Annotated in this window: 54 protein-coding genes and 2 pseudogenes (2 of these 56 only partly in view); 23 read left to right on the top strand and 33 right to left on the bottom strand. The window is 70.8% G+C overall.

Translation table 11 applies throughout. The features are described 5' to 3' along the window. Positions 1-839, top strand: partial view of a serine/threonine-protein kinase gene (locus tag ACFWWR_RS17325; RefSeq protein WP_384304007.1) — the 3' portion only. It extends 532 nt beyond the left edge of the window; only the last 839 of its 1,371 coding nucleotides appear in the window; the start codon falls outside the window, past its left edge; it ends in the stop codon at positions 837-839. Positions 840-885: 46 nt separating this feature from the next. Here ACFWWR_RS17325 and ACFWWR_RS17320 read toward each other — a convergent pair whose 3' ends face one another. Both ACFWWR_RS17320 and ACFWWR_RS17315 read right to left on the bottom strand, forming a co-directional pair. Continuing rightward, positions 886-1,710: a TIGR03943 family putative permease subunit gene (locus ACFWWR_RS17320; protein ID WP_384304004.1), complete on the bottom strand. Its 825-nt coding sequence runs from the start codon at positions 1,708-1,710 to the stop codon at positions 886-888. After that, entirely contained in the window at positions 1,707-2,726 is a 1,020-nt protein-coding gene (locus ACFWWR_RS17315) for a permease (RefSeq protein ID WP_383871704.1), read from the bottom strand. Before ACFWWR_RS17315 ends, ACFWWR_RS17320 begins: the two co-directional genes overlap by 4 nt. Before the next feature lie 200 nt (positions 2,727-2,926). On the opposite strand from ACFWWR_RS17315, the gene ACFWWR_RS17310 reads away from it, so the two are divergent. Next, positions 2,927-4,864, top strand: coding sequence for an NAD-binding protein (locus tag ACFWWR_RS17310; protein WP_384304097.1), 1,938 nt, complete (start codon positions 2,927-2,929; stop codon positions 4,862-4,864). Between the two features lie 227 nt (positions 4,865-5,091). On the opposite strand, the gene ACFWWR_RS17305 is transcribed toward ACFWWR_RS17310, so the two are convergent. Then, positions 5,092-6,909, bottom strand: coding sequence for a S9 family peptidase (locus tag ACFWWR_RS17305; RefSeq protein WP_384304001.1), 1,818 nt, complete (start codon positions 6,907-6,909; stop codon positions 5,092-5,094). Between the two features lie 165 nt (positions 6,910-7,074). On the opposite strand from ACFWWR_RS17305, the gene ACFWWR_RS17300 reads away from it, so the two are divergent. Together ACFWWR_RS17300 and ACFWWR_RS17295 are read left to right on the top strand one after the other, a co-directional pair. Then, positions 7,075-7,488 carry a nuclear transport factor 2 family protein gene (locus ACFWWR_RS17300; protein ID WP_384303998.1) on the top strand — a complete coding sequence of 138 codons (414 nt, stop codon included), beginning with the start codon at positions 7,075-7,077 and terminating at the stop codon, positions 7,486-7,488. A gap of 4 nt (positions 7,489-7,492) precedes the next feature. Beyond that, a complete protein-coding gene (locus ACFWWR_RS17295; RefSeq protein ID WP_383871696.1) occupies positions 7,493-8,290 on the top strand; it encodes an SURF1 family protein in 798 nt (265 codons plus the stop codon). Between the two features lie 24 nt (positions 8,291-8,314). On the opposite strand, the gene ACFWWR_RS17290 is transcribed toward ACFWWR_RS17295, so the two are convergent. From ACFWWR_RS17290 to ACFWWR_RS17275, 4 genes are all read right to left on the bottom strand, one after another. Continuing rightward, on the bottom strand, positions 8,315-9,355 hold the full coding sequence (locus ACFWWR_RS17290) for a hypothetical protein (RefSeq protein ID WP_383871693.1): 1,041 nt from the start codon (positions 9,353-9,355) through the stop codon (positions 8,315-8,317). 119 nt (positions 9,356-9,474) lie between these two features. Beyond that, entirely contained in the window at positions 9,475-10,050 is a 576-nt protein-coding gene (locus ACFWWR_RS17285; RefSeq protein ID WP_383871768.1) for a SigE family RNA polymerase sigma factor, read from the bottom strand. 521 nt (positions 10,051-10,571) lie between these two features. Then, positions 10,572-11,636 (bottom strand): aspartate-semialdehyde dehydrogenase, encoded by a 1,065-nt coding sequence (locus ACFWWR_RS17280; protein WP_383871690.1) that lies wholly within the window; start codon positions 11,634-11,636, stop codon positions 10,572-10,574. Then, positions 11,636-12,916: an aspartate kinase gene (locus tag ACFWWR_RS17275; RefSeq protein ID WP_383871687.1), complete on the bottom strand. Its 1,281-nt coding sequence runs from the start codon at positions 12,914-12,916 to the stop codon at positions 11,636-11,638. Before ACFWWR_RS17275 ends, ACFWWR_RS17280 begins: the two co-directional genes overlap by 1 nt. 213 nt (positions 12,917-13,129) lie before the next feature. Between ACFWWR_RS17275 and ACFWWR_RS17270 the strand changes: the two genes are divergently transcribed. Both ACFWWR_RS17270 and ACFWWR_RS17265 read left to right on the top strand, forming a co-directional pair. After that, the gene (locus ACFWWR_RS17270) at positions 13,130-13,843 is read left to right on the top strand and encodes a response regulator transcription factor (RefSeq protein WP_384303995.1); all 714 of its coding nucleotides are present in this window, start codon (positions 13,130-13,132) and stop codon (positions 13,841-13,843) included. After that, the gene (locus tag ACFWWR_RS17265; protein ID WP_383871682.1) at positions 13,840-15,189 is read left to right on the top strand and encodes a sensor histidine kinase; all 1,350 of its coding nucleotides are present in this window, start codon (positions 13,840-13,842) and stop codon (positions 15,187-15,189) included. The genes ACFWWR_RS17270 and ACFWWR_RS17265 overlap by 4 nt, the downstream gene beginning before the upstream one ends. A 47-nt stretch (positions 15,190-15,236) precedes the next feature. Here ACFWWR_RS17265 and ACFWWR_RS17260 read toward each other — a convergent pair whose 3' ends face one another. The 7 genes from ACFWWR_RS17260 to ACFWWR_RS17230 all read right to left on the bottom strand — a co-directional run bounded on the left by ACFWWR_RS17260 (position 15,237) and on the right by ACFWWR_RS17230 (position 19,554). After that, positions 15,237-15,737: an SgcJ/EcaC family oxidoreductase gene (locus tag ACFWWR_RS17260; RefSeq protein ID WP_384303992.1), complete on the bottom strand. Its 501-nt coding sequence runs from the start codon at positions 15,735-15,737 to the stop codon at positions 15,237-15,239. Positions 15,738-15,898: 161 nt separating this feature from the next. Then, a complete protein-coding gene (locus tag ACFWWR_RS17255) occupies positions 15,899-16,087 on the bottom strand; it encodes a hypothetical protein (protein WP_383871675.1) in 189 nt (62 codons plus the stop codon). Positions 16,088-16,204: 117 nt separating this feature from the next. Next, positions 16,205-17,050 (bottom strand): tetratricopeptide repeat protein, encoded by an 846-nt coding sequence (locus ACFWWR_RS17250; protein ID WP_384303989.1) that lies wholly within the window; start codon positions 17,048-17,050, stop codon positions 16,205-16,207. A 227-nt stretch (positions 17,051-17,277) separates the two neighbouring features. Beyond that, positions 17,278-17,691 carry a hypothetical protein gene (locus ACFWWR_RS17245; protein ID WP_384303986.1) on the bottom strand — a complete coding sequence of 138 codons (414 nt, stop codon included), beginning with the start codon at positions 17,689-17,691 and terminating at the stop codon, positions 17,278-17,280. Between the two features lie 157 nt (positions 17,692-17,848). Next, positions 17,849-18,514, bottom strand: a complete 666-nt coding sequence (locus ACFWWR_RS17240; protein WP_383871665.1) for a DUF5063 domain-containing protein — start codon at positions 18,512-18,514, stop codon at positions 17,849-17,851. Next, positions 18,507-19,106 carry a recombination mediator RecR gene (gene recR, locus ACFWWR_RS17235; RefSeq protein WP_007383602.1) on the bottom strand — a complete coding sequence of 200 codons (600 nt, stop codon included), beginning with the start codon at positions 19,104-19,106 and terminating at the stop codon, positions 18,507-18,509. Before recR ends, ACFWWR_RS17240 begins: the two co-directional genes overlap by 8 nt. A 103-nt stretch (positions 19,107-19,209) precedes the next feature. Then, positions 19,210-19,554, bottom strand: coding sequence for a YbaB/EbfC family nucleoid-associated protein (locus tag ACFWWR_RS17230; protein WP_217237067.1), 345 nt, complete (start codon positions 19,552-19,554; stop codon positions 19,210-19,212). A 243-nt stretch (positions 19,555-19,797) separates the two neighbouring features. Between ACFWWR_RS17230 and ACFWWR_RS17225 the strand changes: the two genes are divergently transcribed. Beyond that, complete coding sequence (locus ACFWWR_RS17225) at positions 19,798-20,544, top strand: SLATT domain-containing protein (protein WP_384303982.1); 747 nt, start codon at positions 19,798-19,800, stop codon at positions 20,542-20,544. Positions 20,545-20,688: 144 nt separating this feature from the next. On the opposite strand, the gene ACFWWR_RS17220 is transcribed toward ACFWWR_RS17225, so the two are convergent. The 3 genes from ACFWWR_RS17220 to ACFWWR_RS17210 all read right to left on the bottom strand — a co-directional run bounded on the left by ACFWWR_RS17220 (position 20,689) and on the right by ACFWWR_RS17210 (position 23,735). After that, positions 20,689-22,584: a serine/threonine-protein kinase gene (locus ACFWWR_RS17220; RefSeq protein WP_384303979.1), complete on the bottom strand. Its 1,896-nt coding sequence runs from the start codon at positions 22,582-22,584 to the stop codon at positions 20,689-20,691. 84 nt (positions 22,585-22,668) lie between these two features. Then, positions 22,669-23,130, bottom strand: coding sequence for a MarR family winged helix-turn-helix transcriptional regulator (locus ACFWWR_RS17215; protein WP_384303976.1), 462 nt, complete (start codon positions 23,128-23,130; stop codon positions 22,669-22,671). Continuing rightward, a complete protein-coding gene (locus ACFWWR_RS17210; RefSeq protein ID WP_383871654.1) occupies positions 23,127-23,735 on the bottom strand; it encodes a type 1 glutamine amidotransferase family protein in 609 nt (202 codons plus the stop codon). The genes ACFWWR_RS17215 and ACFWWR_RS17210 overlap by 4 nt, the downstream gene beginning before the upstream one ends. 187 nt (positions 23,736-23,922) lie before the next feature. Between ACFWWR_RS17210 and ACFWWR_RS17205 the strand changes: the two genes are divergently transcribed. The 3 genes from ACFWWR_RS17205 (at position 23,923) to ACFWWR_RS17195 (ending at position 26,864) form a co-directional block, all read left to right on the top strand. Continuing rightward, complete coding sequence (locus tag ACFWWR_RS17205; RefSeq protein WP_384303973.1) at positions 23,923-25,278, top strand: aspartate aminotransferase family protein; 1,356 nt, start codon at positions 23,923-23,925, stop codon at positions 25,276-25,278. A gap of 102 nt (positions 25,279-25,380) precedes the next feature. After that, positions 25,381-26,082 (top strand): GntR family transcriptional regulator, encoded by a 702-nt coding sequence (locus tag ACFWWR_RS17200; protein WP_383871648.1) that lies wholly within the window; start codon positions 25,381-25,383, stop codon positions 26,080-26,082. A 131-nt stretch (positions 26,083-26,213) separates the two neighbouring features. After that, positions 26,214-26,864, top strand: coding sequence for a hypothetical protein (locus tag ACFWWR_RS17195; RefSeq protein ID WP_383871646.1), 651 nt, complete (start codon positions 26,214-26,216; stop codon positions 26,862-26,864). A 3-nt stretch (positions 26,865-26,867) separates the two neighbouring features. Here the strand turns inward: ACFWWR_RS17195 and ACFWWR_RS17190 are convergent, their stop codons facing one another. Together ACFWWR_RS17190 and ACFWWR_RS17185 are read right to left on the bottom strand one after the other, a co-directional pair. After that, complete coding sequence (locus tag ACFWWR_RS17190) at positions 26,868-27,002, bottom strand: hypothetical protein (RefSeq protein ID WP_383871773.1); 135 nt, start codon at positions 27,000-27,002, stop codon at positions 26,868-26,870. A gap of 67 nt (positions 27,003-27,069) precedes the next feature. Beyond that, positions 27,070-28,875 carry a bifunctional metallophosphatase/5'-nucleotidase gene (locus ACFWWR_RS17185; protein ID WP_384303970.1) on the bottom strand — a complete coding sequence of 602 codons (1,806 nt, stop codon included), beginning with the start codon at positions 28,873-28,875 and terminating at the stop codon, positions 27,070-27,072. A gap of 202 nt (positions 28,876-29,077) precedes the next feature. On the opposite strand from ACFWWR_RS17185, the gene ACFWWR_RS17180 reads away from it, so the two are divergent. After that, the gene (locus tag ACFWWR_RS17180; protein WP_384304095.1) at positions 29,078-29,683 is read left to right on the top strand and encodes a Uma2 family endonuclease; all 606 of its coding nucleotides are present in this window, start codon (positions 29,078-29,080) and stop codon (positions 29,681-29,683) included. 3 nt (positions 29,684-29,686) lie between these two features. Here the strand turns inward: ACFWWR_RS17180 and ACFWWR_RS17175 are convergent, their stop codons facing one another. Beyond that, complete coding sequence (locus tag ACFWWR_RS17175; protein ID WP_383871641.1) at positions 29,687-30,727, bottom strand: LacI family DNA-binding transcriptional regulator; 1,041 nt, start codon at positions 30,725-30,727, stop codon at positions 29,687-29,689. Positions 30,728-30,935: 208 nt separating this feature from the next. Between ACFWWR_RS17175 and ACFWWR_RS17170 the strand changes: the two genes are divergently transcribed. From ACFWWR_RS17170 to ACFWWR_RS17150, 5 genes are read left to right on the top strand one after another with little or no spacing between them, the layout of a single operon-like run. Continuing rightward, complete coding sequence (locus tag ACFWWR_RS17170) at positions 30,936-32,876, top strand: glycoside hydrolase family 127 protein (RefSeq protein WP_383871638.1); 1,941 nt, start codon at positions 30,936-30,938, stop codon at positions 32,874-32,876. Positions 32,877-32,916: 40 nt separating this feature from the next. Next, entirely contained in the window at positions 32,917-34,161 is a 1,245-nt protein-coding gene (locus tag ACFWWR_RS17165; RefSeq protein ID WP_384303967.1) for an extracellular solute-binding protein, read from the top strand. Positions 34,162-34,171: 10 nt separating this feature from the next. Beyond that, complete coding sequence (locus ACFWWR_RS17160) at positions 34,172-35,134, top strand: carbohydrate ABC transporter permease (RefSeq protein ID WP_383871633.1); 963 nt, start codon at positions 34,172-34,174, stop codon at positions 35,132-35,134. Beyond that, the gene (locus ACFWWR_RS17155) at positions 35,131-35,952 is read left to right on the top strand and encodes a carbohydrate ABC transporter permease (protein WP_384303964.1); all 822 of its coding nucleotides are present in this window, start codon (positions 35,131-35,133) and stop codon (positions 35,950-35,952) included. The genes ACFWWR_RS17160 and ACFWWR_RS17155 overlap by 4 nt, the downstream gene beginning before the upstream one ends. A 48-nt stretch (positions 35,953-36,000) precedes the next feature. Next, positions 36,001-37,752, top strand: coding sequence for an RICIN domain-containing protein (locus tag ACFWWR_RS17150; protein ID WP_383871627.1), 1,752 nt, complete (start codon positions 36,001-36,003; stop codon positions 37,750-37,752). A 174-nt stretch (positions 37,753-37,926) separates the two neighbouring features. On the opposite strand, the gene ACFWWR_RS17145 is transcribed toward ACFWWR_RS17150, so the two are convergent. Continuing rightward, positions 37,927-39,210 carry an adenylosuccinate synthase gene (locus tag ACFWWR_RS17145; RefSeq protein WP_383871624.1) on the bottom strand — a complete coding sequence of 428 codons (1,284 nt, stop codon included), beginning with the start codon at positions 39,208-39,210 and terminating at the stop codon, positions 37,927-37,929. A gap of 201 nt (positions 39,211-39,411) precedes the next feature. On the opposite strand from ACFWWR_RS17145, the gene ACFWWR_RS17140 reads away from it, so the two are divergent. Both ACFWWR_RS17140 and ACFWWR_RS17135 read left to right on the top strand, forming a co-directional pair. After that, the gene (locus ACFWWR_RS17140) at positions 39,412-40,296 is read left to right on the top strand and encodes a diacylglycerol kinase family protein (protein ID WP_383871621.1); all 885 of its coding nucleotides are present in this window, start codon (positions 39,412-39,414) and stop codon (positions 40,294-40,296) included. A 71-nt stretch (positions 40,297-40,367) separates the two neighbouring features. Continuing rightward, positions 40,368-40,961 (top strand): Uma2 family endonuclease, encoded by a 594-nt coding sequence (locus tag ACFWWR_RS17135; protein WP_384303961.1) that lies wholly within the window; start codon positions 40,368-40,370, stop codon positions 40,959-40,961. Here ACFWWR_RS17135 and eutC read toward each other — a convergent pair. Together eutC and ACFWWR_RS17125 are read right to left on the bottom strand one after the other, a co-directional pair. Then, the gene (gene eutC / locus ACFWWR_RS17130; RefSeq protein WP_383871615.1) at positions 40,949-41,722 is read right to left on the bottom strand and encodes an ethanolamine ammonia-lyase subunit EutC; all 774 of its coding nucleotides are present in this window, start codon (positions 41,720-41,722) and stop codon (positions 40,949-40,951) included. The two genes, ACFWWR_RS17135 and eutC, sit on opposite strands and share 13 nt — an antisense overlap. Continuing rightward, the gene (locus tag ACFWWR_RS17125) at positions 41,719-43,107 is read right to left on the bottom strand and encodes an ethanolamine ammonia-lyase subunit EutB (protein WP_384303958.1); all 1,389 of its coding nucleotides are present in this window, start codon (positions 43,105-43,107) and stop codon (positions 41,719-41,721) included. The genes eutC and ACFWWR_RS17125 overlap by 4 nt, the downstream gene beginning before the upstream one ends. A 192-nt stretch (positions 43,108-43,299) precedes the next feature. On the opposite strand from ACFWWR_RS17125, the gene ACFWWR_RS17120 reads away from it, so the two are divergent. After that, positions 43,300-44,811 carry an APC family permease gene (locus ACFWWR_RS17120; protein ID WP_384303955.1) on the top strand — a complete coding sequence of 504 codons (1,512 nt, stop codon included), beginning with the start codon at positions 43,300-43,302 and terminating at the stop codon, positions 44,809-44,811. 174 nt (positions 44,812-44,985) lie between these two features. Continuing rightward, positions 44,986-45,210 (top strand): hypothetical protein, encoded by a 225-nt coding sequence (locus ACFWWR_RS17115; protein WP_383871606.1) that lies wholly within the window; start codon positions 44,986-44,988, stop codon positions 45,208-45,210. On the opposite strand, the gene ACFWWR_RS17110 is transcribed toward ACFWWR_RS17115, so the two are convergent. The 4 genes and pseudogenes from ACFWWR_RS17110 to ACFWWR_RS17095 all read right to left on the bottom strand — a co-directional run. After that, a complete protein-coding gene (locus tag ACFWWR_RS17110) occupies positions 45,194-46,396 on the bottom strand; it encodes a cytochrome P450 (protein ID WP_383871603.1) in 1,203 nt (400 codons plus the stop codon). The genes ACFWWR_RS17115 and ACFWWR_RS17110 overlap by 17 nt on opposite strands. A gap of 100 nt (positions 46,397-46,496) precedes the next feature. Beyond that, positions 46,497-46,934 (bottom strand): VOC family protein, encoded by a 438-nt coding sequence (locus ACFWWR_RS17105; protein ID WP_384303953.1) that lies wholly within the window; start codon positions 46,932-46,934, stop codon positions 46,497-46,499. After that, positions 46,913-47,110, bottom strand: a complete 198-nt coding sequence (locus ACFWWR_RS17100) for a DUF397 domain-containing protein (RefSeq protein ID WP_384303950.1) — start codon at positions 47,108-47,110, stop codon at positions 46,913-46,915. The genes ACFWWR_RS17105 and ACFWWR_RS17100 overlap by 22 nt, the downstream gene beginning before the upstream one ends. Further along, positions 47,110-47,598 (bottom strand): annotated as a pseudogene (locus ACFWWR_RS17095) (DUF5753 domain-containing protein); the annotation flags it as partial. The pseudogene ACFWWR_RS17095 and the gene ACFWWR_RS17100, both read right to left, overlap by 1 nt. A gap of 157 nt (positions 47,599-47,755) precedes the next feature. Here ACFWWR_RS17095 and ACFWWR_RS17090 point away from each other — a divergent pair. The 3 genes and pseudogenes from ACFWWR_RS17090 to ACFWWR_RS17080 all read left to right on the top strand — a co-directional run bounded on the left by ACFWWR_RS17090 (position 47,756) and on the right by ACFWWR_RS17080 (position 48,868). Continuing rightward, positions 47,756-48,168, top strand: a pseudogene (locus ACFWWR_RS17090) (ATP-binding protein). A 101-nt stretch (positions 48,169-48,269) separates the two neighbouring features. Continuing rightward, positions 48,270-48,560: a hypothetical protein gene (locus ACFWWR_RS17085; protein ID WP_383871600.1), complete on the top strand. Its 291-nt coding sequence runs from the start codon at positions 48,270-48,272 to the stop codon at positions 48,558-48,560. Further along, positions 48,557-48,868, top strand: a complete 312-nt coding sequence (locus ACFWWR_RS17080; protein ID WP_383871597.1) for a hypothetical protein — start codon at positions 48,557-48,559, stop codon at positions 48,866-48,868. The genes ACFWWR_RS17085 and ACFWWR_RS17080 overlap by 4 nt, the downstream gene beginning before the upstream one ends. 25 nt (positions 48,869-48,893) lie before the next feature. On the opposite strand, the gene ACFWWR_RS17075 is transcribed toward ACFWWR_RS17080, so the two are convergent. The 6 genes from ACFWWR_RS17075 to ACFWWR_RS17050 all read right to left on the bottom strand — a co-directional run. Then, entirely contained in the window at positions 48,894-49,568 is a 675-nt protein-coding gene (locus ACFWWR_RS17075; protein ID WP_383871759.1) for a response regulator, read from the bottom strand. A gap of 8 nt (positions 49,569-49,576) precedes the next feature. Further along, a complete protein-coding gene (locus ACFWWR_RS17070; protein WP_383871594.1) occupies positions 49,577-50,911 on the bottom strand; it encodes a sensor histidine kinase in 1,335 nt (444 codons plus the stop codon). Positions 50,912-51,040: 129 nt separating this feature from the next. Beyond that, a complete protein-coding gene (locus tag ACFWWR_RS17065) occupies positions 51,041-51,724 on the bottom strand; it encodes a response regulator (RefSeq protein WP_383871591.1) in 684 nt (227 codons plus the stop codon). Continuing rightward, the gene (locus ACFWWR_RS17060; RefSeq protein WP_383871588.1) at positions 51,721-53,169 is read right to left on the bottom strand and encodes a sensor histidine kinase; all 1,449 of its coding nucleotides are present in this window, start codon (positions 53,167-53,169) and stop codon (positions 51,721-51,723) included. Before ACFWWR_RS17060 ends, ACFWWR_RS17065 begins: the two co-directional genes overlap by 4 nt. Further along, a complete protein-coding gene (locus ACFWWR_RS17055; RefSeq protein WP_383871585.1) occupies positions 53,162-54,376 on the bottom strand; it encodes an acyltransferase in 1,215 nt (404 codons plus the stop codon). The genes ACFWWR_RS17060 and ACFWWR_RS17055 overlap by 8 nt, the downstream gene beginning before the upstream one ends. Further along, a protein-coding gene (locus ACFWWR_RS17050) for an alpha/beta hydrolase (RefSeq protein WP_384304093.1) crosses the window boundary here: on the bottom strand, positions 54,369-54,942 show its 3' portion. It continues 410 nt past the right edge of the window; 574 of the gene's 984 nt are visible here — the last part of the coding sequence; its start codon lies off the right edge, out of view; the stop codon is at positions 54,369-54,371. Before ACFWWR_RS17050 ends, ACFWWR_RS17055 begins: the two co-directional genes overlap by 8 nt.

The following is a 54,942-nucleotide window of genomic DNA, read 5'->3' as shown; positions in this document are numbered from 1 at the left end:
GCGCCCTGGGACGGGCCGCCGGTCCGGCCTCGGACGTGTACGCGCTCGGGTGCCTGCTCTACCAACTCCTCACCGGGCGTCCGCCGTTCCGGGCCGACACCGCGGTGGCGATCCTGCACCAGCACCTCGACGCGTCCCCCGTACCGCCCCGACAGAGCCGCCCCGAACTGCCGCCCGCCTTCGAGAACTTCCTCCTCGGGCTCCTCGCCAAGAAGCCCGAGGACCGGCCCACCGCTCCGCAGATCGCCGAGTGGTTCGGCGGCGGGGCGTGGCAGGGACGGTCGGATCCGCTGCCGGAACCGGAACCCGCACCCACACCCGCACGTGTCGCGACGACGTACACACTGCCGTCCGCCGCGGTGCGGTCCTCCCGGTCCCGCGGGGCGGGGCGTGCGTCCCGACCGGGCGGCCGTGGCCTGGTCGCACACCGGCCGATCATGGTGGCGACAGCCGCCGGAGTCCTGGTCTTCCTGGCCGCGATGCTCGCCGGCATGCTCTGGTTCTCGCCGGGCAACAGCTCGGCGGAGAGCCCCGGAAGCGGCACGCCGAGCGGCACGAGCAGTACGAGCGGCACGAGCAGCACCGACGGCACAAGCGGCTCGAGCGGCACCGGCGGCTCCGTCACCGCCCCGGCGGCGGCCACGTCCGGGGAGTCCGGAACCGGCCTGTCCGACCCGCCCCAGCCCTCCCCCACACCCACCTCGCCCCTCCCCACCGTCACCCCGACGACCCCCGTCCTCACCCCCACCCCCATCGCGCCGGAGGACGCGACGAAGGGCAAGGACGGTCAGGACAAGGGCAGGGACGAGGGAGAAGACGAGCTGGACGAGGAGGACTGAGAGGCCGGCTGCCGGTACCGGACCGACAACCGCCACGGCCGACAGGTCAGTTGTTCCAGGACTCGTCGTACGGATCCTTGGGCGCCTTGACCGGAACGGCACCGCTGACCTCGATGAACGGGATCGGCCTGCCGTTGACCGGATCCCTGGTCCGCTTGGCCGTGTAGGTGCCGGTGACCTCCAGCCACGTGTCCGGTTGCAGCACCGGCGGGATCCGGCCGGTCAGGCCGACCTTGACCGGCTGGGCGTCGGCGGCACAGCAGTTGAGGGCCATCCGGACCAGGTACGGGGTCCCCGTGCCGTCCAGCGCGACGAACCCGGTGACCTTGACCTGCCGGTCGCCGAGCGAACGCCCGTGACCGTAGGCCGCGCGGCCCGCGTAGTCGACGAGGTTGAGACGGAGCGGCCCGTCGGCGGGCAAGTCGGCATAGCCGTACGGCTGTTGCAGGGCCGTCCCGGTGCGCAGGGCGCTGTACGAGCCGAGGGCGGGCGGGGCGACGAGGATCAGGGCGAGGAGGGGAAGGACCAGGAGCCAGGAGATGCGGGGTTCGCGGTGTTCCGCGTGCCCGTCGTGGCCGCCGGTGTCCAGCTGCTCTCCCCGCTCTCCCCGCTCTCCCCGCTCTACCTGCTCCGCCTGCCGGTCCTTCCTGTCCTGCTGGTCGTGCTGGTCGTGCTGGTCGTGCTGGTCCTTCTTGGATCGCCACTCGTACCAGACCGTCGCCACCGCCGCCGCGACCAGTACGACGCCGGAGGCCAGCAGCATCGGACGCAGCCCGGCCTTGACGTACCGCAGGTAGAGGTCGGTGACGCCCGCGTGCAGCAGGGCCGCGCCGAGCAGGAACAGTACGGCCGCCTGCGCCTGCCGGTTCACAGCAGCACCGCCCCGGTCAGCACCGACACCGCGATGGCGAGGACGAAGGTCGCGGGCGCGAACCGCACGGCGAAGCCCCGCCCGAACGTCCCCGCCTGCATCGCGAACAGCTTCAGGTCGATCATCGGCCCGACGACCAGGAACGCCAGCCGGGCGGTCAGCGAGAACTGCGTCAGCGAGGCCGCCACGAACGCGTCCGCCTCCGAGCAGATCGACAGCAGTACGGCGAGAATCGCCAGCGCCAGCACCGAGACGACCGGATGCTCGGCCGCGAGCCGCAGCCACTGCTCCGGCACCACCGCCTTGAGCGTCGCGGCGGCCATCGCGCCCACCACCAGGAACCCGCCCGCGTGCATCACGTCGTGCCGGACCGAGCCCCAGAACGCGGCGCCCCTGCCCTGACCCTCGTACGCCTCCCGGGCGGGCGGGCGCAGCCAGTCGGCGCGGCCGAGCCTGAGCCACAGCCAGCCCATCGCGCACGCCACCAGCAGGCTCGCGACGAAGCGGGCGAGCACCATCTCGGGGTCGTTGGGGAAGGCCACAGCCGTGGCCGTCAGCACGATCGGGTTGATCGCCGGCGCGGACAGCAGGAACGCCAGCGCCGCGGCCGGTGTGACCCCTCGCCGTACCAGCGCCCCCGCCACAGGCACGGACGCACACTCACACCCCGGGAGCACCGCCCCCGCCATTCCGGCCACCGGAACCGCCAGAGCGGGTCTTCCCGGCAGCGCCCGCGCGAAGAACGACGCCGGCACGAACACCGCGATCGCCGCCGACAGCAGCACACCCAGCACGAGGAAGGGCAGCGCCTGCACCATCACGGCGACGAAGACGGTCATCCAGCTCTGCATGACGGGTACGGAGAGCGCGCGGCGCACGGGGCCCTGGGCGAGCACCATGAGGACGAGCAGCAGGGTGAGGGTGAGCTGGGAGTTGAGCCGCCACCCGTCTCTCCCGCGCGGCGGAGGGCTCGGGGCGTCGCCCGTCTGCCGCGGAGCGGCTTTGGTGATGGCCACGGGCGAGGTACCTCCGGGCTTCGGGGTCGATCCCTTTATTGCTGTACGGGGATTCTGCCTCTGTTGTTCAACTCCGCGCGGGATCATGTCCCGGTCCGCCCGGACCCGGCCGGGTGACCACCCGTACCAGTGAGGCAGGCTGTTCCCTTGTGGTGAGCGTTCCGAATCAGAGTCCGCCGGGTGGCGCGGCCGCCGCGCACATGGTGGTGTGCGGCGACGACGGCCTCGCGCACCGGCTGGCCGCCGAACTGCGCGGTGTGTACGGCGAACAGGTCACCCTCGTCGTCCCGCCCGCCGAGCGCACCGTACGGACGCCGGTCGTCGGACGCGCCCGCACGGCCTCGGCGCTGCTGGACCGGATGGTGAACGCGGCCGTCAACCGGGCCGGGGTGAGCGGGACTCCGACGGACTCCCCCGGGCTCGACCCGGTGGTCGTGGAGGCCGGCGAGGTGACCGAGGCCGTGCTCGCCGAGGCCGGTGTGGAGCGGGCCGCCGCGCTCGCCCTCGTGTACGACGACGACGAGACCAACATCCGCGCCGCCCTCACCGCGCGCCGTCTCCATCCCACCCTGCGGCTGGTCCTGCGGCTGTACAACCGGCGGTTGGGTCAGCACATCGAGGAACTCCTCGACCAGGCCGCCGCGTTGGCGACGGGCGGCACGACGGGGCCCGCCGCGGTCTTCGACGCCTCCACGACGGTCATGTCCGACGCCGACACGGCCGCACCCGCGCTGGCCGCGAGCGCCGTCGTCGGCACCAGCAAGGTCGTACAGACCGACGGGCTGATGCTGCGCGCGGTGGAGCGTCCGGTGCCGAGGCCCGGCGAGACGGCCGATCCGGGGCTGGCCACGCTCGCACTGCTGTCCGCGACGCCCAACGACTCGACCGGCGACCCGGCCGGCGACCCGAACGGTCCGGAGAGCGGCGAGCAGGGGCCGCTGCTGCTGCCCGACGCGGCGACGGTACGGGCCGCCGTCGGGCGCGGAACCGTCGTACTGGAGCAGGTGTCGTACTCCGGGCCCGCCCTGCCCTCCGGGCGCGGGATCGTGCCGCCGTTCGCCTCGCTGTTCTCGCGGCGGCTGCGGTGGTCGCTGGCCGGGCTGGTGGGGTGCGTGGTCGCGCTCGCGGTCGCGCTGACCCTGGTCACCGGCGACCATCCGCTGCACGCGACCTACCTGACCCTGCTCGACCTCTTCGCCATCAACGACCCCGCGCTCGGCGCGTCCACCGGCCGTCAGATCCTCCAACTTTTCTCCGGTCTGGTGGGGTTGCTGCTCCTGCCGGTGCTGCTGGCCGCGGTGCTCGAAGCGCTGGGCACCTTCCGGAGCGCGTCCGCGCTGCGCAAGCCGCCGCGCGGGCTCGGCGGACACGTCGTGCTGCTCGGCCTCGGCAAGATCGGTACACGGGTGCTGACCCGGTTGCGCGAACTGCACATCCCCGTGGTGTGCGTCGAGTCCGATCCCGACGCGCGCGGACTCGCCACGGCGCGGCGGCTGCGGGTGCCGGTCGTGCTCGGTGACGTCACCCAGGAGGGCGTCCTGGAGGCCGCCAAGATCCACCGTGCGAACGCGCTGCTCGCAGTGACCAGCGCGGACACGACCAACCTGGAGGCCGTGCTGTACGCGCGGTCCGTACGGCCCGACCTGCGGGTCGTCCTGCGGCTGTACGACGACGACTTCGCGACCGCCGTGTACCGCACCCTCCGGGCCGCGCACCCCGGGGCGTCCACACGGAGCCGGAGTGTGTCCCATCTGGCCGCGCCCGCGTTCGCCGGGGCGATGATGGGACGGCAGATCCTGGGGGCGATCCCGGTCGAGCGGCGGGTGTTGCTGTTCGCTGCCGTGGAGGTGGGCGGGCATCCGCAGTTGGAGGGGAAGACGGTCGGGGAAGCGTTTCGGGCGGGGGCGTGGCGGGTGCTCGCGCTGGACACGGCAGCGTCCGGGGGTGGGCGGGAGGAGCCGGCCACGGAGGAGGCCTACGAGGACGCGCGGTCGTCGGGAGCGTCGTCCGGGTTGGTGTGGGATCTGCCCGACACGTATGTCCTGCGGGCGTCGGACCGGGTGGTGTTGGCGGCGACGCGTCGAGGGCTGGCGGAGTTGTTGGGCAGGCGGGCGCGGTGGGAGCGGGCGGGGGCGTAGGCGGTAGCCGGTGGGAGCGGACGGTGGCGTAGGCGGTAGCCGGTGGTGCGGGTGGGCGGGGTGTGGCGGCACCCGGCAGCTGCCGCTGGGGCTGGGCCGGCGTGGAGACGGCACCCGGTGCTCGGGCTGCGCGGGGGTGGGTCGCGCAGCCCGGCGCTACGGGGTGCCGCCTGCGCCCACCCGTGCCGCCCTAGGCGGCACGATTGCCCGCAGGCTGACGCCCCTGACTAAACGGGCAAGTGCCTTGCCGCGAAGTCCAGTTCGAGTTGGACCTGCTTGATGCGTTCGTCGACGACCAGGGAGCCGTGGCCCGCGTCGTAGCGGTATACCTCGTGGATCGCGCCCCTCGTCTCCAGGCGTTTTACGTAGTTGTCGATCTGGCGGATCGGGCAGCGTGGGTCGTTGACGCCGGCGGAGATGTAGACCGGGGCCTTGACCTGGTCGACGTACGTGAGGGGTGAGGACGCCTCGAAGCGTTCCGGGACCTCTTCCGGGGTACCGCCCAGCAGGGTGCGGTCCATGGCCTTCAGGGCTTCCATCTCGTCGTGGTAGGCCGTGACGTAGTCGGCGACCGGGACCGCCGCGATGCCGAGGGACCATGCGCCGGGCTGGGTGCCGAGGCCGAGGAGGGTGAGGTAGCCGCCCCAGGAGCCGCCGGTGAGGATGAGGCGGGAGGGGTCGGCGAGGCCGGAGGTGATCGCCCACTCGCGGACCGCCGCGATGTCCTCCAGCTCGATGAGACCGACCCGGTGCTTCAGGGCGTCGGTCCAGGCGCGGCCGTAGCCCGTGGAGCCGCGGTAGTTGACGCGGACCACCGCGTACCCGTGGTCCACCCATGCCGCCGGGCCCGCGGCGAAGGAGTCGCTGTCGTGCCAGGTCGGGCCGCCGTGGATGTCGAAGACGGTGGGGAGCGGGCCGGTCGCGCCCGCCGGCTTCTGGACCAGGGCGTGGATGCGGCCGCCCGGGCCCTCCACCCACACGTCCTGCACGGGGACGGACCCCGGGGACTTCATGCCGGGCGGGTCGAGGACGACCTTGCCGGTCGTCGAGCGGACGGCCGAGGGCTCGGCGGCCGAGGACCAGAGGTACTCCACGCTGCCGTCGGGGCGGGCCGTCGCCCCGGAGACCGTGCCGGCCGGGGTCGGGATGCTGACCAGGTCGCGGGTCGCGGGGTCGTAGCGGAAGAGCTCGCTGCGGGCCTCGAAGCTGTGCGCGATGAGCAGCCCGGTGCCGTCCGGGTACCACTCCGCGCTCACGTCGCCGGGCAGGTCCAGGGCGAGGTCGTTCTCCACGCCGGTCGCCACGTCCCACACCAGGGGCTCCCAGCGGCCCCGCCGCTGATGCCCGATCAACAGCCGGGTGTCCCCCGCCACCGGCGCGAAGCCGAGCACCTCGAGGCCCAGCTCCTTGCTGCCGCCCTTGGTGTCGTCGAGTTCGGCGACCGGCGTGCCGTCGGGGCGCAGGACGCGCAGTGCCGAGTGCATCGCGTCGCCGTGCTCGGTGTGCTCGATCGCGATCAGCGAGCCGTCGTGGGAGAGGTCGCCGACGCCCGCCGACTCGCGGTGGCGGTAGATCTCCACCGGGGCCTCGCCGGTGCGGGCGACATGAATCGTCGTACCGTCCTCGTCGGTCGACCGGCCCACGACCGCCGTACGACCGTCGCGTCCGAGCGCCAGGCCCGCCGGGTACGACGCCTCCAGCCCGGGCGTGGCGAGCTCGTCCTCGCCGCCCTCGAACGGCTGGCGGCGCCAGACGCCGAACTCGTCGCCGTCCTTGTCGTCGAACCACCACACCCAGGTGCCGTCCGGGGAGAGCACACCGTCCGTCGTGCCGTTCGGCCGGTCGGTCACCTGGCGTTGCCGGCCCGTCGTGCGGTCCCAGGCATACAGCTCGTACGTCCCCGTCGCGTTCGACACGAACAGGGAGCGGTCCGGTGCGTCCTCCGCCCAGTCCGGCAGCGACACCCGGGGCGCCCGGAAGCGCTTCTCCCAGTCCGGCATCTCCTCATTGCGCTCGGCCGCGGCGGACCCGTTGCTCTCAGTCATGGCCCCATACTGCCCGCACCGACCGACAACGCGCCGACCAGGGTCCCCAGCCTGTGGATAACTTTCCGCCCCTGTGGCCTCCCCTCGGCCGGCGCTCGGCCGGAGCTCCGGTCAACCCTCGGCGCTCCCGGTCCGTTGTCAGTGGCGGGGTGCAGACTCTTCGGCATGACGGATCTGCGCAGGACAGTCGAGACCTTGTGGGCCTCCGCCGAGGCCCGGGACTGGGACACGTTCGCGGACACCCTGGCCGAGGACGTGGTGTACACGCTGCCGCAGACTGGCGAGCGGATCAGCGGACGGGAGAAGTACGTCCGGTTCAACCGGGAGTATCCGGGCGACTGGCACCTGCGCGTCGAGCGGATCGTCGCCGAGCCGGAACAGGTGGTCACCTGGCTCCACTTCACGGTGGGGCCGGAGAAGATGCACGCCATCTCGTTCTTCGCGGCGGACGACAGCGGCCGGATATCCGCCGTCACCGACTTCTGGCCGGAGCCCTACGAGCCACCGGCCGGCCGGGAGCACCTCGTCGAGCGGTACGACCCCCGAGGGCCGGCCCCCGCGGGAGCCCCGTACCTTTGATGGCGTGTACCGGTTTCTGCTGACGCCCCGTTGGTGGGGGATCAACGTCTTCGTGCTGCTCGCCATCCCCTTCTGCGTCTTCATGGGGTCGTGGCAGCTGAGCCGCTTCGAGGACCGGATGCAGGACCACCGGACCGCGAGCGCCGAGGCCGGGTCCGCCGAGCGGGAGACCGCCCGGCCGCTGACCGAGCTGCTTCCCGTGGACAAGGTGACCTCCGGCAAGCCGGTCACCGCGACCGGCAGGTACGACCGGCAGCTCCTCGTCCCGGACCGTGAGCTGGACGGCAAGAAGGGCTACTACGTCCTGACGCTGCTGCGCACCGACGGCGGCAAGGCCCTGCCCGTCGTCCGGGGCTGGCTGCCCGGCGCCCCCGACCCGGCGAAGGCCCCGGCCGCGCCCACCGGCGAGGTCACCGTCACCGGTGCCCTCCAGGCGTCCGAGTCGCCGGGGAGCAACGGCGTCAGTGCCGAGGGCGGGCTGCCGACCGGGCAGACCGCGGCGATCAGCGCAGCGTCGCTGGTGAACCTCGTGCCGTACGACGTGTACGACGCGTGGGTCACGCTCACCAAGGCGGACTCGGGGATGACGGCCGTGCCGGCGGCGGCGCCGCCGGACACGGGGCTGGACCTGAAGGCGTTCCAGAACCTCGGGTACACCGGCGAGTGGTTCGTGTTCGCCGGGTTCGTGGTGTTCATGTGGTTCCGGCTGCTGCGCCGGGAGGTCGAGTTCCTCCGGGACGCGGAGCTGGGGCTCGTGCCGGACGAGGACCAGGAAGAGCAGGCGGGCCGGGTGACGGTCTGAGACCGGCACCCACACGCGGCGCCCTCAGGACCCCGCCAGCACGCCCGTCCAGTACACGGTCCCCGCGCACGCGTTGGAGACCACCGCCGAGATCGACGGCGCCCCGCCCTCCGCGGTGTTCGTGACGACCACGCTGCCGTCGGCCGTGCCGTCCTCGGTGAGGAGCTGGGTCGAGGTGCCGGTGTCGCCACCCGTGGTCGTGCCGCCGTCGGTGGCGGTGTCGTCCGTGGGCGTGGGGTCGGGCGTCGGGTTGCCCGTGTCGCCGCCCGTGGTGTCGCCGGTCGTGGGGCAGGTCTCCGAGGGCACCCAGGCGAACTTGACGTCGTAGGCGGCGCCCGGCTTCAGCACCAGCGAGGCGGCTTCCAGGGCCGGGTCGGGCAGCGAGGCCGCCGCGTCCCCGGCGACATGCCGGGCCGTGGTGATCTTGGCGGCGTCCGCCGCGCCCTGCGGGGTCGGCGTGACCGTGCCGGGGCCGTTGACGGAACAGCTGATGGCGGAGGTGTTGGTGATGTGGAAGGTGCCGTAGACCGCGCCGACGGAGTCGGGGGCGTCGACGGTCTGGGTGGTCGAGCCGAGCTCGGCGGTCGTACAGACGGGGACGCCTGCCGCGCTGGTGGCGGAGGGGTCGGCGCCGCTGCTCGCCCCGGTGCTGCTGCCGGTGCCCTTGCCCTTGTCCTGTTCCTTCTGCTCGCCCTTGCCCTTGTCCTCGGTCTTGCCGGCGGAGCCGCCTGAGGTGCTCTCACCGCCGTCGGGGCCCTTGCCCTCGCCGGCACCGCCCTGTGCCTGGGAGTAGTGCCCGGCCATGGACGGGTCGGCGTCGGCGCCGGTGGAGTTGGAGACGTGCACGAGAGCCGGGATGGCGGTGCCGATGAAGAGGGCCGCGGCCGCCATGCCGACGACGGCCTGCCGCTTGCGCGCCCGCCGGGCGGGTACCGCCTTGCGCAGATGGTCCAGCGTGCCGTCGCTCGGCTCGATCTCCTGCACCGCCTGATGCAGCAGGCTGCGCAGTGCCAGCTCGTCCGAGTCGAGCCCCGTGGAGCTCTGGTCGTCGGGGCCGTGGTTCACAGTTCCGTTCCCAGCGTGCGATTGCTTCGGCGCCTGATTGCCCGACGACTCTGTCGGCTCGCGCCATTCATAGGGCTCGTGGGGGACGTGCAGATGACGCCTCCCGTCGTTGTCCGCGTTCATGCCGGGGCCTCCATGGCGACCCGCAGAGCGGCGATGCCGCGCGAGCCGTACGCCTTGACGGAACCCAGCGATATCCCGAGGGTCTCGGCGACCTGGGCCTCGGTCATGTCCGCGAAGTAGCGCAGGACCAGGACCTCGCGCTGGCGGCGCTGCAGGCCCTTCATCGCCTTGATCAGGGAGTCGCGCTCCAGCTGGTCGTACGCACCCTCCTCGGCGCTCGCCATGTCCGGCATCGGCTTGGAGAGCAGCTTGAGGCCGAGGATGCGGCGGCGCAGGGCCGAGCGGGAGAGGTTGACGACCGTCTGACGCAGGTACGCGAGGGTCTTCTCCGGGTCACGGACGCGTTTGCGCGCGGAGTGGACGCGGATGAAGGCCTCCTGGACGACGTCCTCGCAGGAGGCGGTGTCGTCGAGGAGGAGGGCGGCGAGACCCAGCAGCGAGCGGTAGTGCGCCCGGTAGGTCTCGGTGAGATGGTCGACGGTCGTGCCGGCGGCCACGGCTTCTTCGGCGCCGTCACGCTGTCCGGGAATGCGGGCGGGCCGCGCTGCGGGCATGGGGGCGATCACCGGCATGCCACCGGGCGCGCCGGCCATGCGGGGTCGTAGGGACGGGCGGGGCGGCCGAAGGGCCGTGCCGCGCGTCGCCGCTCTGAAGTCGAGAACCTCTGCCACGCCAGTTGGACACGCTTCCCCCCGTCATGGTTGTACGCGACCGGCCGTCTTCTGCCAGGCAGCACAACTGACCGTGCGTCAAACGCGCTCATGCCCAACCCGCTCTTCCCCTGTGTCCTGAATGGCCAGGGCGTCCCCACGCCCCGTCAAGAGTCCCCGCGCCCCCGAAGGGCGTTCGCAAAGACGCTCCCCGCCCACCGCGCGGTTGCGGAGGACGGGGAGCCAAATCTTCGGATGCCGAGGCGGCTCGGTTCAAGTGGTCCGGACCAACGGCCGGACCACATTTCTCATACAGATCCTACAAATGTACGCGGTTTCTGCCAGGACTTTTCCGGCGGTAGCCCCTTGCTTCAACACACGTCACACACGACATGAAGCGGACGAGGCCCGCGAAACGTCACTCCGGCCCGCGACCTGGGCCCTCACCGGTACTCCGCCGCCACCAGCTCCGCGATCTGCGCGGTGTTGAGCGCGGAGCCCTTGCGCAGGTTGTCTCCGCAGACGAACAGTTCGAGCGCCGTCGGGTCGTCCAGCGCCCGCCGCACCCGTCCGACCCAGGTCGGATCGGTGCCCACGACATCGGCCGGCGTCGGGAACTCCCCCGCCTCCGGATTGTCGAAGAGGACGACTCCGGGCGCTGTGGCGAGGATCTCGCGCGCCTTGCCGACGGTGACCTCGCCCTCGAAGCGGGCGTGGACGGTCAGCGAGTGCGTGGTGACGACCGGCACCCGTACACAGGTCACCGCGACGGGCAGCCGGGGCAGTCCGAGGATCTTGCGCGACTCGTCGCGCACCTTCATCTCCTCGGACGACCAGCCGTCCTCGCGCAGCGACCCGGCCCACGGTACGACGTTCAGCGCGACCGGCTCCGGGAACGGCCCGGTGTTGTCGCCGACCGCCCGCCGCACGTCACCGGGGCTGGTCCCCAGTTCCGTACCGGCGACCAGGGACAACTGCTGGCGCAGGGTCTCGACACCGGCGCGCCCGGCCCCGCTCACCGCCTGGTAGGAGGAGACGACCAGCTCGCGCAGCCCGAACTCGGCGTGCAGCGCGCCCAGGGCCACGATCATGGAGAGGGTGGTGCAGTTCGGGTTGGCGATGATGTTCCGCGGCCTGACGCGGGCCGCGTGGGGATTGACCTCGGGGACGACCAGCGGTACGTGAGGGTCCATCCGGAAGGCGCCCGAGTTGTCCACCACCACCGCGCCCTTGGCGGCGGCGATCGGCGCCCACTGGGCGGACACCTCGTCGGGTACGTCGAACATGGCGACGTCGATCCCGTCGAAGGCCTCCTCCGACAGGGCCACCACCTCGACCAGCTCACCGCGCACGGCCAGCTTGCGGCCGGCCGAGCGCGGTGAGGCGATCAGACGGATCTCGCCCCAGATGTCCGCGTGCTGGGACAGGATCTGGAGCATGACCGTGCCGACGGCTCCGGTCGCGCCCACGACCGCGAGCGACGGTCGTACGGATCCCGTCCCGGCCATCAGCGTCCCGTGCCTCCGTAGACGACGGCCTCGTCGCTGTCGGAGTCGAGCCCGAAGGCGGAGTGCACGGCGCGGACGGCCCCGGGGACGTCGTCCTGGCGGGTGACGACCGAGATGCGGATCTCGGAGGTCGAGATCAGCTCGATGTTCACGCCCGCGTCGGACAGCGCCTGGAAGAAGGAGGCGGTGACGCCCGGGTTGGTCTTCATTCCGGCGCCGACGAGCGAGATCTTGCCGATCTGGTCGTCGTAGCGCAGCGACTCGAAGCCGATGATGCCCTTCGCCTTCTCCAGGGCGTCGATGGCCTTGCGGCCCTCGGTCTTGGGGAGGGTGAAGGAGATGTCCGTCAGACCGGTGGAGGCCGCGGACACGTTCTGCACGATCATGTCGATGTTGATCTCGGCGTCCGCGACGGCGCGGAAGATCACCGCGGCCTCGCCCGGCTTGTCCGGGACGCCGACAACCGTGATCTTGGCTTCGGAGACGTCGTGGGCGACTCCGGAGATGATGGCGTGCTCCACCTGCTGGTCCCCTTGCGACTCGGGCTTCTCGTTGCTGACCCAGGTGCCCGGCAGTCCGGAGAAGGACGAGCGGACGTGGATCGGGATGTCGTAACGGCGTGCGTACTCCACGCAGCGGTGCAGCAGCACCTTGGAGCCGGAGGCGGCGAGCTCCAGCATGTCCTCGGAAGAGATCCAGTCGATCTTCTTCGCCTTCTTCACCACCCGCGGGTCGGCGGTGAACACGCCGTCGACGTCGGTGTAGATCTCGCACACCTCGGCGTCGAGGGCGGCGGCGAGCGCCACGGCCGTGGTGTCGGACCCACCGCGTCCCAGCGTGGTGATGTCCTTCTTGTCCTGGCTGACACCCTGGAACCCGGCGACGATGGCGATGTTGCCCTCGTCCAGAGCCGTCCTGATCCGGCCGGGCGTGACGTCGATGATCCGCGCTTTGTTGTGGACCGAGTCGGTGATGACGCCTGCCTGGCTGCCGGTGAAGCTCTGGGCCTCGTGGCCCAGGTTTTTGATCGCCATGGCCAGCAGGGCCATGGAGATCCGCTCTCCGGCGGTCAGCAGCATGTCGAACTCACGCCCGGCCGGCATCGGGGATACCTGCTCGGCGAGATCGATCAGCTCGTCCGTCGTGTCGCCCATCGCGGAAACGACCACGACCACCTGGTGGCCGTTCTTCTTCGCTTCCACGATTCGCTTGGCGACGCGCTTGATGCCCTCGGCATCGGCTACGGAGGAGCCTCCGTACTTCTGCACGACAAGGCCCACGTGCGCTCCTCGCTCAGTCAGTCTCTATCCGCACATACGCATATGTACTGCGGTCGGCTCAGTCTATCGAGCGCCCGAAATTCGCCCCTGAGGTATCGCATCGTGAGACTCGGGCGCCCAGGTCAGCGCATGCCCACGAGAGGCCCTTCGGAAAAGTGCCAAGCGTCACAGGTCCTGCCTGTGAATTAAGTTTCAAGCACTAGGGTTCGGCCTGTGCACGTACTTCTCGTGGAAGACGATGAGCCGGTCGCCCAGTCCCTTCGCCGCGGCCTGACCCGCTACGGCTTCGAGGTCGACTGGGTCAGCACGGGCGCCGCCGCCCTGGCCCACCCGGAGCCCTACGACGTCGTACTCCTCGATCTCGGGCTGCCCGACACGGACGGCCTCGACGTCTGCAAGGCCCTCCGGGAACGCGGCGACGTGCCGATCATCGTGATCAGCGCACGCAGTGACGAGACGGACCGGGTGGTCGGCCTGGAGCTCGGCGCCGACGACTACGTGTCCAAGCCCTTCGGCGTGCGGGAGGTCATCGCGCGGATAAGGGCGGTGATGCGGCGCACGCAGCCGCGTGAGGCCGCCGCGGCCGGCCCCGACCGCTACGGCGCCCGCCTGACCGTCGACCGCAAGGCCGCCCGCGTCCGCCTGGACGGCGAGGAGGTCGCCCTCGCGCCCAAGGAGTACGACCTGCTGGCCTTCCTCACCGAGGAGCCGGGCGCGCTGATGTCGCGCGAGCAGATCATGGAGGCGGTCTGGGACGCGAACTGGTTCGGCCCGACCAAGACCCTGGACGTGCACGTGGCGGCGCTGCGGCGGAAGCTGCAGGGCGCGATCACGATCGAGGCGGTGCGGGGGGTCGGGTTCCGCCTGGAGATCGTCAAGGACGACGGCGAGAGCGGCAACGGCGCCGGAGGCAGCGGCGCCTCATGAACCGCCAGCTCATCCGCAGCTACATCCTGCTCGTGGCGGTCGCGATCTTCCTCTTCACCGTGCCGGTCGCCTTCACGCTCACCAAGCAGCTGCGGGACGACACCGCGGTGTCCGTCCTGCGCGAGGCCAACACCATGGCACTGCTGCTGGGCAACGGCGACAGAACCTCGTGCGACGCCCTTGAGCAGATGGCCGAGGCGTACCGCGCCGAGACGCCCGGCAAGGTCGAGGCGACCCCTACCAACGGCTGCGTACCGAAGCTGCCCCGGCCCGCGAACGACGCGGCCCTGGCCCAGGCCCTGAAGGGCGAGAAGCCCGGGCCCGACTGGGGCGCCGACGTCATCTGGGGCAAGGAGCTGGTGGTCACGGTCCCCGCCCGGGCGTCGGGCGAGGGCGGTGCCGTACGGATCGTGTACTCGACCTCGGACATGACCGCCAGGCTCTGGCAGATCTGGGGCTTCAGGGCCGGCCTGGCCGTGCTCGTCCTGGCCGCGGCGGCCGCGATCGGCGCTGTCGCCGCCCGCCGCATCACCGCACCCCTGCGCGAACTCAACGCCATGGCGAGCAGGTTCAGCGACGGCGACCTGACCGCGCGTTCCGCGGTGACGGGTCCGACCGAGACGCAGACCCTGGCCCGCACCCTGAACCAGGCGGGCGAACGTCTGGACACCCTGATCGCCTCGCAGCGCATCTTCGTGGCCGACGCCTCCCACCAACTCCGTACGCCGCTCACGGCGTTGCGGCTCTCGTTGGACAACATCGCGGACGGCGTGGACGACGAGTTCGTACGGGAGGACGTGGAGCAGGCCACCGCCGAGGTGGTCCGCATGAGCCGGCTGGTCAACGGGCTGCTGGTGCTGGCGCGGGCCGAGGCCAAGGTGACGGCCGCGGAGCCGCTGTCCCTGCCGGACATCGTGAACGAGCGCCTGGCGGTGTGGAGGCCGGCCGCCGACGAGCGCGGAGTCACCGTCGCGCTCAGGGGGAGTGCCGACGGCCGGCTGCTGGTGCTGACCAGCCCCGGTCACCTGGACCAGGTGCTGGACAACGTGCTCTCGAACGCCCTGGAGGTGTCACCCGACGGCGGCACGATCACCGTACGGATGGAGTCGCGGGGCGACGAAGTGGTGCTGTCGGTTCTCGACGAGGGGCCCGGCATGTCGGATCCGGAGAAGTCCCGCGCCTTCGACCGCTTCTGGCGCGGCCAGGGCCTGACCGGCCGGTCCGGCTCCGGTCTCGGCCTCGCCGTCGTCAAGCAGCTCGTGACGGACGACGGCGGGACCGTGACGCTCCGGGACGTGCCCGGCGGCGGACTGTGTGTGGAGATCCGCCTGCGCGCGGGCGGCTGACCGGTCGCGGGGCCTTCAGGCGGCGCCTCGGGGACCAGCCCTCGGGATCAGCCCTCGGGCATCGCCGAGGAGTGGTGGTTGACGATCAGCCACTCGCCGTCGATCTTCTCGTACGCGTACGTGTAGCGGGCCTCGACCACGCGCTTCTTGCCGGTGTCGGGGTCGGTGAGCGTGAACTCGTACACGCCGGTGTCGATCGCGGAGTCGCCGTCGAGGACGCTGGCGATCGTCTCGATCTTCTTGCCGACCGGCTTGTTCTCGAGGAAGTGGTCGAAGTAGTCGACGATCTCGGCGCGGTCCGTGCGGACCTTGTTGGAGACGGTGGGCAGGAGGACCGCGTCCTTCGCGTACAGGTCGGCGACCTTGCCCGAGTCACCGGTCTGCAGGGCGGCGTTCCAGGTCTCGAAGAGCGAGGTGATCTGCTTCTTGCTCGCCTTCTCCGGGGAGTCCTGGCCGGCCAGGCTGACACCGGCGGTGACCGTGCCGATGGCGACGAGGGCGGTGGCGGTCACGATGGCTGCGCGCTTGGATATGGAACGACGGGTCATCGCTGTCTCCTGCGTTTCGAGGTGGGTCTTCCTCCCTCCGCGTGCGGTGCGGTGTGGAGTGACTCCAGACTCTCTTTTCGCTGGTTAGGCCCCGTACAGGCGAGATACAGGGCAGAGCCAGGACGGACCCAATTGACGTTCCGTGAGCGCCCGGTCACAGCTCAGGCGGCGGCTGCGGCCTGACGTCCGCGCAGCAGGCTCACGCCGGCTCCCAGGGACACCACACCCATTCCTACGGCGGTCATGACGCCCTGCGTCCCGTCCACGACGAACGGCGCGGCCACGGCGACGGTGAGGTTGAACAGGAACAGGAACCACAGGGCGGGCTTGGAGGAGAGCAGCGACTTCATGGCGTTTTCCTTGGGGTGTGGGGGCCGTTGCGGGCCGGTTGACCTTGTGCCCTTAACGATTCCGTTTTCCGGCGGCCGCCACGAGGGAGTGTTCTCCCGGACCCGTGGTGTAGCGGGCTACACCACGGGGGGACTCAGGGGAGGACCCGCAGGGGTACGTCCCCGGGCGGACCGCAGGATCGCCTGCGACCGGACCGTGTCCGGGTGATCCGGGCCGAGGACCCGCGCCCGGTCCTCCAGCACCCGGGCGAAGAGCCCCGTCACCCGCTCCCGCTCCCCCGCCGACTCGTAGGTGGCGGCGAGGTTGCTGCGGGAGACGAGCGTGTCGGGGTGGTCGTGGCCGAGGACCCGTTCCCGCACTTCGAGCGTGCGCTCGCACAGCTCGACGGCGCGGTCGGTGTCGCCGGCGGCACGGTACGCGCCGGCCAGGACGTTCTGCGTCCACAGCGTGGTGGGGTGCTCGTCGCCGAAGGACTCACGGCACTGCTGCAGCGTGCGTTCGACCAACTCCACGGAGCGTCGCACCTGTTGGTCGGTGCGATAGCAGGAGGCCGGGTCGTGCCAGGCGCGGAGTGTCTCCGGGTGGTCCTCGCCGAGCGTCTCGCGGCAGCGTTCCAGGGTCTGCTCGCACAGGGTGAACGCGTGCTCCAGGTCGCCCACGGCCCGGTAGGCGTCGGAGGCCAGCCACTGCACCGCCCGCTCGCACAGCGCCTCCTGGGACAGGGTCCCGGCGAAGTCCGGCTGCAACGCGGTGGCCAGGGCGGCGAGCCCGGCGTCCATGTCGGCCCGCGTCTCGGCGCCGATCCACCACACCGGGTTGTACTGCCCGGCCCGCTGATCCGCCCAGTGCGCGGCCGGCGCGGACTTCCCGATGCCGCCGAGCCCGTGCAGGGCCTGGACGACCACCCCGCGCGCGGCACTCAACGCCTCGTCGAGGAGGGCCAGTTCGTGGCGACGGCCCACGAAGCCCAGCCGGGCCGGGATGTTGCGGAGGCGGGGTGGGGCGGGCCCAGGCGCGGCGCCCGGGGAGTCGGGTGGCAGGACGACCTGGCGGTCGATGCGGGTGCTCCGGTCGACGTGGGCGCTCCGGTCGACGTGGATCGCGAGGGAGTTGTCGCCGGTCAGGGCCTGGTGGATGTCCCCGGAGGCGGCGATCGACCGGTCCCCCGACGCCTACGCCGAGGACGAACTCATCGCCCGTCGCCGGTCGACGCGGAGCCGATGTCACCTCCCGCGGCGATCGAACGATCGCCGGAGGCGGTCACGTTCCCGGCTCGGGGCGCGGGAGGGGCGGGTGCGGGGGCGGAGGGTGCCGCAGGTGGCGCCGCCACGGCAGTCCCGTCCCCGGTCACCGCCACCCCGATGCTCCCGCCCGCGGCGACGGACCGCGCCCCGCCGGCGGTGACCGACGTCGTACCGCCGCCGTCCGAGAAGAGGGCGTAGATGGTGAGTGCCAGCCCCACCAGCCCCGCCGCTCCCCCGGCCACACTCGCCCACGGATCCGCCGCGTCGACGTCCAGCACGCCGCCCACGACCAGCCCCGCCGCTCCCGCGGCACAGAGCCCGATCCCCGTCCACATCAACGCCTTCGCCCGCCCCGTCATAGGGCCATCATGACGCCCGTGGCGGCCGGGGCGCAGGGGGTTGGAGGTTGGACGGGTGCATCCGGCCGGAGAGGACGCCGGCCATGTCGACGAGCGGGTGCGTGGTCGACGTACCGCCGGCGGCGCTCGTGCTGCTCGGCTCCCCCGTCCGCCGGGACTACTTGGCTTCGGCCTGGTGCAGGCCCAGCGGCCCCGCGATCTCCTCCGCCATCACACGACCTGCCTCGAACTCCAGGGTCTCGTCGCCGATCTCCTGGTCCGTGTCCAGGCCGTCGAGCTCCTCCAGGGGCTGGTTCAGGCGGACGTGGGCGACCACCGACTGGAGTGCGCGCAGGCTCGCCGACGCGGTGGAGCCCCAGTTGGAGAAGTAGGAGAACTGCCACCACCACATCGCCTCCGAGGTGCGGCCGGCACGGTAGTGGGCCATGCCGTGGCGCAGGTCGGTCATGACGTCGGCGAGGTCGTCGGAGATCCGGGCCGGAACGGGCGCCTTGCGGGGCTCGTAGGGGTCGAAGACCTCGGAGTAGATGTCGATCGGGTCGAGGAGCCGGGCGAGGTTCTCGCGGAGGTCGTCGACGTCTCCCTCCGGGCCCAGGTCGGGCTCGTAGCGCTCGTCGGGGACGATGTCCTCGTGCGCGCCGAGGCGGCCGCCGGCCAGCAGGAGCTGGGAGACCTCCAGGAGGAGGAAGGGGACCGCCGAGTCCGGCTCGTCGCCCCTCGCCACCTCGGTGACGGCCACCAGGAAGCTCTCGATCTGGTCCGCGATCTGAACCGCGAAGTCATCGGGATTCTGGCTGCGTTCGTGCAGCGTGGCGTCAGACATCTAGGAGTCGTCTCCCCTCGAAGGCGCGGCCGAGGGTCACCTCGTCCGCGTATTCCAGGTCGCCACCCACCGGGAGGCCGCTGGCCAGGCGGGTGACCTTGAGGCCCATGGGCTTGATCATGCGGGCGAGGTACGTGGCCGTCGCCTCGCCTTCGAGATTCGGGTCCGTGGCGAGGATGAGCTCCGTGACGGTCCCGTCGGCCAGCCTCGCGAGCAGCTCTCTTATCCGCAGGTCGTCGGGGCCGACGCCCTCGATCGGGCTGATCGCCCCGCCGAGCACGTGGTACTTGCCGCGGAACTCGCGCGTGCGCTCGATCGCCACGACGTCCTTCGGTTCCTCGACCACGCAGATGACGGACAGGTCGCGGCGGGGGTCGCGGCAGATGTTGCACAGCTCTTCCTGTGCGACGTTGCCGCAGGTCGCGCAGAAGCGGACCTTCGCCTTGACCTCCATCAGACACTGCGCGAGTCGCCGCACGTCCGTCGGTTCCGCCTGGAGGATGTGGAAGGCGATCCGCTGCGCGCTCTTGGGACCGACGCCGGGCAGCCGCCCCAGCTCGTCGATGAGGTCCTGGACCACGCCTTCGTACAACGGACTGCCCGTCCTTCCTGGGGTTCCTTCTGTACGTACGGTAGTTGCCCTGTGCCCGTCTTAGTAAGGCAGGCCGGGCACTGGTTTGGTGCGACCCGAGGGACTAGAACGGCAGTCCGGGAATGCCGCTGCCGCCGCCGAGGCCCTGGGCCAGCGGACCGAGCTTCTGCTGTTGGAGGGTCTGCGCGTTCTCGTTGGCCGCCTGTACGGCCGCCACGATCAGGTCGGCGAGGGTCTCGGTGTCGTCCGGATCCACCGCCTTCGGGTCGATCTTCAGCGCACGCAGCTCGCCGGCGCCGGTGACGGTGGCCCGCACCAGGCCGCCGCCCGCCTGACCGTCGACCTCGGTCCTGGCGAGTTCCTCCTGCGCGTTCGCCAGGTCCTGTTGCATCTTCTGGGCCTGCTGCAGCAACTGCTGCATGTTGGGCTGGCCACCACCGGGGATCACGATCAGCTCCTTGGTCAGTACGGAGTTCCCGTCAGCACGAGCCTACGTGCTCCGCGCAGGCATCGCCCCAGCACTCTTTCGAGTGAGTGGGCGGCGAATCCTATACCTGATCAAGGGACTCTTCCGGGCGGAAAAGAGACGAAAGCTACGCCTTAGCCACCCATTGGGCGGTAGGAAGGGGGCGACGCAGCAGCATCACGCGTCACGCAACGTGATCGGTCGGGATCAGGTAGGGAGTGCCGGGTGGGTCAGCCGGAGATGCAGCCCGAGGGTCCACCTCAGGACGGGCCGGGCGAGGGGGCGGCCGGGCTGCGGCCGGGCGATCTGACGGGGCGGGCGTTTCCGCTCGGGGACTGGGGCGAGCCCGCCGTACGGCTGGACGAGCTGTACCGGTGGGTGGAGCGCGGGGCGCTGGAGACGGCGGCCTGGTATCTCGCGGACCGGGTGTGGAAGCGGCGGGCGGCGTGCGGGATGCGGGTGGGGGCGGCGGCCGGTGCGGTGGCGGGGGCCGCGCTGCCGCTGCTGGACATGACGGGGGTCGCGGTCGGCGCCGCGCCCTGGGGGTATCTCTCCCTGCTGCTGGCGGTCGCGTGCGTCGCCGGGGACCGGTTCTTCGGCGTGACGTCCGGCTGGATAAGGGACGTGGCCACGGCCCAGGCCGTGCAGCGGCGGCTCCAGGTGCTCCAGTTCGACTGGGCGTCGGAGTGCGTGCGGGAGGTGTTGGGGCCCGCGGACGGGACGGCGAGCGAGGCGACCGAGCGGTGTCTGGGGGTGCTGCGGAGGTTCTCCGAGGACGTGACGGAGCTGGTGCGCACGGAGACGGTCGACTGGATGGTCGAGTTCCACACGGGCACGTCGCCGCTGGGTCTCCAGTCGGCGATGGCCGTGGGGCAGCGGACGGACGCCGGGGCTTTTCAGGGGCGGTTTCTGCCGCCGGGGGCGGGGGCCCGGCCGAACATGCCTCGCCAGCGACCGCCGGAGCCGCGGTGAGGGTGCGGTGCGGTGCGGTGCGGTTTGCCGCCGGGCATTCTCGCCCCCGCCGCCCCTACCCGTCCCGTCCCCGGGGCCTGCGCCCCCGGACCTCCATCGGCCCGAAGCGCCTCGTCCTCAAACGCCGGACGGGCTGAGAGATGGTCACTGTCGGGTGTACGTCAGTTTCTCGTCCGTGCCGGTGTTCGTGCGCTCCAGTGTGCCGTCCGGGAGCAGGGTGATCTCGGTCGGCGCTCCCGGCGTGCAGGAGGACCGGGGCTCACCGCTGGTGACCGAGGACGGCCCGATGTTCAAGGGGCCGTCGCCCGTCGGCGCTTCGAGCAGGTCTGCCTGGAAGACGCAGTGGTAGGTGCCGTTCGCGGTGGGGCCGTCGGCGACCAGGGACAGGACCGCGTCGCCCGTCTCGCCCTGCCGCAGGGTCAGTTCGCGGGTGTGCAGGCCGTCGGCATTGTCGATCGTCGTGGTCCAGGTGCCGAGGTAGTCGGCCGGGATCGCGCCGTCCGACGGCGGGGCGGAGGTCGTCGGCGCCGAGGGTGACGGGTCTGCGGGCGTGCTCTGGCCGGGGGTCGTGGGAGCGGTCGCGGTGGGGCTGGCGGTCCCCCCGCCGCCGTCCTCCTTGTCACCGTCGCCGCTCATCAGGGCGTAGACCGAGCCGCCGGCACCGAGCGCGACGACCAGGGCGACGAGGACGAGCAGGGCGGTGGAGCGGCCGTTCTTCCCGGGGTCCTGGCGGGGCGGGCCGTAGGGCGGGGCGGCGGGAGGTGGGCCGTAGGGCGGCGTCCCGCCGAGGCTGCCGTACTGGTTGTACGGCGGCGGGGTGCCCGGCTGTTGCGGATAGCCGTACGCCGGGGGCTGCGGGTGTTGTTGCGGGTAGCCGTACGCGGGGTGGGCCGGGGCGGGGGCGGCCGGGCTTGCCGGGGCTCCCGGCGGGGGCGTCCGACCGCCCTGGCCCGCGACGACGGTGGGCAGGTGGTCCAGCCGCGCGCCACTGCCCGGCTGCCCCGGCACGGGCGGGCCGGGTGACGTGGCGTCGGCGACGGCGGCGTGCTCGGGGGATGCCTCGGGAGACGTCTCGGGAACCTGGGTCGCGCCGGCCCCCGTTCCGTCACCCCCCACCCCCTCCGGATCCTCCGCATCCAGCAACTCCACCGCGTGCCGCCCCAGTTGGGCCACCAGCGCCCCCGGCAGCCACGGATCCCGTGACCGCCCCCCGGACACCGTGTCCACCGCGTCCGTGCGCTCCAGGATGCGGTCCAGCGTGGGTCGCGCCCCCGGTTCCTTGTTCAGGCAGGCGCGCACCAGGTCGGCGATGCCCTCGGGTACGCCCTCCAGGTCTGGCTCCTCCTGGGCGATGCGGAACATCAGGGCGTGGACGCCGCTGTTGGCGGTGCCGAAGGGGAGCTTGCCGGTCGCGGCGTACGCCAGCACCGAGCCGAGGCAGAAGACGTCGCACGCGGGGGTGATCCGGTCACCCCGGACCTGCTCGGGCGCCATGAACCCCGGCGAGCCGACGAGTGCGCCGGTCCGGGTCAGCCCCCCGTCCGTCACCGTCTCCAGGGCTCGCGCGATGCCGAAGTCGATGACCCGTGGACCGTCGATCGTCACCAGCACGTTGGACGGCTTGAGGTCGCGGTGGATGATCCCGCCGGCGTGGATGTCCTTCAGAGCGTTCGCCAGTCCGGCCGCGAGGATGCGGACGGAGCGTTCGGGCAGTGCCCCGTGGTCGTGGCCGACGACCTGCTGGAGGCTGGGCCCGGCGACATACCCGGTGGCGACCCACGGCACGGGCGCCTCGGTGTCCGCGTCCAGCACCGGCGCCGTCCAGTACCCGCCGACCTGCCGCGCGGCCTGCACCTCCTGCCGGAACCGGGCCCGGAACTCGTCCTGCGCGGCCAGCTCCTCCCGTACGAGCTTGACGGCGACCGTGCGCCCCCGGTCCGACCGGGCCAGATACACCTGCCCCATCCCGCCGGCGCCGAGCCGCGCCAGCAGCCGGTACGCACCGATCCGTTGTGGATCTCCGGGCCCCAGTTTCTCCATCGTCGCGCCGCCCTTCCCCCGCCCCGCACGTGAGCAACAGCCCGAGGATAGTGCGGCTCCACCCTGCGGTGAGCTGGGCGTTGTCTACGGTTCCGTAACAGGCGGGCCCACCTGTTCGAGCACTTTGGACAGCCGTTCCAGCACCCGGACGGCCTCGGCGAGTTCGGCGTCGTCGCCGTACGCCTGCGCCAGCCGGTCGGCGAACGCCGCGTGCCCGGGGTCGATGCGGGAGATCGCCGCCCGTCCCTCCTCCGTGGGCGCCAGCAACTTGGCACGCCGGTGTGCGGGGTTGGGCCGGTATTCGGCGAGGCCCTTCTCCACCAGCAGATCGGCGATGCGCTGCACGCTCTGCCGGGTGATGCCCATCGCGCGGGCGATGCCGGAGACCGGCAGCGGTTCGCCGAGCACCGCGCCGAGCACCTGCCACCAGGCGGCGGTGAGTGCGGCGGGTTTCGCCAACTCCTCGGCCACGGCGAGGAACTGGCCGTTCAGCCGGAAGACGCAGAGCGCGCTGCGGCTGAACAGGTCCTGCCGCTCCCGGCTCACTGCTGCGCCCCGGCCTTCTCCAGTACGGCGTACGCCTCGGCGTCGGAGTCGTGGAACAGCCGGTACCAGGCGTCCAGCACCTCGCCCTCGTACACCCCGAGGAGCCGGAAGATCTCCCGGGCGAAGGCGACGGGTTCGGTCGGGCCGGCGGTGATCAGGCCCCGGTCGGTGACGGCGTCGGCGTCGGCGTACCGCTCGGCGCCGCCGTATCCGGTCGCGGCCAGGTAGAAGGAGACCGCGCTGGTGTGGTCGCGGTCGTCGAGCAGGCCCTCGCGGGCGAGCCCGGCGGTGGCCCCGCAGATCGCGGCGACGGGCACGCCGGCGTCCAGGAAGGCGCGGGCCTTGCGGGCGAAGGGGGCGAGGTCGTCGGACATGTCCCACAGGTCGGCGCCGGGGAGGATCAGCAGGGAGCTGTCCTCCGGGCGTACGTCGTCCAGGGCGAGGTCGGGCCGGACGCTCAGGCCGCCGATGGAGGTCACCGGCTCGCGGGTCGGGCCGACCGTCCGGATCTCGTGTCCGGCGCGGGCGAGGTACGCCGTCGCGTGCCCCGTCTCCCAGTCGGCGAGGGTGTCGTACACGCCGAGATGCACGGGCTTGCGGCTCATTGCTGCCTCCTCGGACTGCTCTGGTTTCTGATGACAACATGCTGTCATTTCGACAGGAGGCTGTCAATAGATGCTCGGTCGGCCCTCACACCGCCCCATGCTCTTCGACAACCTGTCGCGGAAAGCCTCCGTCCACAGACAGGACGCCGATATCGCTTCCGCATCGCGGACATTTACCCTCGGGCCCATGACCCCTCAGCCAAACCCCGAGGTCGGCGCCGCCGTGAAGGCCGCGGACCGTGCGCACGTGTTCCACTCCTGGTCCGCGCAGGAGCTCATCGACCCGCTCGCCGTGGCCGGCGCGGAGGGGTCGTACTTCTGGGACTACGACGGCAACCGGTACCTCGACTTCACCAGCGGCCTCGTCTACACCAACATCGGCTACCAGCACCCCAAGGTCGTCGCCGCGATCCAGGAACAGGCCGCGACCCTGACCACCTTCGCGCCCGCCTTCGCACTGGAGGCCAGGTCGGAGGCGGCGCGGCTGATCGCCGAGCGGACACCCGGCGACCTGGACAAGATCTTCTTCACCAACGCCGGCGCCGACGCCGTGGAGCACGCGGTGCGCATGGCGCGGCTGCACACGGGCCGGCCGAAGGTGCTGTCGGCGTACCGCTCGTACCACGGCGGCACGCAGCAGGCGATCAACCTTACCGGTGACCCGCGCCGCTGGGCCTCCGACGGTGCCGCGGCCGGTGTCGTGCACTTCTGGGCGCCCTTCCTGTACCGCTCCCGCTTCTACGCGGAGACCGAGGAGCAGGAGTGCGCGCGGGCCCTCGAGCACCTGGAGACGACGATCGCCTTCGAGGGGCCGGGGACGATCGCCGCGATCCTCCTGGAGACGATTCCGGGGACCGCCGGGATCATGGTCCCGCCGCCGGGCTACCTCGCCGGCGTCCGTGAGATATGCGACAAGTACGGCATCGTCTTCGTCCTGGACGAGGTCATGGCCGGGTTCGGGCGGACCGGCGAGTGGTTCGCGGCGGACCTGTTCGACGTCGTACCGGACCTGATGACCTTCGCGAAGGGCGTGAACTCCGGATACGTGCCGCTCGGCGGCGTCGCCATCTCCGGGGCGATCGCGGAGACCTTCGGGAAGCGGCCGTACCCGGGCGGGCTGACGTACTCGGGGCATCCGCTGGCGTGTGCGGCGGCCGTCGCGACGATCAACGTGATGGCGGAGGAGGGCGTCGTCGAGAACGCGGCCCGGCTCGGGGCGGACGTCGTCGGGCCCGCGCTGCGGGAGCTGGCCGGGCGGCACCCGTCGGTGGGCGAGGTGCGCGGCGTCGGCATGTTCTGGGCGATCGAACTGGTGAAGAACCAGGAGACGCGCGAGCCGCTGGTGCCGTACAACGCGGCCGGTGAGGCGAACGCGCCGATGGCCGCGTTCGGTGCCGCCGTGAAGGCCGGCGGGGTGTGGCCGTTCATCAACATGAACCGGACGCATGTGGTGCCGCCGTGCAACGCGAGCGAGGCGGAGCTGAAGGAAGGACTGGCCGCGCTGGACGCGGCGCTGACGGTGGCGGACGAGTACACGGAGTAGTCACCTGGGCCGACATCCTCGCCGATTCGAACGCGTAAGGTGGCGTGCTCGTAGACATGTACGTGTACGCCACCGGATCGCGACGAGGGAGACGCCCCGACCATGCCCGGCCGTAGCGGCAGCGGCGCCGTGACCCGCAGCACCCTGCGGCAGCAGATCGCCGACGCGCTTCGAGACGAGGTGCTGGCCGGGCGGCTGCAGCCGGGGCAGGAGTTCACGGTGAAGGAGATCGCCGAGCAGTACGGCGTCTCCGCGACACCCGTGCGCGAGGCGCTGGTGGACCTGTCCGCGCAAGGGCTCCTCGAGGCCGACCAGCACCGGGGCTTCCGGGTGCACGAGTACTCGGTCGAGGACTTCCGGGGCATCCTCGAGGCCCGCACCCTGGTCACCGACGGGATGTTCCAGGCACTCGACAACGGCCACCTCGGGTACCGCGACCTCGACGACCCCCGTACGGCCGCCGCCGTGGCGGGTGTCCGACGCCGCGCCGACGAGGCGCAGCGCGCCGCGGCCGCCGGTGACCTCACCGTCCTGATCGGCTACGACCTGCGCTTCTGGCGCGAGCTGAGCAGCCTGTTCGGCAACCGCTACCTCGCCGACTTCCTGCACCGGCTGCGCGTGCAGTCCTGGGTGTGCACGGTGCAGCACCTGCGTCTGCTGACCGACCTGCGCGGCCGCCTGTGGCACGGCCACAGCGAACTCGTGGACGCCCTGGCCCAGCGCGACACCGAGGCCGCCCGCTCGATCGTCGCCGCGTACAACGCGGAGGCCCTGGCTCTGATCGAACGTCTCTCCACGGGGTGAGCGGGGCCGGGCCGGGTATGTGACGTGCACAGGGGCAGCCGACCCGGTGCCGCACCGACTACCCTGCCTTGACCACCGTGTGACGACCACTGTGACGACCGCAGCGCTGCGAGTGACCGAGGAGCTGACTTTTGGCCTGTGACCTGTGGCTGGTGCCGCTCGTAGACGTGTTGTGCCACACCCCGGACAATCCGTTCGCCGAGGAACTCGCGCAATACAACAAGGTGCTCGCCGAGGCCGGGCTCCCGCCGGTTCCGGTGTACCAGTACATGCCGGGACTGTCCGGCGAGGTCGCCCCGGTGGCCGGCTTCGACTACGACGCGCTGCACTTCCTGCGCCGCGCCTACCTGCTCCAGGTCTGCGGGCTGCCGGTGACGCCGGTGGACGAACTGGGCGGGGACTACGAGCAGTTGCTGGAGATGTTCGAGACGACGGCCCAGCAGTCCCACCTCGTGTGGCACTACGACCACGCGGGCGCGTACGTCCCGGTGGACTTCCCGCACCCGCTGTCCAACGACGAACTCCTCGCGGGCGGCGGCCCGCTCGGTTCGTCCCAGACGCTGTTGCGGGAGCTGGAGTTCGTCGCCCCGTCACTCGGCATCGACCCGGCCAACCCTCCAGCGCCCCCGGAAGCACCACTCGGTCCCACGGAGCTGGAGGAGCCGGCCGCACCGGTCCCCTACGACCCCAGCCCCTTCGCCCGCGAACGTCACGTGTGGCTCGGCCTGCACGCGGCGGCGACGCGGAGTCTGGCCCAGGGATCGATGATCATCTTCAGCTGAGGGTCAGCGACCCGGCTGGGAGAGGCCCTTCTGCACGTCCTCGCTGTTCATGACGGGCGTGTAGGAGATCTTCGCGCCCAGGTCGAGGAAGAACGGCTCGCTGATCACCGGCATCTGGGAGCTGTCCTGCATGTCCATATGCCCGATATGTATCGCTGGTGCACGCAAATTCATACAGTGCGACATGCAGGGATTGCCGACCGCTTCAGAACACCGGCGTACCGCCCTGCGTCAGCTTCCAGTTGGTGGCCGCGAAGTCCACCGGGTCCAGCGTTCCCTTCCCCGTCACGTAGTCGATCATCAGCTGGCGGATCTCGTTGGTGGAGCTGTACGCGATGCCGGCGTCGGCGATGTGCGGGTAACCGGAACCGCCGTTCGCCCGGTAGTTGTTGACGGCGACGACGAAGACCTGGTCGTCGGTCACCGCCTTTCCGTCGTACGTCAGGTTCTTGATCCGCGAGCCCTCGGCCTGCGCGATGTCGATCTCGTACGAGACGCCCGCCGCCGTGTCGTACATGTAGTCCCAGAAGCTGTTGGCGTTGGTGAGGGCGGAGGTGTCGACGGCGGTGCCCGCCGGGACCTGGTGGTAGTACTTCGCCGCGTACTCCAGGTAGTCCCTGAGCTGGGCGCCGGTGAGCTTCTTGCCGTACAGGGTGTTGTCGTAGATGTAGAGCCCGGCGATGTCCCTGATGGTCACGTCGCCGGCCGGGATGTCGGCGGTGCGGCTGAAGGGCGCGGCGACCGAGATCAGCGGCAGGGCGGCGTCCGCGGTGGACAGACCGGCGGCCACCGTCTTCGTCTGGACCTCGTGGATGAAGTCCATGATGGGTACGTCCTTCCAGCACGACTCGGCGGCCGAGAGGTCCTGCGTGCAGGTGCCGACGGGAGTGTTGACGTACTTCACCACCAACTCGTGGTCGGCCTTGAGGAGTTCGGTGATCTCGACGTCCTCCGCCACGCCCTTGGGGTCGAGGGTCTGGGCGGTGGTCTTCGTGACCTTCCACTGGCCCCGAACGAGTTCGAGGTCGAAGTCGAAGACGGTCAGCCGCATGCCCCAGCAGTACGGCTCGGACAGGACGACGTCCTTGCCGGTCTCCGTGTTGGTGACCGTGTACGACGGCACCTCGACGTGCGTGTGACCGACGAGGATCGCGTCGATGCCGGGGACCTGCTCGGCGACGAGGTTCGAGGCGTTCTCGACGTACGGAAGTTCGTCGCCGTACGACGAGCTGCCGTCGAGGCCCGAGTGGTCGGTCAGGAAGACGACGTCACAGCCGAGGGCACGCATGCGCGGGACGTACTTCTTCGCCTGCTCGACCAGCCCCGGGAACACCATCTTCCCGCTCACGTTGTCCTTGTCCCACAGGGCGATGCCGGGGTTGGTGAGGCCGAGGACGCCCACCTTGATGTCGGGAGCCCCCGGCACGCGGATCCGCTTCACGGTGTACGGCCGGAAGGCGGGCCTGAGGGTCTTCGCGTCCAGCGCGTTGGCGCCGAGCAGCGGGAAACGGCACTGGCTCTCGAACGTGCGCAGCACGTCGATGCCGTAGTTGAACTCGTGATTGCCGAGGGCGGCGGCGTCGTAGCGCATGTGGTTCATGGCGACGGCCATGGGGTGCTCGGGCGCGTCCGCGCTCGTGATGGGGTCCACGCGCGCGTAGTAGTACGCCAGTGACGTCCCCTGGATGATGTCGCCCGCGTCGACGAGCAGGACACGGTCCTCGCCCTTGGCCTCCCGCTGCTGCTTGATCAGCGTGGCGACCCGGGCGACGCCGACGGAGTTGCCCTTCGCGTCCTTGTAGGCGGCGTCCGTGTAGTAGTCCCAGTCGAAGACGTGGCTGTGCAGGTCGGTGGTGCCGAGGATGGAGAACGACCAGGTGCGGGGGGAGTGTTCGGGCTTGCGGTCCGCTGCCCGCGCGGGGACCGCGGCGGCCCCCACGGCTGCCACGGCCGCACCGGTGACGGCCGACTTCTGCACGAACTCACGGCGGTTCATGGGACTGACGGGCATGCGGTCTCCTCGGAGGACGGAAGCGGCGAGAGGGTGCCGTGCGGGGGCTACACGCGTAGATGGTGGCCGCGGCCAGGATCGCCGGGAACAAGGGGCAGGCCATGGGCGGGTCAACAAAACGGAAATGATCGAAGATCTGCCGGACAGTAGGCGAACAGCCACTCTCAGTCTTGACTGGCCCGTCTCAGGGAAAGGGCGCATCATGACGTTGATGGCCGAGCGACCGATCACCATAAGCGGCACTACCGAGTCCCCCAGCTTCGAGGACCTCCTGGGCGCCCTCGACGAGCTGTACGTGCCGGACGGCTACAAGGCCGAGATCATCAAGGGGAACATCGTCGTGTCGCCGTGGTCGAAGGGGTATTACCTCAAGGTCATGGAGTTGATCTGCGATCAGCTGCGCCCTCACCTGCCCGAAGAGCACCGGATCAGCGCCGCGCCCTTCCTTTACGTGCTTCCGGGCTCCGAGCGCGCTTACGGCCCCGATATCCACGCCACTCACCAGCGCACCCATGAGACCATCAGCAACCACTTGGACGGCGAAGCCCTCTCCTTCGTCGCCGAACTGACCTCGCCTTCCACTCGGCACGACGATCTGACCGACAAGGTCGAGACCTACGGGAAGGCAGGCGTACCCGTTTACCTGGTCCTCGACATGCAGGAAGAGCAGGCCACCGTGCTGTGGACGCCGTCCGCCAAGGGGTACGAGGCCCGCCTCACCAAGCCGTTCGGTGAGAAGCTCGACATCCCCGCCCCCTTCGACTGCACGCTCGACACCACCGGTTTCCAGGCGCCGACAGACAGCTGACCCTCACGTCGACTCCCGCACCACCAGCCGGCACGGCACCGTGTGCTCCCCCGGCGCACCCTCCTCCGCGTCAATCGCCTCCAGCAGCCGCAGTGCCGCGATCCGCCCGATCTCCGCGAGGTTCATGTCGATCGTGGTGAGGGGCGGCCGAGAGGCCAGCGCCATGGTGTCCCAGTTGTCGTAGCCGACCACCGCGATCTCGTCCGGGACGTTCACTCCACGCTCGCGCAACGCGTCCGCGATCCCCCGCGCTATCTGGTCGTTGCCGCAGAAGAACGCGTCCGTCTCCGGGGCCGTACGCAGGACCGCGTCGGCGGCGCGGCGCCCCCAGGCCTCGCTCCACTCGCCGAAGTGGACCCGGCCGGTGGACAGACCGAACCCCGCGCCCTCCAGGTGTTCCACGCCGTGGCGGGCCCGGTCGCGGGCGGCGGCGTGGTGTTCGGGGCCGGTGACGTGGGCGATGCGGGTGCGGCCGGCGGACAGGAGGTGTTCCACGGCCAGTCGGGCGCCGCCGCGGTCGTCGGAGACGACGGAGGTGTCGGCCGGGTCCGTGGAGGGTGACAGGGCATAGACCACCGGGATCGTCTCCAGGCCGCTGATGCCGGTCAGCGGCGGGCGTGGGTCCGTGCGGCGGCCGGTGACGATGATGCCGTCCACCCGGCGGTCCATGAGGTTGCGCAGGTGGTGCTGTTCCCGGATCGCGTCGCCGCGGGTGTCGCAGAGGAGGACGGAGATCTTGCCGGCGCCGAGCGCGTCCTCGGCGCCGAGGAGCACCGGCGTGCTGAAGCGGCCGATGCCGTCCGTGGTCATCAGGCCGACGGTCCAGCTGCGGCCGGTGTGCAGGCTCTGGGCGTGCTGGTTGGGGCGGAAGCCGAGCGTCGCCACGGCGTCCATGACCCGCCGGCGGGTCTCCGGGCGCATTCTTCCGCCGCCGTTGAGCGCCTTGGACGCCGTGCCCACGCTGACGCCCGCGAGCGCTGCGACGTCGGCGAGCCGGGCCCGGCCGGCGGGAGGAGAGCCTGGAGCACTTGCAGCCTGGGTCACGAGCAAACCTTTTCCTGGGTGACAACGCTGCCGACCATCGTGGCATCGAAGGGTGTTGAGTTCCAGCCCGTGAGAAAGCTGGAAAATATCTTGCCGCTCCTCTTGACCGTACTTGCCTCCTCCCCTCTACTTTCTCGTCAGGAAAACGGTTGCTCAAACAGTGACTCGAGATGCCGCTCGGCAGATACCGCTCAACCCTCGGAGAGCCATGCCCCGCACACCCGCCGCCGCCCCGCCCGCGACGGGCCCGGTCCGTCTCGGTCCGGACGCCCGCGCCGCGCTGCGTCCCGCCGCCGCCGTCATCGAGGCGGGCCTGTGGCACACCAGGCGGGAGGTCAACGCACGCACCTCCATCCCGCAGGGGCCACAGCTGCTGGAGTCCGCCGGGAACCTGCACAACCTGCGGCTCGCGGCGGGCATGGCGGAGGCGCTGTCGGATGCGGCGGCCGACGGCGAGTTCCAGGGCGCCTACCCCTTCGTGGACACGGACGTCTACAAGTGGCTGGAGGCGGCCTCCTGGCAGCTGGCCCAGGAGCCGGCCGGGGATCTCGAAGCACACGTCGACCGGATCACCGGCCTCGTCGCCGCCGCCCAGCAGCCCGACGGCTACCTGAACACCTGGTTCCAGCTGGTCAAGGGCGGCGAGCGGTACCAGGACCTGCGCTGGGGGCACGAGCTGTACTGCGCGGGCCATCTCATCCAGGCCGCCGTCGCCCACCACCGCGCCACGGGCCGGCCCGAACTGCTCGACGTGGCACGCAAGTTCGCCGACCACGTCGACTCCGTCTTCGGCCCGCCCGGCAGCGGCAAGCCCATCGACGGCATCGACGGCCACCCCGAGGTCGAGACCGCCCTGGTCGAGCTGTACCGGGAGACCGGCGAGCGCCGCTACCTCGACCTCGCCGCCTACTTCGTCGACCGGCACGGTCACGGGCTGCTCGGCGGCGAGGCCTACTGCCAGGACCGCGTCCCGGTGCGCGAGGCGACGAACGTGGAGGGTCACGCCGTACGACAGCTCTACCTGCTGGCCGCCGCGGCCGACCTCGCCACCGAGACCGGCGACGCCGAACTCCGCGCCGCCGCCGAACGGTTGTGGCACGCCATGACCACCACCAAGACCCACCTCACCGGCGGCCTCGGCGCCCACCACGACGAGGAGGACTTCGGCGACCCGTACGAACTGCCCAACGAGCGCGCCTACTGCGAGACCTGCGCCGCCATCGCCTCCGTCCAGTGGAGCTGGCGCATGGCCCTGCTCACCGGCGAGGCCCGCTACTCCGACCTGATCGAACGCACCCTCTACAACGGCTTCCTGGCCGGTGTGTCGCTGGACGGCGAGGGCTGGCTGTACGTCAACCCGCTCCAGGTCCGCGACGGCCACACCGACCCCGGCGGCGACCAGTCGGCCCGCCGCACCCGCTGGTTCCGCTGCGCCTGCTGCCCGCCGAACGTCATGCGGCTGCTGGCAAGCCTGGAACACTATCTGGCCAGCGGTGACGACCAGGGACTCCAGATCCACCAGTACGTCACCGGCCGCTACACCGCCGACCGGATCACCGTCCGCTGCGAGACCGACTACCCCTGGCACGGCACCGTCGCCCTCACCGTCGAGGACGCCCCGGCCGATCGCTCCTGGACGCTCTCCCTGCGCATCCCGCAGTGGTGCCCCGACTTCCGCGCGCGGTGCGCGGAGGAGACGTACGAGGGTCCCGTGACCGACGGCTGGCTACGGCTGGAGCGGACCTGGGCGCCCGGCGACCAGGTCGTCCTCGAACTCCCCCTTGAGCCGCGGCTGACCGCCGCCGACCCGCGGGTGGACGCCGTGCGCGGCTGCGTGGCCATCGAACGCGGGCCCCTCGTCTACTGCCTCGAAGGGGTCGACCACCCCGGCGGCGGCCTGGACGACATCGTCCTCGACACCACCCGCCCGCTCGCCGTGAAGCAACGCCCTGACCTGCTCGGCGGCGTCACCACGGTCGTGGCGGCGGGCCGGCGCCGGCACCTTCCCGACGCGGGCTGGTGGCCGTACGGCCCCGCCGACGAATCGCCCCGACCGGACGGCGAGCCCGTCGAGTTGACCGCCGTCCCCTACTACACCTGGGCCAACCGCGAGGACGGCGGCATGCGCGTCTGGCTGCCCATCTCCTGAAGCCCCCCTGCCTTCCCGCACACGACAACGAGGTCACCCCTTGATACCCACCCGCCGCACTCTCCTGGCCGCACTCGCCGCCGTCGGCACTCTCGCCTCCCTCACCGCCTGCGGAGGCGGCTCCGACGACTCGGGCTCCTCCGACGCGTCCGGAGGGACGTACACCTTCTGGGACCCGTATCCGCAGTTCGACGCCTCCTCCCCGTGGGGCAAGCTCGTCACCGAGTGCGGGACGAAGGCCGGGGTGACCGTCAAGCGCACCGCGTACGACACGACCGACCTGGGCAACAAGGCGCTGCTGGCGGCCCAGCAGGGCAACGCGCCCGACGTGATGCTGGTGGACAACCCGGTGGTCTCCACGCTCGTCGAGGCGGGCATCCTCAACAAGACGAGCGACCTCGGCCTCGACACCAAGTCGATCCAGAAGAACATCATCGGCGCGGGCACCATCGACGACGCCTCCTACGGCGTCCCGATCGGCGCCAACACCCTCGCCCTCTACTACAACAAGAAGGTCCTGTCGGCGGCCGGCGTCGACCCCGCCACCATCAAGGACTGGAACTCCCTCACCGCGGCCCTGCAGAAGGTCAAGGCGGCCGGGAAGAAGGGCATCACCTTCTCCGCTATCAACACGGAGGAGGGCAGCTTCCAGTTCCTGCCGTGGTTCTGGGGCGCGGGCGGGGACCTGACGACGCTCGACTCCGACAAGGGCGTGGCGGCGCTGACCCTGTGGAAGCAGTGGGTGGACGACGGGCTGGCCCCCAAGGACGTCCTCCAGAACACGCAGACCACCAGCTGGCAGGAGTTCGCCACCGGCGACTACGCCTTCGGCGAGAACGGCACCTGGCAGCTCGGCAACGCCGACAAAGCCGGCTTCGACTACGGCGTCATCAACATCCCGGCACAGAACGGGGGTTCGGCACCGGTGCCGACGGGCGGCGAGTTCGTCACCGTGCCCGTGCAGAAGGACAGCGCGCGCTACGACGTCAGCAAGAAGGTCGTCACCTGTCTGACCAGTGACGCGAACCTCCTGGCCACGGACACGACGTTGACGTACATCGCCCCGACGGCCACCGTGCAGGCCAAGCAGGTGGCGGCGAACCCGAAGCTCGAGCCGTGGGTGTCCGCGGTCGCCGCCGCCCGCGGCCGCACCAGTGGCGGCCTCGGCTCGAAGTACCCCACCATCTCCCAGCCGATGTGGACCGCCGTCCAGTCGGCCCTGTCCGGCGGCAAGAGCCCCAAGGACGCCCTGGACACGGCCCAGTCGAGCGCCGAGAAGGGCTAGGTCCCCCGCCATGACCATCGCCCGAGTCGACCGCCCGCCACGGGACCGGGTCGTACCGAAGGCGGCCGATCCCCTGCCACTGCGGCGCCGGCAGAGACGCAGGAGCCGTCTGACCGCGCTCGCCTTCGTCGCCCCGCTGATCGCCTACCTCGCCGCGTTCTACCTGTATCCCCTCTACCGCAACCTCGACCTGAGCCTGCGCGACTACACCGTGCGGTCGTTCGTGGCGGGGGACGCGCCGTTCTCCGGCTGGGACAACTTCCGGAAGGTGCTCGACGACCCGACGTTCGGCCCGGCGATGCGCCACACCATGATCTTCACCTTGGTGTCGATCCTCTTCCAGTACGCCATCGGGCTCGCCCTCGCGGTCTTCTTCAACCGGCACTTCCGCCTGGCGCCCACCCTGCGCGCCCTGTTCCTGATCCCGTGGCTGCTGCCGCTGATCGTGTCGGCGTCCTCGTGGTCGTGGATGCTCAACAGCGAGTCGGGCGTGGTGAACTACTTTCTCCACTTCTTCGGCGTGGACGCGGTCGGCTGGCTCACCTCGCCGGACTGGGCGCTCACCTCGGTGATCATCGCGAACATCTGGATCGGCATCCCGTTCAACCTGGTCATCCTCTACAGCGGGCTGCAGAACATCCCCGGCGAGCTGTACGAGGCGGCGTCCCTGGACGGCGCGAGTGCCTGGCAGCAGTTCCGCCGGATCACCTTCCCGCTGCTGCGGCCGGTGTCGGCGATCACCCTGCTCCTCGGCCTCGTCTACACCCTCAAGGTGTTCGACCTGATCTGGATCATGACCAAGGGCGGCCCGGGCGACGCCTCGTCCACCCTGGCGACCTGGTCCTACCAACTCGGCTTCGGCACGTTGCTGCCCAAGTTCGGGCCGGGGGCGGCGGTCGGCAACATCCTCATCCTCATCGCCCTCGTCTTCGGCCTGCTGTACATCCGCGTCCAGAGGAGGCAGGAAGCGTGAAGTCGCGCACGGGTTCCCGCCGCTACACCGTGATCGGGCTCGTCCTGACCGCGCTGATGCTGTTCCCGGTGTACTGGATGCTCAACGTGTCCCTCACCCCGCAGCAGGACATGCGCAAGACCCCGCCGGACCTGTTCCCGCTGCACCCCACCTTCGAGGGCTACCGGGCCGTCCTCGACGACCAGATGCCGTACCTCGGCACGAGCCTGCTGATCGGCCTCGGCACGGTCGCCCTCACCCTCGTCCTCGCGGCCCCGGCCGGCTACGCACTGGCGAAGCTGCGCCCGCTCGGAGGCGGCGCCCTGGGCCTGGTCCTCCTCGTCGCCCAGATGATCCCCGGGATCGTCATGGCGATGGGCTTCTACGGCATCTTCCTCGACCTCGGCCTGCTCAACTCCTGGTGGGGCCTGATCGTCGCGGACTCCACCATCGCCGTGCCCTTCGGCGTCATGATCTTCACGGCGTTCATGTCGGGCATCCCCGGCGAGCTCATCGCCGCCTCCCGCATCGACGGCGCCGGGACCTTCCGCACCTTCTGGTCGATCGTCCTGCCGGTGAGCCGCAACGCCGTCGTCACCGTCTCCCTCTTCAGCTTCCTGTGGGCCTGGTCCGACTTCGTCTTCGCCAACACCCTCGACGGCGGCGGCGACTGGAGGCCGATCACCCTCGGCATCTACAAGTACATCGGCAACAACAACCAGGAGTGGAACGCGATCATGGCCACCGCCGTCGTCGCGTCCGTCCCCGCAGCGGTGCTGCTGGTCCTCGCGCAGCGCTACGTGGCCGCGGGTGTGACCGCGGGCGCGGTGAAGGACTGACCCGAACGACCTCGTTTCCCATCCCCTCCGTTGAGGAGAACCTCTGTCATGAGCCGCTCAAGACCCCCCACCCGCGGGCGCCTGACCGCCGCCCTCGGCGCGGCCGCTCTCGCGGTCACCGCGCTCGCCACCACCACCCCGGCCCAGGCGGCCCCCACCGCCGCCACCACGCTGGTCGTCAACGCCAACCAGACCCTGCGCTCTGTCACCCATGTGGCGAGCGGCAGTCTCTACGGCCTCGCCGACGCGTCCACACCCGCCGACAGCCTGGTCAACGCCCTCAAGGCGCACACCTACGTACAGATGGCCCCGGGCGGCAGCCAGCTACCCAACGGCGCGCCCAAACCCGGCGGCGACGCACTCGTCGTAGCGCCCAAGGCGGCCCGCTCGGGCTCCAAGGTGGTCGTCCGGATGCCGGACTGGTACCCGACCTTCCCCTACAAGTGGGTGAGTTGGGCCGACTGGCTGTCCGCCGTCGACAAGCAGGTCACCGCCGTGCGGTCCTCGGGCGCCACCAACATCAGCGCGTACGAGATCTGGAACGAACCCGACTGGACCTGGGACACCGCCAACGCAGGTGCCTTCAACGCGGGTTGGGCACGCACGTACAAGCAGATCCGGACGAAGGACACCACGACCCCGATCCAGGGCCCGAGCGACGCGTCCTGGAACCAGTCCCGGATGAGCCAGTTCCTCACCGACGCCAAGGCCAGCGGCACCGTCCCCGACGTCATCGCCTGGCACGAACTCAGCGGCAGCCAGGACATCGCCGCCCATGTCTCCGCATACCGCGCGCTGGAGAGCAGCCTCGGCATCAGCCCGCGCCCGATCTCCATCGAGGAGTACGGCACACCCTCCGAGATGGGCAACTCCGGCGCCCTCATCGGCTACGTCGCCAAGTTCGAGCGGACCGGCGTCCGGGACGCCGAGCTCGCCTTCTGGAACCAGTACGGCACCCTCGGCGACACCCTGACCGGCACCGGCGGCTCGCCCAACGGCTCGTACTGGACCTACAAGTGGTACGGCGACATGTCCGGCAACATGGTCGTCACCACGCCCCCCGCGCAGACGGGCATCGACGGCTTCGCCTCCCGCAACGGCGCGGGCAACCAGATCAGCGTCGTCGCCGGCGGCTGCACCGGCTCCTGCGCGGTGACCGTCAACGGCCTCTCGTCGCTGTCGGCCTTCGGGAGCACGGTCCACGTCAAGGTGGAGTACACCCCGCACACCGGCCGCACCACGGCCTCCCCCGGCCCGATCACCATCTCGGACGCCGACCACACGGTCTCGGGCGGCTCCGTCACCGTGCCGGTGACGATGAACGCCTCCGACGGCTACCGGGTCGTGGTCACCCCCAGCGGCACCTCCACCTCGCTGGCCGGGCGCTACCAGATCACCAACCGCAACAGCGGTCTCGCTCTCGCCACCCAGAACACGGCGACGGCTCAGGGCACCTCGGTCGTCCAGGCCACGTCCACCACCGGCACCGACCAGAACTGGACCCTGGTGGGAGCCGGCTCGGGTCTGTACAAGATCGTCAACCAGAAGAGCGGCTTGGTGCTGGGCATCAACACCATGAGCACGAGTGACGGCGGCACGGCCCTGATCTGGGGCGACAGCGGCACCGCGGACCACCTCTGGCAGTTGATCCCGGCCCGCGACGGCTACTACAAGATCGCCAACTACAACAGCGGGCTCCTGCTGGGCGTGGACCAGATGAGCACCGCCTCCGGCGCCCAGGTCCTCCAGTGGACCGACAACGGCACCGCCGACCACCTGTGGAGGCTGACCTCGCGCTGAGGCCTGATCCCCAGGTATGAGTTCGCCCCCGGATGTCGGCCGGGGGCGCACTCGTGTCGCTCGGGCGCACCGCCCCGCCGCACGGCCTCGCGGTGCCCCACACGCGTGTGCCCCCGGCCGGGACCGGACAGGGGCACACGGGGGCACATGGGATAACTCTGCCGAACAGCCTTACTAGATGAACGAGTTGATCTCGATCGTCTCGGTCCGGCCCGGGCCGACGCCGATCGCCGAGATCGGAGCGCCGGACATCTCCTCCAGCGCCTTGACGTAGTCCTGCGCGTTCTTCGGGAGGTCGGCGAAGGTCTTCGCCTTGGAGATGTCCTCGGACCAGCCCGGCAGCATCTCGTAGACCGGCTTCGCGTGGTGGAAGTCGGTCTGGGAGTACGGGAGTTCCTCGACGCGCTTGCCGTCGATCTCGTACGCCACGCAGACCGGGATCTCCTCCCAGCCGGTGAGGACGTCCAGCTTGGTGAGGAAGAAGTCCGTCAGGCCGTTCACGCGGGTCGCGTACCGGGCGATCACCGCGTCGAACCAGCCGCAGCGGCGGTCACGGCCGGTCGTGACGCCCTTCTCGCCGCCGATGCGGCGCAGCGCCTCGCCGTCCTCGTCGAAGAGCTCCGTGGGGAACGGGCCCGCGCCGACCCGGGTGGTGTACGCCTTCAGGATGCCGATGACCCGGCTGATCTTCGTCGGGCCGACCCCGGAGCCCGTGCAGGCGCCGCCCGCGGTCGGGTTCGAGGAGGTGACGAAGGGGTACGTGCCGTGGTCGATGTCCAGGAGGGTGCCCTGGCCGCCCTCGAAGAGGACCACCTTGTCGTTCTCCAGGGCCTGGTTGAGGACCAGGACCGTGTCGGCGACGTACGGCGCGAGCCTGTCGGCGTAGGTCAGCAGCTCCTCGACCACCTGGTCGACGGCGATCGCACGCCGGTTGTAGAGCTTCGTGAGGATCTGGTTCTTGACGTCGAGGGCCGCCTCGACCTTCTGCGTGAGGATCGACTCGTCGTACAGGTCCTGGACGCGGATGCCGACACGGTTGATCTTGTCCGCGTACGTCGGGCCGATGCCGCGCCCGGTGGTCCCGATCTTCCGCTTCCCGAGGAAGCGTTCCGTCACCTTGTCGACGGTGACGTTGTACGGCGTGATGATGTGGGCGTTACCACTGATCAGGAGCTTGGACGTGTCGACGCCGCGTTCGTTCAGTCCGTTCAGCTCGGAGAACAGGACCGACGGGTCGACGACGACTCCGTTGCCGATGACCGGGGTGCACCCCGGCGAGAGGATTCCGGAAGGGAGGAGGTGGAGGGCGTACTTCTGATCGCCCACGACTACCGTGTGGCCGGCGTTGTTGCCGCCCTGGTAGCGCACCACATAGTCCACCGAGCCACCGAGCAGGTCGGTCGCCTTTCCCTTGCCTTCGTCACCCCACTGAGCACCGAGCAGCACAAGTGCGGGCACGCGCGTACACCCCTTCCGGGCGGGGCATGTCCAAGGTCAGAGGCGCACGCGACATTGACTGTGCCGCGCACAGCCTGTTTCGTACACCGGCGACCTTCGTTGGCCGCAACCCGTCGGACCGGATGCCCCGGAATAGACGAAGCCCCTGGCGCAATAGCGCAAGGGGCTCTTGCACAAAGATGCTACCCGAGGAAGCGAGGCATGACCGAGGTGGCGACTTCCGACCAGCTCCTGGTGGTCATAGACCCGGTCGCCCGCCGGACCGACGGTGAGGCCGTACGGATCGCGAAAGACGTGCTCAGCGCGGGTGCGACCACGAAAGTGTGCCTCCCGGAGGGGCCCGAGGAATTCGCCCGGGCACTCCGGAGAAAAGGTTCCCGCAGGCCGGTCGTGATCGGTGACGACCAGGCCCTGGTGCGGACGGTGTCCCTGCTGCACCGGTGGCGGGAACTGGCCGGATGCGGGCTGTCGGTGGTGCCGGTGGGGGGCGCCCAGGCCCTGGCCCGTTCCCTGGGCATCCCCGCGGGCGCGGTGGCGGCGGCACGGACCGTCCTGGACGGCACCGAGCGGCGCATGGACCTGCTCGTCGACGAGAGCGACGGGGTGGTGCTGGGGGCCTTGCGGATTCCGCACCTGCTGGGGGTGCCGGCGGAGACGGACCGGCACGGCGCCGACTTCGACTCCGGCCGCCCGTGGATACGGACGTGCCAGTCCCTCGTACGGACCCTGGTGACGGCCCGCCCCACCCGCTCGTCCTCCCCGGCGTCCACCCTCGGCCACTCCCGCCTCCGCGTGGAGGTCGACGGGATCACCCTGGTGGACCTGGACCAGCCTCTGGAGGCCCTGTCGGTCACCCCGGGTGCCTCGGGGCTGGCCGAGGTCGAGGCCCGGCCGCTGTCGGTGGGCGCGGAGGCGACCCCGCTGCTGGCGACGGGGCGGCGGATCACCGTGTCGGGGCCGGACTTCCGGTACCGGGCGGACGCGGTGGTGTCGGGGCCGGTGCGGAGGCGGACGTGGACGGTGTGGGAGGGGGCCTGGGGGCTGACCTTGCCGGTGGCGGCGGCTGGTGATCACTCACTTGGGTGATCACATCCCGGAACGCGCCCATCCGCACCTGTCTCCGGTAACGCTGGTGTCCGCCTACGAAGGGAGGCACCATGACGGTTATGACAGAGCGCACGTCGTCTCAGTTGTCGGTGGACATGTTCGAGCGGATCGCCGAATTCGCCGAGCGCGAGGACGAGACCGTCAGGTTCGAGTTCATCGACGGACGGATCGGGCTCAGGAAAGTGACGAACGGCAATCACAGCACCATCATCATGTGGCTGATCCGGCAGTGCATGCAGGCCCGGCCCGAGCTCGACCTCGACCCGACCCAGGGCCTGAAAGTGGAGGGTTACCGTAACGGCCGTGCCCTTCCTGACGGAGCACTCGCACCCGTCGGGTACTTCGCCGGCCAGGGCGACTGGGCCGACCCCGACGGCGTCCTGATGACGATCGAGATCACCTCCTACGACGCGGACACGCACGACCGCGACCGTATGGAGAAGCCCCGGGGGTACGCCGAGGCCGGCGTCCCTGTCTACCTGCTGATCGACCGCGAGAACGCATCCGTCGTCGTGCACAGCAAGCCCGACCCGGAGGACGGCTACCGGGACATCCACACGGTGAAGATCGGCGACATGGTCACCCTTCCCGACCCCGTCGGCATCACGCTCGACACCGACCGGCTCAAGCCCTACATGGACTGAACCGGGGCCACCGCCGGCAACGCGTCCGACTCGTCCTTCAGCCCCACCCCCGTCAGCCCCAGCTCCCGCGCCCTGCCCATCAGCGCCGCCAGCTTCCCCGCCGCCGTCTCGTAGGTCAGCCCCAGCGGTGGCCGGATGTTGGACAGGCAGTTGCGGTCGGCGTCGGTCGTCACGCCGGGCTTCGGGCCGTACGTGAGGTACGCGCCCAGGGAGTCCGCCGCCGACATGCCGGGCCGCTCCCCCACCAGAACGACCACCATCGCCGCACCCATCGCGTGGGCGATGTCGTCGCCGAGGGCCACCCGCGCCTGCTCGGCCAGGACGACGGGGGCCACCCGCCAGTCGGCCGGCAGCCGGGACGTCGTCGCCCGCACCATCGCCGCCGCGTGCTCGTGCACCGCCCGGCTGGACAGCCCGTCGGCGACCACGAACACCAGGTCCCACTCCCCAGACGGCAGATGCGCGCGGTCGGTGGCGTCCAGGCGGCGGCCCAGGTCCGGACGCTGCAGGTAGGTGAGCCGGTCGGGGGCGGCGCTGCGGACCCGTACCGTCGGCGTCCCGGTCAGCGCGGCCGCGACCGTGTCCGGGTCGAACGGCGAGTGCACCGCGTCCCGCGCCGCCGCGTGCGCGGCCTGGAGCTCCAGCCGGTGCCGGGTCGGCAGCCCGGAGCCGGCCCGGCCGAGGCCGATGCGGGCCTGGGTGTGACGCCGTAGCGTCGACCAGAGCGCCGAGTCCTCGGTGTGTGCGACCAGTTCACTCATGCCGCCAGCTCCCGTCCGATGTCCGTCAGCGGATGTGCCGTGACCTCGCGGATCCCGCCGCGTTCGTCCAGCAGGCCGATCGACTCCAGCCAGGCCTCGAACTCCGGCGCGGGGCGCAGCCCGAGCACCTCCCGCAGGTACAAGGCGTCGTGGTACGAGGCGGACTGGTAGTTGAGCATGATGTCGTCGCCGCCCGGCGTGCAGATCACGAACGAGGCGCCGGCCACGCCGAGCATCGTCAGCATGGTCGCCACGTCGTCGTCATCGGCGTCCGCGTGGTTGGTGTAGCAGATGTCCAGGCCCATCGGCAGGCCGAGCAGCTTGCCGCAGAAGTGGTCCTCCAGGGCGGCCCGCAGGATCTGGCGTCCGTCGTAGAGGTACTCCGGGCCGATGAAGCCGACGACCGTGTTCACCAGCAGGGGGTCGTAGCGCCGGGCGACCGCGTACGCCCGTGCCTCGACCGTCTGCTGGTCGACCCCGTGGTGCGCGCCGGCCGACAGGGCGGCACCCTGGCCGGTCTCGAAGTACATGACGTTCTCACCGACCGTCCCCCGGTCCAGCCCGCGCGCCGCCTCGTACGCCTCGTCGAGCAGCCCGAGGGTGACCCCGAAGGACGCGTTCGCCGCCTGCGTACCGGCGACGGACTGGAAGACGAGGTCGACGGGCGCCCCGCCTTCCATCAGGTCCACGCTGGTCGTCACATGGCACAGCACGCACGACTGCGTGGGGATCGCGTACCGCGTGATGACCCCGTCCAACAGCTCCAGCAGATCCCGTACGGCCTTCGGGCTGTCCGTCGCCGGGTTGATGCCGATCACCGCGTCGCCGGAGCCCAGCAGCAGACCGTCGAGCAAGGCCGCGGCCACGCCCGCCGGGTCGTCGGTGGGGTGGTTGGGCTGGAGGCGGGTCGCCAGCCGGCCCGGCAGGCCGATGGTGGAGCGGAAGGCCGTCACGACCCGGACCTTGCGCGCGACGGCCACCAGGTCCGCGTTCCCCATCAGCTTGGACACGGCCGCGACCATCTCCGGGGTCAGTCCGGGCGACACCGCCGCCAGCGTCTCGGCGTCCGCCGCCTCCGACAGCAGCCACTCCCTCAGCTCCCCGACCGTCATCCCGGCCAGCGGCGCGAAGGCCAGCGGGTCGTGCGTGTCGAGGATCAGCCGGGTCACGTCGTCGCTCTCGTACGGGATCACCGGCTCGGTGAGGAAGGTCGCGAGCGGCACCTCGGCCAGCGCCCAGCGCGCCGCGACCCGCTCCCCGGCGGACGACGCGGCGAGCCCGGCCAGCCGGTCGCCGGAGCGCTCGGGGCTCGCGGCGGCGAGCAGGCGCGCGAGGGAGTCGAAGCGGTGGCGCTCGCCGCCGAGGGTGGACGCGTAGATGCTCATGCCGAGGACGCTACGAGGCGCGGTCCGGCCCGGTCCACGAGCTGCCCGAGAGTTAACCAAGGCGTTCGCCACGCCCGGTTTTTAAAGGTCTAGTTGACATGCATTTAACGCTTCCAGCCCTTTGGGTGACTCATTCGCACTTCAGGATTCCGGACGAGTACCCAAGCGGACCGACAGGAGAGGGGCCACCCGATGGCAGTACAAGAGGGCGTTGCCCCCGAGGCGGAGACCGGCGGCGAGGAGACCGTCCACCGGCTCAAGCCCAACGCCATCGGCCTGCTCGGCGTGGTCTTCATGGCCGTGGCGACGGCCGCGCCGATCACCGCGATGACCGGCAACGTGCCCTTCATGGTGTCGTCCGGCAACGGCATCGGCGCCCCGGCGAGCTATCTCGTCGCAATGGTCGTCCTGGCAATCTTTTCCGTCGGCTTCACCTCGATGGCGAAGCACATCACCTCCACCGGCGCCTTCTACGGCTTCATCTCCTACGGCCTCGGCCGCACCGTCGGTCTCGCCTCCGGGCTGCTGGCGACCTTCGCGTACGTCGTCTTCGAGCCGGCCCTGATCGGCATCTTCTCGGTCTTCGCGACCACCACCCTCGAGGACCAGACGGGCCTTCACATCCCGTGGTGGACGTTCGCGATCCTGATGCTCGCCGTCAACGCGACGGGCACCTGGTTCGGCGTCTCGGTCGCGGAGAAGGTGCTCGTCGTCCTGCTGGCCACCGAGGTGACGATCCTCGCGGCGATGGCGATCTCGGTCGCCCTCCACGGCGGCGGCCCGAACGGCTTCACCTTCGGCCCGATCAACCCGGTCAACGCCTTCCAGGGCACCTCCGCCGGCCTCGGCCTCTTCTTCGCCTTCTGGTCCTGGGTCGGCTTCGAGTCGACCGCGATGTACGGCGAGGAGTCCCGCAACCCGAAGAAGATCATCCCCAAGGCGACGATGATCTCGGTCCTCGGCGTCGGCGTCTTCTACGTCTTCGTCTCCTGGATGGCCATCATCGGCAACGGCGAGAAGGAAGCCGTGGCGGCCGCCTCCTCCGCGAACCCCCTCGCGCTGTTCTTCAACCCCACCGAGCAGTACGTCGGCCACTGGGCGGTCGTCGTCATGCAGTGGCTGATGATCACCGGCTCACTCGCCTGCGGCATGGCCTTCCACAACTGCGCCGCCCGCTACATGTACGCGCTGGGCCGCGAGGGCGTCCTGCCGTCCCTGAAGAAGACCATCGGCCGCACCCACGCCAAGCACGGCTCCCCGCACATCGCGGGCCTCGTCCAGACCATCGTCAGCGCCGTACTGATCGCCGCGTTCTGGATCGCGGGCAAGGACCCGTACGCCGGTCTGTACGTCCTGCTCGCCATCCTCGGCACCATGGCGATCCTCGTCGTGCAGGCCGTCTGCTCCTTCGCGGTGCTGGCCTACTTCCGCACGCACCACCCCGAGAGCAGGCACTGGTTCAAGACGTTCGTCGCCCCGCTGGTGGGCGGGGTGGCCATGCTCGCGGTGGTCGTCCTGCTGGTGTCCAACATGGGAGTGGCGGCCGGCACGGAGTCCGGTTCGCTGGTGCTGAAGGCGACACCGTGGCTGGTGGCGCTGGTCGCGGCCGCGGGCATCGGGTACGCCCAGTACCTCAAGCGGCGCGACCCGTCCCGGTACGCGCTGATCGGGCGGACGGTACTGGAGGAGACGAAGGAGCGGTAGCCGTACGGCCCTTCTCCTCCTGGCGGCCGCGCTGACCGGGGCCGGGCCGGCGGGGCTGCGTCGGCGGGACATGACGGCCTGACCCCGGCGAGACAGCACGACCTGACCGGCGGGGCATCACAACCTGACCGGCGGGCGGAACCTCCGGGCGGCCCGCGCTCGTCCATGCCGGGTATGGGACAACGTGCGCAGGCCGCCGGAGGGTGTCTGATCGCGGCCGTCGGAGGTGGAGCGGGACTCGCGGTGTGGTCCATCGACGTCCAGGAGCGGTTCCGGCGCTTCGAGCAGGCGCCCGACTGGCGTGTCCTCTACGCCGAGCTGCCGCTGATGGTCCTCGGCGGCGTCGCCGCCTCCCTCGGCTGCTGGGCGCTGCTCCGGCGCCTCAGACCTCGACGCTGAGGCCCTCCAGCCCCCGAATCACGAAGTTCGGCTTCCGCCGAGGCTCCGCCGCCAGGCCCAGCGTCGGGGCCTTCTCCAGCAGGGCCGTCATCGATGCCGCCAGCTCGATACGGGCCAGCGGGGCGCCGATGCAGTAGTGGATGCCGGCGCTGAAGGAGATGTGCGGGTTGTCCTGGCGGGCGAGGTCGAGCTGCTCGGGATTCCGGAACACCTCGGGGTCGTGGTTGGCGGAGCCGAAGAGCATCGCGACCTCCGCACCCCTCGGGATTGTCGTGCCGTCGACCTCGATGTCGTCGAGCACCCAGCGTTCGAAGAGCTGGAGCGGGGTGTCGTAGCGCATCAGCTCCTCCACGGCGGACGGGACCAGGGAGTGGTCCGCACGCAGAGCGGCGAGTTGGTCCGGGTTGCGGAACAGGGCCCACCAGCCGTTGACCGTGGCGTTCACCGTGGCCTCGTGGCCCGCGTTCAGCAGCAGCACACAGGTCGAGATCATCTCCTGCTCGGTCAGCCGGTCGCCCTCGTCGTGCGCCGCGATCAGCCCCGAGATCAGATCCTCACCCGGCTCCTTGCGACGCTCGGCGATCAGCTGGAGGAGGTAGTCGGAGAACTCCACCGACGCCCGCACCGCTTTGGCCGCCACGTCCTCCGACGGGTTCAGCTCGTACATCCCGCAGATGTCCGCCGACCACGGACGGAGCGGCGCCCGGTCCGACTCCGGGATGCCCAGCATCTCGGCGATCACGGCCACGGGGAGCGGCTCGGCGACATCGGTGAGCAGGTCGCCGCCGCCCTGCCGCACGAGCCCGTCGACCAATTCACCGGCGAGCTGGGTCACGTAGGGCTTGAGCTGCTCCACCGTGCGCGGCGTGAACGCCTTCGACACCAGGCGCCGGATCCGGGTGTGGTCCGGCGGCTCCAGGTCGAGCATCCCGTGGTCGTTGAGCGTGTGGAACGGCTCGTGCTCGGCGGGAGGAGCGGTCCGCCCGAAGTCCTCATGGGTGAACCGGTGCTGATACGTCCGCCCCAGCCTCCGGTCCCGCAGCAGCACGGACACGTCCGCATGGTGCGACACCAGCCACTGCCCGGTGGTCTCGAAGTACTGCACGCGGCCACGCTCACGCAGCTCGGCATAGGCGGGATACGGGTCGGCGAGGAACGCCGGGTCCCACGGATCGAAGGCTGCCATGCACGGACGTTAGACTGTGGCTCCCCTATCTGACCAGGGGGGACGCCCCGAACCACCGGGTCGGCACCGAGCGTGTTTCTGCTTCCTCAGCATTCGCGGGCTAGGAGGCCTGGCCGAAGTCGGGGAGCGTGACCGTGCCGTCGTCCGCGAGCGGGAAGCCGGGGTTGTGGGCGACCTCCCAGGCGTGGCCGTCCGGGTCGGTGAACGCGCTGGAGTAGAAGCCGATCTCGTTGACAGCGGCGGGCTTGGTGATGGTGCCGCCGGCGGCTTGGACGGCGGCGAGCAGTTCGTCGACCTCGGCGTCGGACCGGACGTTGTGCGCCAGCACGATGCCGCCGAACCCGTCCGCCTTCCCGGCCTCCAGCCCACAGTCCGCCGCGAGCTTGTCCCGCCCCCACAGGACCAGTCCCAAGCCCCCCGCCTGGAAGAATACGGTCTCCTCGACCTCCTGGCCCCGCCAGCCGAGGGCTTCGTAGAAGGCCTTGGACCGGGTGAGGTCGGAGACGCCGAGAGTGATCAGAGTGACTCGCTGTTCCATGAGGGGCGGCCCTTCAGGTGGTCGATGAGGGCGGTGAAGGCGGGGGTGGGGAAGGAGAGGGTGGCGCGGGCGGGGGCCTTGGAGCCGCGGATGGCTATGCGGGTGGGGAGGGTGGCTATCTCTACGCAGGTGTCGCCCTCGCCGCCGCCGGAGTACGTCGACTTCCGCCAGTTCATCACAGTTCCTTCGCCAGTCGGTGGATGAAGTCCCGCGACGCTGTGGGGTCCAGCGACGCCTCCGCCACCTTATGGAACAGCGTCCGGAGGTGCTTCAACTGCGCTTCTGCATCGCAGAACGCAACGCCGGTGGGCGAGTCGCGCAGCCCGGTGTCCAGCTGGGGAACCGGGCCCCCCAGGTACACCAACGAGGCTCCAGCACCCGCAAAACCTTCCTGGTCAAACGGGACGACTCGCACGCCGACGTACCCCTCTTCGATCTCGTCCAGAATGAAGCGGAGTTGGGAACGCGATGTCCCGCGATCGGCCACATGGCACCGTAGGGCCATCTCGTGGATCACCGTCTCGTACGGCGCCGGGGTGTCGCCCTCGAAGACGGCGCGGCGCCTCATCCGGTGCTCCACGCGCGGCGCCAGCTCGCTCTCGGGCAGCTCCGGGCGCCTATACCTGAAGACGGCGCGGGCATAGTCGGGTGTCTGGAGGAGCCCAGAATTTCTCCTCTACCGTCGGTGACGCGACACACACGCTGCGGAAAGCCGGGACCACCGGAAGCGCACCGCTCCGTCCTGCCACGGCGGCTGCGGCAATGCCACCGCCCAGCACCCGCAGCCCTCCGAAACCCCACCCCCGAACCGGAGTTGCCGCATGCCCGAAAACGCACCGTGGGAATACTCCCTCTACATCCCCAACGACCCCCGCGCCGTCACCGTCTGCCGCCGCACCCTCCGTCTGATCCTGACCCTGCACGGCCTGATCACCCTCGTCGACACGGCCGAACTCCTTGCCGCAGAGCTGGTCTCCAACGCCGTACGGCACACCAAGGGCCCTGCGGCCCTCCGTGTGCGGTACTCGGCCGGCGTCCTGCGGATCGGCGCGTGGGACGCGGACCCCCGAGCCGCCCGAGCCGCCGAAACCCTTGGAGCACCTCGCCGAGGCCGAGGCAGAGAAGCCGCGGTCTCGCTCTGATCCGCGCCTGTGCCGACATGTGGGGCTGGCAACCGCAGTCCAGGAACGGAAACCGCGGCAAGTACGTGTGGTGCGAACTGGCAGCGGCATGAGCCGCCTGTCAAGATCCACCGTTCCCGCTCCCGGAAGCGTCGGCCGGTCGTGGAATCGTCCGGGTACCGTGAGATTGACACTGCGAGAGGGAGCCGACGCCATGACCACCCAACCGGCAGAGCCCGGCCAGCCCCACCTCCCCCCCATGCGCACCATCGGGGAGCTCCGTGCCGCCCTCACCATGGGCTACGGCTTCCCCGGCGACGCAGACGACTTCGAGGCCGAGCTGGCCCGTGAGATCAACCATGCCGACCCCGCGGACCTCTCAGGGGTCGTCCGCCTCGTCGAGGAGTTCCGCGGCCGGGTCGTCGCACGCCAGGATCCCGGCTTCGACACGGCCGTCGCCGCGGCCGTCGCCGACATCCGCACGGCTCGGGGAAACGATCGGTGAGCGAAGGCCAGCAGCCGACCGTAGCCGAGATCACCAGTGAGGCCCGCGCCCGCTGCCTCACCATCGGCTGCGGGGCGCTCGAGGCCGTCGAGGCTTTGCGAGCCGAACTGGAGAAGAACTCGACCCTCGGTCGGCGAGCACAGGGTGCCGCAGGCGGCATGAAGATCTACACGACGCGCCTCGAAGGCACGAACGTCCGTCCCACGCTCACCGTCACCTACGTCTACGACGCCCCTCCTCCGGAGCCCGGCCTGATCCGTATCGCGCTCGTGTCACCCGTACGTTTCGCCGGCGGCGCCGAGTTCTGACTCAGCGGCCACAGCCGTCTCCTCGTCAGCCGGGCGTGACCAGCCGTGCCTCGTACGCGAACACCGCCGCCTGGGTGCGGTCCCGCAGGCCCAGCTTCACCAGGATCCGGCTGACGTGGGTCTTGATCGTCGACTCGGCGACCACCAGCCGCTCCGCGATCTCCGCGTTGGACAGGCCCTGGGCGATCAGGACCAGGACCTCCGTCTCCCGTTCGGTCAGGTCGCCGTATGCGGCCTGAGCGGTGGCGGCCAGGCCGGGGGCGGCGGAGAGTTTGGAGAACTCGGTGATCAGGCGCTTGGTGACGGTGGGGGCGAGCAGGGCCTCGCCGGACGCCACCACCCTCACCCCGTCGGCGAGTTGGCGGGCCGAGGCGTCCTTGAGGAGGAAGCCGGAGGCTCCTGCCCGCAGCGCCTGGTACACGTACTCGTCTAGGTCGAAGGTGGTGAGGACCAGGACCTTCGCCGAGCCGTCCGCGGCGACGATCTCGCGGGTCGCCTCGATGCCGTTCAGCTCCGGCATGCGGATGTCCATCAGGACCACGTCAGGGGCGAGTTCACGGACCCGGTCGACCGCTTCCCGTCCGTTGACGGCCTCGCCGACGACCTCGATGTCCGGCATCGCGTTCAGCAGTACCGAGAAGCCCTCGCGCACCATCATCTGGTCGTCCGCGATCAGGACGCGGATCGTGCCCTGCGTCATGCCCTGCGTCATGCGTCGCCCTCGCTCATGACGGGCACCGGCAGGAACACCGTCACCTCGTACCCTCCTTCGTCCGTGGCGCCCGCCGTCATCTCGCCGTTCAGCATGGAGACCCGCTCCCGCATACCGGTGATGCCGTGCCCGGCGCCGGGCGAGGGCTTCACCAGGGCCGGCGCGGGAGGCGGGGCGTTGACTATGCGCAGGCCCAGCCCGCCGAGGACGTAACCGATCTCGACCCGGGCGCTCGCGCCGGGCGCGTGCCGCAGGGTGTTGCTCAGTGCCTCCTGCACGATCCGGTACGCCGACAGCTCGACGCCCTGCGGCAGCTCACGCACCGCTCCGGTCACCGTCTTGTCGACGGCCAGCCCCGCGTCCCGCACGTTGGCGAGCAGCGCGTCCAGGTCGGCGAGGTTGGGCTGCGGGGCGTCCGGGGCCTCGTAGTCCTCGGCGCGGACGACGCCCAGGACCCGGCGCAGTTCGGTGAGGGCCGCGACCGCGTTCTCCCGGATGGTGACGAAGGCCCGCTCCAGCTCCGGCGGCGGGTTCTCCACCCGATAGGGGGCGGCCTCCGCCTGGATGGCGACGACCGACATGTGGTGCGCGACCACGTCGTGCAGTTCGCGGGCGATCGTCGTGCGCTCCTCCAGGAGGGTGCGCCGGGAGCGCTCGTGCGCGGTCACCGTCTGCTGGGCGGTCACCTCCTGCTTGGCGTCGCGGCGTATGTGCCAGACGGAGACGCAGAGCAGGACGAGCGCGGAAATGACCAGCATCGGGCCGGTGTTGGTGGAGTAGTAACCCGAGCCGAACAGTGTCTCCGCGAGGATGCCGTACGCCGCGGTCAGCGCCCACATCCACCCGGCCGTGCGCGGCCTGGTCCGCACGGCCACGACCGTCAGCACCGTCAGGTGGCAGGCGAAGCTGCCGGGCAGCCACGGCCACTCGCCCCACCGTTCGCCGAACGGAAGGGCGAACGGGGTGGCCACCATGGACAGCCAGAACGCTCCGACCGGCCGGACCATGGTCAGCAGGATCGGGATCACGGCGAGCAGGCCGAGCAGCAGGGCCAGGCCCTGGTCGATGGTCGCGATGGGCAGTGCCAGCAGGGCAGCCGCGATGATCACCGCGTGCGGCGTCCAGGCCGCGTACTCCCGAGGTTTGCCGGACAGACGCCGGGTGAGCGGGCCGTCCGTGCGCATGCGCGGGAGCGGGCGGTAGGCGAAGGCGTCGTGGAACAGGTCCTGCCGCAGCCCGCGCAGGGCATCCGCGGCCAGCCGGAACTCCGGGCTGCGCGACTTGGCCCCGTCGCCCGGCGGCATCGTGTGGATCTGGGTCGTCTCGGTCACGTACAGAACGGTAGGCGGAGGCGGGGGTCGCGGTCGTCACCAGTGAGACGGGTCCTTCGCGGTCCCTCTCAGGTACTACGGGTCTGCCGGCCGGCGGCGCCGAGGCCGACGGAACGTGTCCAGCGCGGCTCAGTACCCGGAGGGTCGCACCAAGCCCGACTCGTACGCGAACACCGCCGCCTGGGTGCGGTCCCGCAGCCCGAGCTTCACCAGGATGCGGCCCACGTGGGTCTTCACCGTCTGCTCGGCGACGACGAGACGCTCGGCGATCTCCGCGTTCGACAGGCCCTGGGCGATCAGGGCGAGCACCTCCGTCTCCCGTTCGGTCAGACCGCCGACACGTTCCTTGAGGGGAGCGCGGGGTCTGTCGTCCAGTCGGGAGAACTCGGCGATCAGCCGCCGCGTGATGCCCGGCGCGAGCAGCGCGTCGCCGGCCGCCACGATCCGCACCGCCTCGGCGAGCTTGTCCGCGGACGCGTCCTTGAGCAGGAACCCGGAGGCGCCGGCCCGGAGCGCCTCGTACACGTACTCGTCGAGGTCGAAGGTGGTGAGCACCAGCACCTTGATGTCCGGTCGCTCACCGGTGATGCGGCGCGTGGCCTCGATGCCCCCGAGCTCGGGCATGCGGATGTCCATGAGGACGACGTCCGGGGCGAGTTCGGCGACCTTGACGATCGCGTCCAGGCCGTCCACCGCCTGGCCGATCACGTCGATGTCGGGCTGGGTGTTGAGCAGCACGGTGAAGCCCTGCCGGACCATCTGCTGGTCGTCGGCGATGAGTACGCGGATGGTGCCGCCGGTGCCGCTCGTCATGGGGTCTCTTCTCCTGTCGGGGGTGGGGACGGGGCGCTCAGCGTGCCGTCGTGCGTGGGTACCTGGCCATCGTCCCCGCCACCGCCGTCCTTCGGGAGGAACGCCGTGATCGCGAAGCCGCCGTGGAGCGTCCTGGTCGCGGTGACGTGCCCGCCGAGCATCGCGGCGCGCTCGCGCATGCCGAGCAGGCCGTGGCCGGCGCCGGGCGAGGGCGGGACGGGGTGCCGCGGACGGGAGTTGATGACCCCTATGTACAACCCGCGGGGGAAGTGGTGGATCTCGACACGCACGGTCGAGCCCGGTGCGTGCCGCAGGGCGTTGCTCAGCGCCTCCTGGATGATCCGGTACGCCGACAGCTCCAGTCCCGGCGGATAGGCGGGCGGCCCTCCTTCGGGAATCTCGATGCCGGTGACGACGTCCAGCCCGGCGGCACGGGTGTTCTCGATGAGGGCGTCGAGACGGTCGAGCGTGGGCTGCGGGGAGTCCGGGGCGGAGCCGGTGGCGGCCTCGCCCAGGCCGTAGGGGTCCTCGGGGTTCTCGGAGCGCAGGACGCCGAGGACGCGACGCAGTTCGGCAAGCGCCTGCAGGGCGTTCTCCCGGATGCCGTCGAGGTTCTCCTTCAGTTCCTCGGACGGGTTGTCCACGAGGTGCGGGGCCACCTGGGCCTGGATGGAGATCACCGACATGTGGTGCGCGACGACGTCGTGCAACTCGCGTGCGATACGGCTGCGCTCCTCCAGCAGGGTGCGGCGGGCTCGTTCCTCCGCCGTCATCGTCTCCTGCTCCACGAGTTGGCTGCGGGCTTCGCTACGGCCGCGGAGGGCGAGGCCGACGAGGACGGCCACGGCGAAGACGGCGACCGCGGTCGTGCCGGTCCCGGAGTACCGCTGTCCCCCGATGACGCCCTGGAGGACGAAGGTCGCCAGGGCCGTTGCCGCGAGGGCTCCTATCGCTCTGCGGGTGGACGGGCGCAGGGCGAGGAGGAAGAGGACGAGGGCCTGGGCCAGGACCGCGGGGGTGCTCCAGGGCCAGTTGGGGCCCGGGAGCGGGGTGTCCGCGAGGTTGGGGCGTACCGCTGCGGCGGTCACGATCGTGGTGGAGAGGGACAGGGCCCAGGCCGTGCCGGGGAGGCGGATGGCCAGGATGACGGCGGCGGCCTGGAGCGCCCCGGCGAACAGGCCCATTGCCGTGCTGAGTCGGTAGGCCGTGCCGATCTCGTTGCCGCCGGACAGGAGGATGCCCAGGGCTGCCCAGAGGAGCGCGAGGTGGGTGAGCAGGCGGAGCCAGCGGTGGTTGGGGAAAAGGGTGGGGGTGGGGGTGACTCCGAGGAAGGGGACGGGGATGGAAATGGGTGAGGGAGCGGGCGCGGGTGCGGGTGGTCCCTGTGGGGGCTTGGCGCCGTCGGCGGCCGTCCCTTCGGCGTTCACGTCGTCAACCCTAGGCATCTCGGGTCGCCTTCGCTTGGCTGGCCTTGGGGTGGGGGTGGGAACGGACGACTCGGGACCGGCGGTTGTGGGTTCGGCGGGGGCCCTGTTCGTAGGAGCGGAAGGCTGTCCAGCAGATGGCCAGGGCCAGGGCGAAGAGCGGGAGCCAGATGAGGCGGGCGGCCGTCCACGTCAGGTCGTCGGGGATTGTGTGGAGGCCGGGGAGGTGGCCCGCCAGGAGAGCCGTGGCCGTGGTGGCCATCAGAGCCGTCTGGTGCCAGAGGAAGATCGTCATCGCGGAGAGGTTGACCAGGGCCACCGCCGCCCACACAAGGGGACGGCGCATGGTCCGGCGCAGGCGGTCGCGCAGGAGCAGAGCCAGGCCGCACTGGGCCAGGCCGAAGGTGACGGCGGCCAGCGTCGGCGGGTTGAGGTTGGAGACCTCGGCGCCGGGGACGCCGACCATGGACGCCGGGTAGCCCGCGAAAGCGACCAGGAATGCCGTGGTCGCCGCGCCGCCCGTGAGCAGAAGCCAACCCGCGCGACGGCTGTCCAACTCGCCGCGGGTCCAGGCCGCGCCCAGGGTGTAGGGCACCAGCCAGCCGGCCGCCACGTTCACCCAGCCGAGCCAGGACGGGCCACCCAGGCCGAAGCGCAATAGGTCCACGTGAAGGACGACGGCCAGTGGCCAGAGCGGGTTGAGCCGGAGCAGGAGGGGCGTCGCGGCCGTCAGGGCGGCGAAGACCAGCAGGAACCACAGGGGGGACAGGGCCAGCTTGACCAGCGTGCGGACCGTTTCGAACTCGGCGCCGGTGAGGAGGAGCGCGGTCGCGGTCACCGTCCACAGGGTGAGGACGGCCGCCACCGGTTTGAACAGGCGGGACAGACGGGCCGTCAGCCACGCTCCGTAGGTCGTGCCCCGGGCCCGGGCCGAGGTGTAGCCCCGCGTCCCCACATGGCCGCCCACCAGGAAGAACACCGCCAGCGTCTGGAAGACCCAGGAGATCGGTGCCAGCCACGGCATGTGCTGGAGAGGGCTCGCGGCGCGCAGTCCGCCGCCGTCCGCCACCAGCGCGGTCACCAGCCAGTGGCCGAGGACCACGCCGAGGATCGCGAGGGCGCGCAGCGCGTCGACCGCTCGGTCCCGGTCGGCGGGGGTGACGGCGTCGACCCGCCCGGCGCCCTTTCGTATGCCCTCCCACGCGCGGTGCGCAGTCGTCTCACGCATGGGTGACCTCCGAGGTCTCGCCGAGGACGATCCGGGCCAGGTTGGTCAGGGCGACCGAGCCCGGTGCGAAGTAGTCGCTGTGGCCGCCGTCGCCCGCGGCGAAGACCCGGGCGCCGAAGGAGGGGGAGACGGGGTCGGTGCCGAAGCCGACGGTCGTGCCGAACAGGTCCGCCTTGATGTGCGGCACTTCCCGCACCCAGTCGGCACTGCCCCGCCCCGCCCAGACGCGGGCCCGGGTGTGCAGGGCGGCGGCGGAGTCGACGCCGACGCCGGGGCTGCCGATCAGGGCGATGTCGTCCACGTCCAGGTCGGACGCGGTCGCGGAGGAGGAGGCGGCGGAGGCGGAGGCAGAGGAGGCGGAGGCAGAGGAGGCGGCGGCGGAGGCCGCACTGCCGCAGACCACCGAGCCGTAGGAGTGGCAGACCAGGGAGACCCGAGCGTGCCCGCCGACGATGCCTCGCAGCTGCGATATGAACTCCCGCAGGCGCGGGGCCGCCTGGTCGGCTCGGCTCGTCGTCGTGACCGTCGCGCTGATGGTGCCCGGCGTCTCGTAGCCCAGCCAGGCC

The organism is Streptomyces sp. NPDC058678 (genome assembly GCF_042714835.1).
Classification (GTDB): Bacteria; Actinomycetota; Actinomycetes; order Streptomycetales; family Streptomycetaceae; genus Streptomyces.
Note: the sequence above shows the minus strand (reverse complement) of the source record. Positions and strands in the feature narration are given on the sequence as shown.

Excerpts from the sequence above, each read along its gene's own strand:
- ACFWWR_RS17310 (WP_384304097.1), top strand. The coding sequence starts at position 2,927 with ATGGTGGTGTGCGGCGACGACGGCCTCGCGCACCGGCTGGCCGCCGAA.
- ACFWWR_RS17305 (WP_384304001.1), bottom strand. The coding sequence starts at position 6,909 with ATGACTGAGAGCAACGGGTCCGCCGCGGCCGAGCGCAATGAGGAGATG.
- ACFWWR_RS17300 (WP_384303998.1), top strand. The coding sequence starts at position 7,075 with ATGACGGATCTGCGCAGGACAGTCGAGACCTTGTGGGCCTCCGCCGAG.
- ACFWWR_RS17285 (WP_383871768.1), bottom strand. The coding sequence starts at position 10,050 with ATGCCGGTGATCGCCCCCATGCCCGCAGCGCGGCCCGCCCGCATTCCC.
- ACFWWR_RS17280 (WP_383871690.1), bottom strand. The coding sequence starts at position 11,636 with ATGGCCGGGACGGGATCCGTACGACCGTCGCTCGCGGTCGTGGGCGCG.
- ACFWWR_RS17265 (WP_383871682.1), top strand. The coding sequence starts at position 13,840 with ATGAACCGCCAGCTCATCCGCAGCTACATCCTGCTCGTGGCGGTCGCG.
- ACFWWR_RS17260 (WP_384303992.1), bottom strand. The coding sequence starts at position 15,737 with ATGACCCGTCGTTCCATATCCAAGCGCGCAGCCATCGTGACCGCCACC.
- ACFWWR_RS17255 (WP_383871675.1), bottom strand. The coding sequence starts at position 16,087 with ATGAAGTCGCTGCTCTCCTCCAAGCCCGCCCTGTGGTTCCTGTTCCTG.
- ACFWWR_RS17245 (WP_384303986.1), bottom strand. The coding sequence starts at position 17,691 with ATGACGGGGCGGGCGAAGGCGTTGATGTGGACGGGGATCGGGCTCTGT.
- ACFWWR_RS17240 (WP_383871665.1), bottom strand. The coding sequence starts at position 18,514 with ATGTCTGACGCCACGCTGCACGAACGCAGCCAGAATCCCGATGACTTC.
- ACFWWR_RS17220 (WP_384303979.1), bottom strand. The coding sequence starts at position 22,584 with ATGGAGAAACTGGGGCCCGGAGATCCACAACGGATCGGTGCGTACCGG.
- ACFWWR_RS17210 (WP_383871654.1), bottom strand. The coding sequence starts at position 23,735 with ATGAGCCGCAAGCCCGTGCATCTCGGCGTGTACGACACCCTCGCCGAC.
- ACFWWR_RS17205 (WP_384303973.1), top strand. The coding sequence starts at position 23,923 with ATGACCCCTCAGCCAAACCCCGAGGTCGGCGCCGCCGTGAAGGCCGCG.
- ACFWWR_RS17200 (WP_383871648.1), top strand. The coding sequence starts at position 25,381 with ATGCCCGGCCGTAGCGGCAGCGGCGCCGTGACCCGCAGCACCCTGCGG.
- ACFWWR_RS17190 (WP_383871773.1), bottom strand. The coding sequence starts at position 27,002 with ATGGACATGCAGGACAGCTCCCAGATGCCGGTGATCAGCGAGCCGTTC.
- ACFWWR_RS17185 (WP_384303970.1), bottom strand. The coding sequence starts at position 28,875 with ATGCCCGTCAGTCCCATGAACCGCCGTGAGTTCGTGCAGAAGTCGGCC.
- ACFWWR_RS17180 (WP_384304095.1), top strand. The coding sequence starts at position 29,078 with ATGACGTTGATGGCCGAGCGACCGATCACCATAAGCGGCACTACCGAG.
- ACFWWR_RS17170 (WP_383871638.1), top strand. The coding sequence starts at position 30,936 with ATGCCCCGCACACCCGCCGCCGCCCCGCCCGCGACGGGCCCGGTCCGT.
- ACFWWR_RS17160 (WP_383871633.1), top strand. The coding sequence starts at position 34,172 with ATGACCATCGCCCGAGTCGACCGCCCGCCACGGGACCGGGTCGTACCG.
- ACFWWR_RS17150 (WP_383871627.1), top strand. The coding sequence starts at position 36,001 with ATGAGCCGCTCAAGACCCCCCACCCGCGGGCGCCTGACCGCCGCCCTC.
- ACFWWR_RS17140 (WP_383871621.1), top strand. The coding sequence starts at position 39,412 with ATGACCGAGGTGGCGACTTCCGACCAGCTCCTGGTGGTCATAGACCCG.
- ACFWWR_RS17135 (WP_384303961.1), top strand. The coding sequence starts at position 40,368 with ATGACGGTTATGACAGAGCGCACGTCGTCTCAGTTGTCGGTGGACATG.
- eutC (WP_383871615.1), bottom strand. The coding sequence starts at position 41,722 with ATGAGTGAACTGGTCGCACACACCGAGGACTCGGCGCTCTGGTCGACG.
- ACFWWR_RS17125 (WP_384303958.1), bottom strand. The coding sequence starts at position 43,107 with ATGAGCATCTACGCGTCCACCCTCGGCGGCGAGCGCCACCGCTTCGAC.
- ACFWWR_RS17120 (WP_384303955.1), top strand. The coding sequence starts at position 43,300 with ATGGCAGTACAAGAGGGCGTTGCCCCCGAGGCGGAGACCGGCGGCGAG.
- ACFWWR_RS17115 (WP_383871606.1), top strand. The coding sequence starts at position 44,986 with ATGGGACAACGTGCGCAGGCCGCCGGAGGGTGTCTGATCGCGGCCGTC.
- ACFWWR_RS17110 (WP_383871603.1), bottom strand. The coding sequence starts at position 46,396 with ATGGCAGCCTTCGATCCGTGGGACCCGGCGTTCCTCGCCGACCCGTAT.
- ACFWWR_RS17105 (WP_384303953.1), bottom strand. The coding sequence starts at position 46,934 with ATGGAACAGCGAGTCACTCTGATCACTCTCGGCGTCTCCGACCTCACC.
- ACFWWR_RS17100 (WP_384303950.1), bottom strand. The coding sequence starts at position 47,110 with ATGAACTGGCGGAAGTCGACGTACTCCGGCGGCGGCGAGGGCGACACC.
- ACFWWR_RS17085 (WP_383871600.1), top strand. The coding sequence starts at position 48,270 with ATGACCACCCAACCGGCAGAGCCCGGCCAGCCCCACCTCCCCCCCATG.
- ACFWWR_RS17075 (WP_383871759.1), bottom strand. The coding sequence starts at position 49,568 with ATGACGCAGGGCACGATCCGCGTCCTGATCGCGGACGACCAGATGATG.
- ACFWWR_RS17065 (WP_383871591.1), bottom strand. The coding sequence starts at position 51,724 with ATGACGAGCGGCACCGGCGGCACCATCCGCGTACTCATCGCCGACGAC.
- ACFWWR_RS17060 (WP_383871588.1), bottom strand. The coding sequence starts at position 53,169 with ATGCCTAGGGTTGACGACGTGAACGCCGAAGGGACGGCCGCCGACGGC.
- ACFWWR_RS17055 (WP_383871585.1), bottom strand. The coding sequence starts at position 54,376 with ATGCGTGAGACGACTGCGCACCGCGCGTGGGAGGGCATACGAAAGGGC.